The sequence below is a fragment of the Candidatus Symbiopectobacterium endolongispinus genome, from assembly GCF_018777385.1.
Taxonomy (GTDB): Bacteria; Pseudomonadota; Gammaproteobacteria; order Enterobacterales; family Enterobacteriaceae; genus Symbiopectobacterium; species Symbiopectobacterium endolongispinus.
Genome location: NZ_JAFJYB010000002.1, coordinates 572,138 through 629,808, shown reverse-complemented (window position 1 = coordinate 629,808; position 57,671 = coordinate 572,138). Strand labels below are relative to the sequence as shown.

The window sequence follows — 57,671 nt, the reverse complement described above, 5'->3', positions numbered from 1 at the left end:
GCGTACGTTGGCGGGTTTCCCCTCCGGCATTCCCGGCAACGGACTGGAGATTGACGGGACAATACAGCAGGCCCCACAGCCTGAACGACATTCCATCCTGTTTACTCTCAAGGCGGGTTTAATGGCTGCTCCAGCCTAGCAAATTTGCCCGATAACACCAGCGCAATGCAGAGAAATTCACCATTTCCCCCGCCTTTATCGTCATAAGCGTTGGCTATTTCACGTTTTACTGGCAGATCTACGATTTACTTAACCATAAGTTTTTCGCATCATTAAACTAGTACAATGACTTTACCTTGGAGCTGCAATGTCAGCCGACGTTTTCCCGCTTTCTCGTTCGCGCTCTGCCTTTGGCGGAGCCATGATCATTGCTGGCACTGCCGTAGGTGCAGGCATGTTCTCTATTCCGATTGTTACCGCCGGTGTCTGGTTTAGTGGCTCGGTGCTGTTGCTGGTTGCCACTTGGTTTTGCATGTTTGCCTCCGGACTGATGATCCTGGAAACCAACCTGCACTACCCCGCCGGTGCCAGCTTCCATATCATGGTGAAAGATCTGCTCGGGAAACACTGGAATACCCTGAACGGTCTGTCCGTGGCCTTTGTACTTTATATTTTAACCTATGCCTATATCTCAGCGGGTGGTTCAATCATCACGCACACGCTGGCAGATGTTTTTCCCATAGGGCACGCTACATCAGGGTTAATATTTTCTCTACTGGTTGCCTTTATTGTCTGGCTCTCCACGCGCGCCGTGGATCGGCTAAGCACTCTTCTGATTGGCGGTATGGTGATTACTTTTGTGCTGTCAGTGAGCGACCTGCTCACTCAGGTCAACCACCATTGTCTGTTGATGAGCGCGCCCGCGGATGCGCCATACTTTCCCTATGCACTGGCAGCGTTACCCTACCTGTTGGCCTCTTTTGGCTACCATGGCAATGTGCCCGGTTTGGTGAAGTACTATCACAAAGACGGGCGCACAGTGGCGCGCAGCCTGTTCTACGGCACCTTACTTTCACTGGCAATCTATTTACTGTGGCAGTATGTAATTCAAGGCAACATTCCACGTGAAGAATTTAAAGCCGTGGTCGCCGAGGGCGGCAACATCGGTAATTTATTTCAGCACATGGGCAACGCTGCGCAAAGTGCCTATCTAATCCCCTTGTTGAACGCCTTTTCTTATATGGCACTGGCCAGTTCGTTCCTCGGCGTATCCCTGGGACTGTTTGATTATATTCAAGACTCTTTTTCACTGGCAGATACACCACGAGGCCGAACACAGGCAGCCAGCATTACCTTTATTCCGCCAACACTTGCCGCCTTGCTGTATCCGGATGGTTTTCTGCATGCCATCGGTTTCGCCGGGCTGGCGGCGACGCTGTGGGCAGTGATTATTCCCGCCTGTATGGTGGTCGCCGCCCGCAAGCGCTTTGCTCCTGATAGCACGACCTATCGTGCACCAGGTGGAATGTGTCTGGTGGTTATCGTTCTGGCGTTTGGCGCCATTAACATCGTGGCGCACCTGCTTACACTATTGGGCGCTCTGCCGGTGTACGCCTGACCGACCTGCTATAAAATAGAACGACAGCGATGAATGCGCGAGCGGATGATAAAATGCCGCTTGCCTGAATTCAGCGGCGCGAGTAACGTGTCGCCACAAAATGTCTTTTTCTTTATAACAGGGTTTTTTCATGGCAAGAGCGAACGAAATCAAACGTGGCATGGTGATCAATTACGGTGGCAAGCTGCTGTTGGTAAAGGATGTCGACATCCAAGGTCCCAGCGCTCGCGGTGCCAGCACGTTGTACAAAATGTGCTTCTCCGATGTACGTACCGGCCTGAAGGTTGAGGAACGTTTCAAGGGTGACGACATTCTCGATACCATCACCCTGACACGCCGTTTTGTCACTTTCTCCTATGTGGACGGTGATGAGTACGTCTTTATGGATGATGAAGATTACACGCCGTATATCTTCAAAAAAGAGCAAATTGAAGATGAACTGCTGTTTATACCGGAAGGCGGGATGCCTGGCATTCAGGTGCTGACCTGGGATGGACAAATCCTGGCGCTGGAACTGCCGCAAACGGTAGATTTGGAAATTGTAGAGACCGCACCAGGCATCAAAGGGGCTTCAGCCAGCGCCCGCAACAAACCGGCGACCATGAGCACCGGTCTGGTGGTTCAGGTGCCAGAATACCTGAGCGCAGGTGAAAACATTCGTATTCATATCGCCGAGCGTCGCTATATGGGCCGCGCCGACTAAGTCTCTCGCGCGCCGGTCATTGACTGGAGCGCCTCTCGCCTCCCCCGTTTAATCGTATTTCCGGAGTCTGATGTGTTGACCAAAGTAAACCTGATCACTGGCTTTCTTGGCAGCGGCAAAAACCACCACCATTCGCCACCTGCTGACACAAAAACCCGAAGATGAAGTGTGGGCGGTACTGGTCAATGAATTTGGTGAAATTGGCATCGACGGTGCGTTGTTGTCTGACAGCGGCGCTGTATTGAAAGAGATCCCCGGCGGTTGCATGTGCTGCGTGAACGGTCTGCCGATGCAGATTGGCCTGAATATGCTGCTGCAACAAAAGAAACCGCACCGCTTACTGATCGAACCGACCGGCTTAGGACATCCAAAGCAGATTCTTTCGTTGCTCACCACTGAAAGTTATCAACCCTGGATCAGTTTGCAGGCATCACTTTGCCTGTTAGATGCGCGGCAGTTACAGGACGCACGTTATAGTGAAAACGAAAACTTTCGCGATCAGTTAGCCGCGGCAGACATTATCGTTGCCAACAAGCAAGATACCTACAGCACAGACGACATCGCCGCGCTACAGCGTTGGCAGCAGGCCGAAGCAAGCGATTGCTCTATCGTGAGCGCCGCACAGGGTGAAATCGATGTGTCACTGCTTGATGAGCCACGCCGCAATACGCGCGAACTTCCTGATGGTGCGCACCATCATTCCCATGCTTCAGAACGTGGATTGGCCGCATTGCGCCTGCCAGGCGGCGAAGCCTGGCGCCGTGCACTCAATGAAGGGCAAGGTTACTTTGCCTGTGGCTGGATTTTCTCCCCAGAAACGCAGTTTTCCACGGCCGCACTGTTGGATTGGGTTCGGTTGACGCCGGTCGACCGCATTAAAGGAGTGATGCGCATTCCCGAAGGTACATTGATTATCAATCGGCAGGGATTGGACCTGCATATTGAAACCAAACAGCTTCTCCCGCTAGACAGCCGGATTGAGTTAATTCACACCGCATCGGCACCGTGGAATCAGTTCCAAAGCCAGCTGTTGAACTATCGTTTAAGTTTTCAGGAATAGAATAGAAATGTTCTTTCTTAATATTTTGAGCTTGTTGCATGTCACAACGTCAGTTTTTCGCCATTCCACTGCTCAACGCAGCAGGTGTGGCGCTGTTCTTTTCCTGGTATCTTCCCGCTAATCACGGATTCTGGTTTACCCTCGACAGCGCCATCTTCTTCTACTTTAACCAGCAACTGGCAACCAGTCCGTTGCTGCTGTATACGGTCGCTATCACCAACAACCGCGCTTTCGATGCCTGTGCGCTGCTGGCGATGGGGTTACTTTATTTTTACCATTACCAGCGCGGGGATAGCACTGAACGCCAGCGTTTACTGATCATAGGCGTGGTCATGCTGATTACCGCCGTGGTGCTGAATCAGTTGGGCCACTTGCTGCCAGTACAGCACGCCAGCCCAACCTATTACTTTAGTGATATCAATTGGGTTGGCGAACTGACCGGCTGGCCGACTAAAGATGCCTCCCGCGACAGCTTCCCTGGCGACCATGGCATGATGCTGATGATTTACTCCGCTTTTATGCTGCGCTATTTTCCGCGCCGTTCATTTTTGATCTCATTGGTCATCGTGGTTGTTTTTACCGCACCGCGTGTCATGATCGGTGCCCACTGGTTTACAGACATCGCGGTGGGTTCCCTGTCTGTGGTTTTGGTGGCACTAAGCTGGTGGCTGATCTCGCCGGCCAGCGATGCAATGATTAATTTTTTGCATCGTTCATTACCAGCACGTTACCGTCGCTAAAAGCCCCCTCTTTAACGCACCGTCCCCCAACTACACCGGCATTCTGGCCTCAAGCGCCTGGATGCCGGGCTGTCACTGGATGTCATCTGTTTGCGTTATGGTTACCGCGTTTTTTTAGGATAACTCCCATCCGCAAATTTACGATTTATTACATCATTAATTCTTATAAAGAATTTCCATAAAAAGGCTCGCAATCGCCGGCGCGTTATGGTAGTCTCGGTAAAGTTTGAGTTTTACCGAACGCGGTTATTCTTGGAATGGAAGAAATTATGTGCTATTCCACACATTTTCATCCTCAAGTGGTTGGTCCAGGTAAAACTCTGTTTTAGTCTGACCCTAGTTTCGTTTCGGCGTTTATATATGGCGTAGTTGCATACATGACGATGGTGGTCGTTAAGGAAATCAAGGGAACATAACGATAATGGTCAAATCTCAACCGAGCCTGAGATATATCTGGCGGGCAATTTCCGCGTTGGCGATGGCACTTGCGCTATCTGCCTGTACAAACACAGGATCTCATCAAGCACAAACTGATCGTTCTGCAATAAATGATAAAGACAGTCTTTTATTGCAGGCCTCTCAGGACGAATTTGAAGCCATGGTGCGTAACCTGGACATCAAATCCAAACTGATGGATCAATATGCCAGTTTGAAAGGTGTACGTTATCGTTTAGGCGGTGACAGCCGCAAAGGTATTGATTGTTCTGCCTTTGTTCAACGTACCTTCCGTGAACAATTTGGCATGGAACTCTCACGTTCGACTTATGAACAGCAGGAATCGGGCATTCAGGTTCAGCGCGGCAAACTTCGCCCCGGCGATTTGGTGCTGTTCCGGGCTGGTTCCACCGGTCGTCACGTTGGCATCTACATTGGTAATAACCAGTTTGTTCATGCCTCCACCCGTGCGGGTGTTGATGATTTCCAGCATGGACGATGCCTACTGGAACAAACGTTCCGCATTTTCAGCAAAGGTGCCACCAGTTAACGGTATGACCAGTTAGTCACATTTCTCTTGATGCGCAAAACGAAACGAAAACAGAGCGCCGCTTAATCAGCGGCGTTTTTTTATCATGATGAGGCATACACCAACCGCCGCGCTCCAGGCTGAACGTAACGCTTGATGAAAAGCTGTTCAACTCTCTAATATAAAGTAGGTTACGCGTAATTTTCATGGTAAAAAGGGACGCGCTGACCTATTACCCATAGGCGGCAACATCGGTTTGACCTATATTCAAGTGATCCAAATGAAAATCACCGCAACTTTGGTCTGATGCCAGATCATTGCACGGCTTTGCAGGAGAAACACAGCGCAATGCTAAAACGTGTGGCCACCCTGGCTTTGCTCGGTTCTCTTTGTTGGGGAGCCCTTGCCGACACCATCCAACAGAACACCTCATTCGCCTTGTTGGGAGAGCCTAAATATCCCGAGGGATTCACGCATTTTGGTTACGTCAATCCTGACGCGCCCAAAGGGGGGAGCATCACGCTCAGCGCTCTGGGAACGTATGATAACTTCAACCGTTTTGCGTTACGCGGCGTGGCGACTGAGCGTACCGAACGCCTGTACGATACGCTGTTTACTTCATCTGATGATGAGCCGGGTAGCTTTTACCCGCTGATTGCACTGCATGCACGCCATGCTGACGATTTTCGTTGGATGGAAGTGGAACTGAACCCCAAAGCCACGTTTCACGACGGCTCACCGATTTTAGCCTCTGATATGGCCTTCACCTTCAATATGTTTATGACGCAAGGGGTTCCACAGTTCCGCGTGGTGTACAAAGGCGTCACGGTGACCGCTATCGCGCCGCGCACCGTGCGGCTGGAAATGCCTGAGCCGGATAAAGAACGGCTGCTGGGACTGCTGACATTGCCCGTTATGCCTGAAAGTTTCTGGAAAAATCACAGTCTTGCCGATCCGTTGCCCTATCCCCCACCGGCCAGTGGCCCCTACCGCATCACCTCCTACCGCACCGGCCAATATGTGACCTACAAACGGGTACAAGACTATTGGGGAGCTGATCTGCCGGTGAATCGCGGTTTGAATAATTTCGACCAAATCCGTTACGACTACTATCTGGATGACAGTGTCGCGCTGGAAGCGTTCAAAGCGGGCGCTTTCGATCTGCGTGTCGAAGGATCACCCAAGCACTGGGCAACGCAGTATCAGGGCGGTAACTTCGCTCGGGGTTATATCGTCAAGCGCGATCGGACGAATCAAGCGGCGCTGGATACCCGCTGGCTGGTGTTCAATATTGAGCGTCCGCTGTTTCAGGATCGCCGCATCCGACAAGCCATTGGGCTTAATTTTGATTTTAACTGGATGAACAAGGCGTTCTATTACAACGCCTATCAACGCGTTAACAGCCTGTTCCAAAACACAGAATATGCCGCGCAAGGTACTACTCCCAGCCCAGAGGAATTAAAATGGCTGGAGCCGCTCAGGGACAAAATACCGCCTGAAGTCTTTGGCCCCAGCTTTCAACCACCAGAGAGTGATGGCAGCGGCTACGATCGCGCCCATTGGCAACAAGCCTTACAGTTGCTTGAGGACGCGGGCTGGGAATTGAAAAACCAGAAGTTGGTCAACCGCAAAACCGGACAACCGTTTACCTTCGAATTATTGCTCCCCAGCGCTGCCAACGTGCAGTACGTACTGTCGTTCCAGCAAAATCTCAAACGTTTGGGCATCGACATGAAGCTGCGCCTGATTGACAGCGGGCAGTTCACCAATCGTCTGCGTGCCCGGGATTTTGATATGCTCGCCCGCCTTTACCCGGCAAGAATTTACCCGGATGGCAACCTGAAATTTGGCTGGCATACCAAATACCTCTACTCAACCTATAACACGGCGGGCGTGAGCGATCCGGCCATTGATGCACTTATTGAGCAAATCGATGCGCATCAAGGCAATAAGGCGGAATTGCTGGTATTAGGCCGCGCGCTGGATCGGGTGGTGACCTGGAATCAATTTATGATCCCCATGTGGTATTCCAATCACGATCGCTACGCTTACTGGGATAAATTCGCCATGCCAGCAACCCGACCGGCCTATACGTTAGGGTTGGATAGCTGGTGGTACGATGCACAGCGGGCGGAGTCATTGCCGCCCGAACGCCGTTAAGGAGCCATGGTGGGAACCTATTTACTACACCGACTTTTGCTGGTGATCCCCACGCTGTGGGCCATTATTACCATTAACTTTTTCATTGTGCAGATAGCCCCAGGTGGCCCGGTTGATCAGGCCATTGCCACCATCGAGATGGGTCAGGGCAGCGGGTTTGGTGCCGGTGGCGGCATGGATGGGGCGATGGCGCGCAGCGGCGGTGGCACGCTGACCGTGGAAAATGCCTACCGTGGCGCTCGCGGGCTGGACCCAGAGGTGATTGCGGAAATCACCAAACGTTATGGGTTTGATAAGCCGATTCACGAGCGCTATTTCACGCTGCTGTGGAACTATGCCCGATTGGATTTTGGCGATAGCCTGTTTCGCGGCTCCTCGGTGATGGAGCTTATCAAGCAGAGTATGCCGGTTTCTATCACGCTGGGATTATGGAGCACGCTGATCATTTATCTGGTCTCAATCCCGCTTGGCATCAAAAAGGCGGTCAAGAACGGTACACCGTTTGATACCTGGAGTAGTACCCTGATTATTGTCGGCTACGCTATCCCGGCGTTCTTGTTTGCCATCTTGCTGATTGTGCTGTTTGCCGGCGGCAGCTATCTGGACTGGTTCCCGCTGCGCGGACTGGTATCGAGTAATTTCGACACCCTGCCCTGGTACAGTAAAATCACCGATTACCTGTGGCACATCACGCTGCCCGTACTGGCAACGGTGATTGGCGGCTTTGCAACTCTGACCATGCTGACCAAAAACTCGTTTATGGACGAGATTCGCAAGCAATATGTGGTCACCGCACGAGCCAAAGGGCTGGACGAAAACAGCATTCTGTACCGCCATATCTTCCGCAACGCCATGCTGCTGGTGATTGCCGGGTTTCCGGCGACCTTTATCGGCATGTTTTTCACCGGTTCGCTGCTGATTGAAGTGATGTTCTCACTCAACGGGCTGGGTCTGTTGGGTTATGATGCCACACCGCAACGCGACTACCCGGTGATGTTTGGTACGCTCTATATCTTCACGTTAATTAGTCTGCTGGTGAATATTGTCAGCGATATGACCTATACACTGGTCGATCCGCGCATTGATTTTGAGGGACGCCAATGAGCCGAATCAGCCCAATAAATTTGGCGCGCTGGGCCCGTTTCCGCGCCAATCGCCGTGGCTACTGGTCACTGTGGATCTTTCTGGTGTTGTTTACCCTCAGCCTGTTCGCCGAACTGCTGGCCAATGACAAACCGCTGCTGGTGCGCTATGACAACAGTTTCTATACGCCGTTGCTGGTGAATTACCCTGAAACCACCTTCGGCGGCCAGTTTGCCACCACCACGGATTTTCGCGATCCCTACGTGGCGGCGCGTATCGCGCAACATGGCTGGAGTATCTGGCCGCCGATCCGTTATCGCTACGATACCATTAACTATGCCACTACCCAGTCATTCCCCTCCCCGCCTTCCGGACTGAATTGGCTCGGCACAGACAGTCAGGGAAAAGATGTGGTAGCGCAAGTGCTGTACGGCTTTCGCATTTCCCTGCTATTTGGGCTTTCACTGACCTTGTTCTCCAGCCTGATTGGCATTGTGGTCGGCGCAACGCAGGGTTACTACGGTGGCAGGCTCGATTTGTGGGGGCAGCGCTTTATCGAAGTTTGGTCTGGTATGCCGACCCTGTTCCTGATTATCTTGCTGTCCAGTGTTATCCAACCTGATTTCTGGTGGCTGCTGGGCATCACTATCCTGTTTGGTTGGATGAGCTTGGTGAGCGTGGTACGCGCCGAATTCCTACGAACCCGTAATTTCGACTACATTCGCGCGGCGCAGGCCATGGGGGTAAGCGATCGGGTAATCATGATGCGCAGTATGCTGCCTAACGCCATGGTCGCGACGTTAACGTTTCTGCCCTTTATTTTGTGCAGCTCAATCACTACCCTGACATCGCTCGATTTTCTGGGGTTTGGACTTCCAGTCGGCTTGCCGTCACTGGGAGCACTGCTGCTGGAGGGCAAGAACAATCTTCAGGCTCCCTGGCTCGGCATTACCGTATTTCTGGTGTTGGCAACCCTGTTGTCGTTACTGATTTTTATTGGCGAAGCGGTGCGCGACGCTTTTGATCCCAGCAAGGCACATTGATATGAACCCAACTCCGCTGTTACAGATTCAGGATCTCAGCATCGCATTTCACCAGGGTGAGCAGGTGCATCAAGTGGTGGATTCAGTATCCTTAAACGTCGAGCGCGGTGAAACGCTGGCGCTGGTGGGTGAATCCGGCTCGGGCAAGAGTGTCACTGCGCTGTCGGTGCTGCGCCTGCTGCCTTATCCACCGGTTATCTATCCTCAAGGGGATATCCTGTTTGACGGCGAATCGCTGCTGCATGCGCCAGAAACACGGTTACGCGAACTGCGCGGCAACCGTATCGCCATGATCTTCCAAGAACCGATGGTGTCACTGAACCAGCTGCACAGCATTGAAAAGCAATTGATGGAAGTGTTGACGTTGCACCGTGCAATGACACGAGACGTTGCGCGCAGTGAAGTGCTTACCTGTTTGGATCGCGTTGGCATACGACAGGCACAGACGCGCCTGAAAGACTTTCCTCATCAACTGTCGGGCGGTGAACGCCAACGGGTGATGATCGCGATGGCCCTGCTGATGCAGCCAGATTTGCTGATTGCTGATGAGCCAACTACCGCGCTAGATGTCACCGTACAGGCACAAATCCTCACCTTGTTGCGTGAACTGAAACACGAGTTGGGTATGAGCCTGCTGTTCATCACGCATAACCTGAATATCGTCAAGCAACTGGCAGACAAGGTTGCCGTAATGCAGGGTGGGCGCTGCGTAGAACAAAATCGTTGCCGCGACCTCTTCGCCGCGCCGCAGCACAGCTACACCCGACAGTTGCTGGATGCCGAGCCCTCCGGTTCCGCGCTGCCTCTGCCGGATGATACACCGACGCTGCTACGCGTAGAAAAGCTCTCGATTTCATTTCCCATTAAGCGTGGACTATTGCGCCGCACAGTGGCAGAAAAAACCGTCATCAATGGGTTGAATTTCACCTTACGTCGTGGCGAAAGTCTGGGACTGGTGGGGGAATCCGGTTCAGGGAAAAGTACTACAGGACTGGCATTGTTACGGCTCATCGCCTCACGCGGTAACATTGTGTTTGATGAACAACCGCTGCACCAATTTAATCGCCGTCAAATGTTACCACTGCGTAGCCAGATCCAGGTGGTGTTTCAGGATCCCAATTCGTCGTTGAATCCACGGCGCACCGCGCTGCAAATTATCGAAGAAGGGCTGGAAGTGCACCAGAAGATGAGTGCCTCCGATCGAGAACAGCGGGTTATTGAGGTGATGCGCGAAGTCGGCCTTAATCCCGAATTTCGTCACCGCTACCCGTCTGAATTCTCCGGTGGCCAGCGGCAGCGTATTGCTATCGCCAGGGCGCTAGTGCTCGAACCCGCACTACTGATCCTTGACGAACCCACCTCGTCACTGGACAGAACCGTACAGGCGCAGATTCTGACATTATTGAAAACCTTGCAGCAAAAACGCCAACTGGCTTATCTGTTCATTAGCCATGACCTACATGTGGTGCGTGCGCTGTGCCATCAGGTTATCGTACTGCGTCAAGGTGAGGTGGTAGAACAAGGGCGTTGTGAACAAGTTTTTTCCGCGCCTCAGAGCGCCTATACACAAGAACTGCTGCGCATGGCTACCCTATAAAGGCACACGCGCCATGTCATGGCAGAAGCATGGCGTTTAAAACGGATAGAGCGCACTCAGGGGTTCCGCGATGGCGACGCCCACATTTTTAAGACGACACAATTCTGTACTTTCATCATCACGGTGTAAAAACAGACAGGGTTCCCCTTCCCATTCCAACACGGCACAATCAATCTGAATTTCAGCCAGGGACTGGTTCAACTGACGTAAAATAACCCAGGCCATTTCACCGTCGTGGCTTAATAATTTAAAGCCAATCAGGTTGTTGTCCTAATCTCGTCCCCGCAGGGGAATACCGCTCAGCGGAATCGGTTCCACCTTGATACCAGCGAAGCCCGATAGCCAACGATAACTTTGCGGCAAACGATGCACTACCGAAAGTTGGAGAGTGTCCACTATTACTTTCCCTCAGGTATGATGATGGTGAACAAACGCAATGACATTGGCGTCAAAGAAAAAACGTTTACTCTTAGTGTCCGAATATGGCGGCACTGCTGAATGAGCATTTCTACAAGAATCCGCGTTGCAATAATCATAAGTCACCCTTCTTAGCGAATGGAAATGATTGCAATACTGATTAATGCCACGTTGATCACATTTTAAGATTTTATAGGTTGCCCTATATTTAACGCTTTCCCTACAATATCTCAACCCCTTTTATTTACATTGTTTACTTTTAAATCATACACCATACATTTTACATTTATAGAACAACATTCTAAAAAAAGACAATGTGACATCGATAACACTTGACCGTGAACAAAAAGGAAAGATCAAAATAATGGAGCCCGACGTTAAATGTCAGCAACGAGAGGGTTCCGTTTGCCGCATCACTGCGGCAAACGGAAAAAAGGGACGGAATCAGCGAGAGCGGGCTGCGTAACCGTAAAGCAGGAAGGCGGCAACGGAACAGAGTGACATGGAGACGATCATCGGCCAGGCGCTGGTAAAACTCACCAGTGACAGCAGGCTTCCGACCAGTGCGCCCATGCCAAAGCGTAGCGTGCCAGCTAGCGAGGATGCAGCCCGCCATATGCGGAAAATCATCCAGTATCACGGCCATGGCATTTGACATCACCATCGCAACACAGCCGACATATATAGCCACTCCCAACACCAACGGCAAGAAGCCCAGATCCAACGCGTAGATAACCACCAACGCAATACCGACAACAAACTGTATCAGCAGCCCGATGCGAAACATCTGATTCGCGCCCAAGCGGCGCACCACACGGCTATTGGTGTAGGTGGTCAGGAACGGAAAGACCACGTTCAGGGCAAAGTAATAGCCGAAATGTTGCGGAGACACACCGTAGAGATCGATATAGACAAAAGGACCAGCGCTTAAAAAAGAAAACATGCCAGAAAACGAAAACCCGCTTGCCACCATGTAGCTAAAGACTTTTTTGTGGCGAAACAGCGAGGCGAAATTCCCGGCAGTGGTACGAAAATGGAACGGCTGGCGTTTTTCTACCGGCAACGACTCTTTGACAAAGCGCATCACCAGCACCGAGGCAATCAGTGACAGCCCGGCCAGCGTCCAGAAAATCGCATGCCAGCTAAACCATAGCAGCAACACGCCGCCCAACATCGGCGCCAACAGCGGTGCGACCGTCATGGCCAGCATCACAAATGACATCATGCGCGAAAATTCATCTTTGGCGAAGGTGTCACGCATCAGCGCATTAATCACCACCGCAGCCGCAGACAAGCCGTGCAGCATCCGCAGCACGGTGAGCTGTTCAATGGTTTGCGCCAGCGCGCAGGCCACGCCAGCCAACATAAAGACCAGCGTTCCCCCCCAGTATGACGGGTTTACGTCCCAGGCTGTCCGCCATCGGGCCGTAGAATAACTGACCGATAGCAAACCCCATGATGTAGGCGCTTAACGTCATCTGCACCTGGCCCGGCTCCACGCCGAACTCTTTGGCAATCACCGGCAGCGCCGGCAGGTACATATCGATGGCAAACGGTGTCAGCATCGACAACAAGCCAAGAATAAAAATCAAGCCAATATGTGATGGCGCTTTCCCCACTGCATGTCTCCCAGAGTGTTGCCCGCAAAACAAAAAAATTCACCGCAGCGGCAGGTCTCCACCACGGTGACGGTTGAAATAGGCTTGATGACCGGTTCAGCGGCGCATCGTGTTTACATCAGGTGGATGACAAGCGCATAACGCATACTGCATGCAGTATGGCGCAAATCGGCTCAATGCGGCAAAACGCTGGTCACTTCTTCTTCCGTCAGTGCGCGATACTCGCCCGGCTCAAGCGTGTCATCCAGTGCAATGGCACCAATGCGCTCACGGTGTAACTCAACCACGCGATTTCCCACGGCGGCGAACATCCGTTTGACCTGGTGGTAGCGCCCTTCCCCGATGGTTAACCGGACCTGATGGTCATCCAGCTTTTCCAGTTGCGCGGGTTTGGTCAGCGATTTTTCACCGTGCAGTTGCACCCCCTGCTCAAACTGGTGTGCCGTATCCTCTGCCAGCGGCAGTTCGAGCGTGACCAGATAGGTTTTTTCACAGTGATGCTTGGGCGATGTAATGCGGTGCGACCATTGTCCATCGTCAGTCAGCAATACCAGCCCGGTGGTGTCAATATCCAGTCGACCCGCAGCATGCAGTTTGGGCGCAACTGGCTCATCGATAAAATAGAGAATGGTCGGGTGATCCGGATCTTCCGTTGAACACACGTACCCTTGCGGCTTGTTAAGCATGAAGTAGCGCGGGCCATTCTGCTGCACCAGCGCGTTGCCATCGAACTCAACCTGATGTTCAGGTGCCAATTCGAATGCGCCGCTTTTAACCACCTCACCATCAACGGTAACGCGCTGCGCACGCAGCTCCCGTGCTACCAATGCACGGCTGATCCCGAGTTGCTGGGATAAAAATTTGTCCAATCGCATGAGAAAATCAAGTGCCTGTCTGTGTTAAGGAAGGAAAATCATGCCATAGTATAGCGAGTGATGACGATTGCTCCTAGAATGTCCGACGTTTTCCCCCATCTGTGATCATGGATACGCACAAAATGTGCGATTGCTTTTCATTAATCGTAGGCGATGGTTCGCCCCTGGCGCATAAAAATATAGAATAAATACATCTTTTATTTTCAGGGTTATTACAGGAGCACACGATGTCATCTATTCACAGTCATGAAGTACTGCATATGATGCTGGATTCTGCCGAATCCTACACCACTGAGGGGCTGATTGCCGCCACTGAAGCGCGTTTCGGTGCCGACGCACGCTTTCATACCTGCTCCGCTGCCGACATAAGCGCGGCCATGCTGGTGGATTTTCTGGCAAACAAAGGCAAGTTTATCCCACAGGAAGCAGGGTTTAACACGGCAGCCAGCAAGATCTGCCAACACTAAGCCATGGCGTTCACCTTACGCCCATATCAACAGGAGGCAGTTTCCGCCACGCTGGCCTATTTTCGCCAATATCAACACCCTGCGCTGATCGTACTGCCCACCGGCGCAGGAAAGAGTCTGGTGATTGCCGAACTGGCGCGGTTAGCGCGAGGGCGCGTGTTGGTGCTGGCGCATGTCAAAGAGCTGGTTGAACAGAATCACGCTAAATATTGCGCCTGGGGATTGGATGCCGACATTTTTGCTGCCGGACTTAACCAACGCCGCAGCGAAGGCAAAGTGATGTTTGGCAGCGTGCAATCCGTGGCGCGAAATCTGCCTGCCTTTACCCAGTTCTCGCTACTGATCATCGATGAATGTCACCGCATCAGCGATGACGATGACAGTCAATATCAGCAAATCATTACGCACCTGCGCGCACAAAACCACGCACTGCGCCTGCTCGGCCTTACCGCAACGCCTTACCGCCTTGGCAAAGGCTGGATTTATCAATATCACTACCACGGCATGATTCGCGGTGATGAACAATGCCTGTTTCGCGACTGTATCTATGAACTCCCGCTGCGTTACATGATCAAACACGGCTTTCTGGTACCGCCGCAGCGCCTGGATATGCCAGTAGTGCAATACGATTTCAGTCGTTTGAGCGTGCAGTCCCACGACCTGTTCAACGAAGCGGAACTCAACCGTGAATTACGACGGCAGCAGCGCGTGACGCCACAGATTGTCAATAAGATAGTCAGCTACGGCACTGAGCGTAAAGGCGTGATGATCTTTGCGGCGACTGTGGAGCACGCCCGGGAAATACACAGTCTGTTGCCTTCAGAAAAAGCCGCTTTTATCAGCGGGGAAACCCCTGCCGCAGAACGCGATGCGCTGATCGCTTCCTTTAAGCAGCAACAGTTGCACTATCTGGTCAATGTGGCGGTGTTGACGACGGGCTTTGATGCGCCGCACGTTGACGTCATCGCTATCCTGCGCCCGACGGAATCCGTCAGCCTGTATCAGCAGATCGTTGGACGTGGCCTGCGCCTATCGCTAGGAAAAACGGATTGCCTGATTCTGGATTACGCAGGGAATACCCATGATTTGTATATGCCGGAAGTAGGCAGCCATAAACCGCACAGCGGGAGCCAGCCGGTACAGGTGCTTTGCCCGCAGTGCGGTTTTGCCAACCTGTTTTTGGGAAAAACCACGGCGGAGGGTGATATCGTCGAACACTATGGTCGCCGCTGCCAGGGCTATGAAGAAGACGACAACGGTGTTCGAACGCAGTGCGATTAACCGTTTCCGCTTTAAAGTATGCCCGGAATGTGGTGCCGAAAATGACATTGCCGCGCGCCGTTGCCACCAATGCGATCACATTATGGTCGATCCTGACGACATGCTAAAAGCCGCACTCAAGTTGAAAGATGCCCTGGTGCTGCGCTGTAGCGGCATGCAGATGACGACTGGACAGGATGAGAAAGGTGAATGCTAAAGATCACCTATGTTGATGAAGACGGCGCGGACGTCAGCGAACGTTTTCGCCTGCATACGCCTGCCCAGCGCTGCGTATTTACTCAGCAGTTTTTACGGGTGCACCAACGTGCGCCGGGGCTAGTGCTGACATGGCAATACGCACAGGATATCTTGCGCCAACAGGCCGCCCTGCGTGCGCCGGACTTTGTCGTGGCGCGACGCCAAGGCAAACAGCGGCAAGGCTTTTGGCAAGTGAGGGAAAAACTGTTTGATTATGAAGGCCGTTTTCGCCGCGCCAATGAATTACGCTAGCTGGCGTAACACGGTTTCATTTGCCGCCACGCGGATATTCCGTTAGAATGCAGCCCGCTTTTGTCATGCAAAAGCAAATCTGTTCCATTGTGAATAACACATCCCATTGCGAATAACCTAACCTGTTGCTGGGTCGCCTGTAGCAGGTGTATTTTCTAAAATAGAGAAAATCATGATCACTATTAACGCAGAAGTACGTAAAGAGCAGGGTAAGGGTGCGAGCCGCCGCCTGCGCGCAGCCAGCAAATTCCCAGCCATCATCTACGGTGGTGCGGAAGCGCCGGTATCTATCGCCCTGGATCACGACAGCGTTAAAAACCTGGAAGCTAAAGAAGGTTTTTACGGCGAAGTTCTGACCCTGGTTGTCGATGGTAAAGAAGAAAAAGTGAAAGTTCAGGCTGTTCAGCGTCACGCTTACAAGCCGAAACTGACTCACATCGACTTAGTTCGCGCTTAATCGTTTGGGGAAACCCGTGGGACGCTGCGAGTTTTCCTAGCAAGCAAGAATGTCGATAAGAAAAACGCCGCTTATGCGGCGTTTTTCGTTTTCTGGTCGCTTATTTATCACCGCTGCTTAAACGGCGCTGTAGCTGATCGCGCAAATTCGGCGGCGTTGCTTTAATGGTAAGTGTGTCGGTTGTCGGATCCCAGAAGATACGCTCGCCCAGCAGCATGGCATCAAAGTTGATCGTCAACCCACCGCCACTGCCAGCAAACTTGGTCAGTTGGCGTAGCGTGCTGCGATCCGCCGGGAAACCCTCTTCCAATTCATAGTCCTGCTCTTCTGAAAAAGCATGGAAGGTTTTCTCTCCCAACGGCGGTAGCTCCTGCGACAACGCAGCAACCTCTATCTCTTCCCCTGCCTGCAATTGTTCATTGCAATAGCTGTATACCTGCTGACGCTCGTTTTTATCCAACTGCGCATCGGCACAATAATCGTCTACCGCCTGCAACAGGCCGCGATTCTGCGCTTTTGCGTCAAGCCCAGCGCTGGCACCGAGGAAATCCATAAAGAAATCCGCGACCTTGCACCATACCCGCCCTTTCAGGAAGGTCAGATAGCATTGAGATTCCGGGTTGGTTTCCCATTCTGTGAGATCGATACGCGCCACAATATCCGCATGAGGGATATCCAGGTAGTGTGTGCTGCTGATATCCAACTGTTCATTGACGCGCATGCTGCTACAACAGCTCAGCACCGCCACCAGCAGATACTCAACCGCCAGATAGCGGTATTGGCAGAACAGCACGATGCCCCCTCCGCAAAGGGATATTTCGCCAGTTCATCACGCAACAGAGCGGTGGCCGCACGACTAAACCCGAGGAAATCCTCCTCCCCTTTACGGCAGCCACGCAGTGCCTGGGCCAGTTCGCTCTGTTCCTCGAACACGCCGTAGGCCTTGTTTTTCGCACTGTAGACGCGGTGCAACTCGGCCATCATCTCGTCAACGGCGGGGGTGGCATCCAATAACGAATCCCGTAACACCAACTCCAACGTTTGCTCATCACGTTTGACAAGCTGATGCAAGGCAATCTGGTCTATATCCAGACTCATGATAAACTCTCCTTTTGGCAAGGAGCGTATTCAAACACCAACGCAGGTCCCCTGCAAGAGAAAACCTCCAGCCACCAGAGGTTGAGGCTAAAATGATAAAATTGCGGAAAACGTCAGGTCGTTACGGTAAGATATTCCCCTTTATCAGCTTGAGAATCGCCCCTTTATGGCACAATTATCCCGTTACAGTGACGAACTCGTCGAACAAGTGCTTTCCGAATTGGTAAGCGTATTGGAAAAACACCGTACCCCTACTGACCTCTCCTTGATGGTTTTGGGCAACATGGTCACCAATCTTATCAACACCAGCGTAGCACCGGAGCAGCGTCAGGTATTGGCTCGTTCTTTTGCTGATGCGTTGCAGGCATCCATCACTACCAATAACGCGCACTAACACCGACCAGAGGCTATGGTAAGCAACCGTCACAACTATCGCGAAAAAGTTTCCCAGATGATCAGTTTGGGGCATTGGTTCGCGCTATTTAACATCCTGTTGAGTCTGGGGGTGGGCAGCCGATATCTGTTCGTGGCGGATTGGCCCTCGTCGTTACTTGGCCGTAGCTATGCCCTTGTCAGTTGGCTGGGGCATTTTAGTTTTATCGTTTTCGCCGTCTACCTATTGATTGTCTTTCCCTTGACGTTCGTGGTGATGTCGCAGCGTTTGCTGCGTTTTCTTTCCGCGGCGTTGGCAACCGCAGGGCTGACGCTGCTGTTGCTGGATATGGAGGTGTTTAGCCGCTTCCACCTGCACTTGAATCTCACCGTCTGGGAGCTGGTGATCAATCCAGAGCAAAGTGACCTGGCCCGTGACTGGCAACTGATGTTTATCGGCATCCTCGTGATTTTCATGGTTGAGATGCTGTTTGGCACCTGGTGCTGGCAAAAACTGCGTAGTCTGAACCGTCACCGCATTGGCATGCCGGTCGCCGCGGTATTTATCAGTGCGTTTTTCGCCTCGCATATGATGTATATCTGGGCCGATGCCAACTTCTATCGACCTATCACCATGCAGCGCGCCACATTACCGTTATCCTATCCGATGACTGCGCGACGATTTCTGGAAAAACACGGCCTGCTGGACGCTCAAGCGTATGAGCGACGCATTGCCCTACAGGGCAACCCTGAGGCGATTACGCTGGAATACCCACTGAACAATATTCAGTTCCGCGATGCCGGCAGCGGCTACAATCTGTTGATTGTGGTGGCAGATCAACTGCCGCTCATCCGTATGCCGCAGTTGATGCGTTTTGCAGAAGAGAACGTGCACTTCAGTAACCATTTCAATGTAAGCCAGAATGCCCAAAGCAGCCTGTTCAACCTGTTCTATGGCATCTCGACCACCTACATGGATGGGGTATTGAGTGCACGCACGCCACCAGCGTTAGTGAGTTCCCTGAACCAACAAGGCTATCAATTTGGTCTTTTCTCAAGCAACGGCTTTGATAACCAGCTTTATCGCCAGGCACTGCTGTCAGACTTTTCGCTGCCAGTACCGGTAACTCAACGTGATGTTGATACCGTTCAACAGTGGCAGACGTGGCTGGAAACCGGTACGCAACCCACATCGCCGTGGTTTTCTTATATTGAGCTTGGCACCACTGGCACCCGAGCCCTAACGTATGCTAAAGCCACCGATCAAAACATCAGCGCAATACTTAATACGTTGCAAAGCCAAGGCAAACTGGATAATACCGTCGTGATTATTACGGCAAAATCCAGCGAACAGGATAAAGGCAGCCGCTACCGTCGCTCACAGTGGCAGATCCCATTGGTGGTGCATTGGCCGGGTACACCGGCGCAGACCATCAGTAAAATGACGGATCAAAAAGACGTTATGGTCACGTTGATGCAGCGTTTGCTGCATGTCAAAACGTCCGCCACGGACTACGCGCAAGGGGAAGACCTGTTTGCGGCCCAGCGACGTAATAACTGGCTGGTGAACGGAAACCGCGGTGCGTTGATGATCACAACGCCAGAGCAGATCATCCAATTGGAAGCCAATGGCAGCTACGATGCCTACAACAGCGACGGTGAAAAATTGCGTGATGAAAAACCAAGTTTACCGCTGCTGTTACAGGTACTCACCAGCGAAAGGCGATTTATTGCCAACTAACTGCCTAAATCTAAAGCGATCGCGCCAGCAGGCTATTGCAATCGGTTCAGGAGACGGTAATATAGCGCCCCATAGCGTCGGCACGTAGCGCAGCCTGGTAGCGCACTGTCATGGGGTGTCAGGGGTCGGAGGTTCAAATCCTCTCGTGCCGACCAAATAATCCCAAGAAAACCAACCTTTTATGGTTGGTTTTTTTATACCTGGAATTTGGCCGGGCCAGATGCCAGACGGCACACGTTGAACCTCCACGCACAAAAAAAGGAGCTTTCGCTCCCCTTTCTGGCAGATCAAACCGCAATCTTGAAATCATTTGTACAGGATTGCGGTACCGCGCAGTTGATCGTTACCGGCTACAGAAACAATCTTGTACGAAGATGCGCCAGCTGCTTCCGCTTTTGCCGCTACCTGAGCTTCAAAGGCGCTCAGCGTTTTTGCACCGCTCACTTGCACAGTGCCGATGTCTTGCGCAGCAAAGCTACCAAAAGAAACCAGACCAAGAGCAACAACTGCGGCAAATTTTTTGATAACGTTCATGATATAAATCCTTCTGTTCGATGTTTTATGTAAAGGCCGTTTGCCTTTGATGGAATGAATCATAGCGCCATCTTTAGGAGGTGAATATCAGAGAAAACTGTCATAATCATTCAATTAAATTGAAACACAAAATAAGAGCTTGCGTACGAGTTCTACACACTGAATGACAGCGCATCATCCGCTCATTCAAATTTATCCTGCTATACAAAAGCAGAACCACCTCAACAAAAAAAACTAACAGAATAAAAAGCCATATGAACCCATTGCTGGTTTTATAAATTCAACATTATTGCGTATTTTCATATAATTACCTGGACATAAAGTCTAATCATTTCAACAGGGAAGATATAATGAAACGCGTTCTACTGGCTTTATTTACGGTATCTCTCGTGGCATCTATTAGGGTTAACGCAACTGAAACGGCTGCCCCGGCTGCGGAGCAATCTGCAACCAAAATGTTGGCAATCACCGAGGGCAAACTTAAGAATACTGAAGGCGGTTGCGCTTGCAGCTATACCGTGAAAAATCTGCAAAACAGCCCACTAAAGCGATTGGAATCCTATATTTTCGTTAAAAATGAGCAAGGAAAATTCAGGTGTGATGCTGCGCATTTTAGTTTCAATAAGCCGATTCAACCCAACGAATCGCGGACGTTATCCAATGAGGCTTACGGAAAAGCCTGTGGTTCCAATCCTTCTGTCTCACTCCTGATGGTGAGCACCTGCAATTACGCCGATGGTTCAGAATGTGATATTGAAAATATTGAGACCACGGATTCTGGCCTAAAGTGGGTTGAATAAAAGCGAAAACACTCGGCAATCAACGCCATTGAGGCTCCGCTGGTCATTTCAACGAATCTCCTCCATCGTTTGACAACCATGAGGTCTGCATGAGCGCTGGCCTCATCCAACACGAGCAAGGAAGTAAAGACGATTCCAATTTCATGTCTCTTTGTCTCAGATATAATAGTTATATAAACAACGTAATTAACGCGAGTCGAGCTGAGGCGATACGGGGGAAGGTGTTATGCAGAAAACACTGATTGCGCGGGTTTCATCCGTACTGGTGGCTGAAAAATCGCTCGAGGGGCTGGTCAGGCAACTTCTTGAAATGCTGGAGCTAGTCACCAACATGGAATCCACCTACCTCACCCATGTTGAATCCGATAAAAATGTGCAACACGTACTGTTCTCCCATAATAGCAAAAAATGCAGATCCCTGAGGGACTCTCTGTTCCCTGGGAGGACACCCTCTGTAGACGGGCATTATCGGAAGACCGCTGTGTGATTGATGATGTGCCCAGCCATTGGGGCGATTCTCAAGCAGCAAAACAGCTGGGCATCACCACTTACGTCAGTACGCCTGGACGACGGATCGTTATACGGTACGCTGTGTGCAGTCAGCGGTGAAAAACAGAAACTGGATGGTCGCAGCGAGCAAATATTACAGCTGTTTGCCGAGCCGATAGCTCAGTATGTCCAGAAAGAGCAGCTACTCTGCCAATTACAGGAAGCGAATTCGGCGCTGACCGCATTCTCCTACACCGATGAATTGACCCAATTACCCAACCGACGCTCGGTGTTCAATCAGTTACCCCAATTATTCTCACAAGCGCTAGACACGAACCGTTTTGTTGTCATCGCCTTTATCGATTTGGATGGATTTAAGCTGATTAATGATCGCTACGTGCATGAGACGGGTGATGACTTTCTGTGTGCCATCGGCCAGCGGTTAAAACAGGGGATACGCGCAGAAGACATGCTGGGACGAGTTGGAGGCGATGAATTCATCGTAGCAACAAAAGGCCCTTATATTCATGAAAATGCAAAGGATGCCGCACAGACCTTCAAAGCGCGATTGACCCCCTTGTTAAGTGGACACTATGCGCTTGCGGGGTGTCACATAAACTACGCAGGAGCCAGTATCGGTGCGATTGCCATCAACCCGGCCCTGAGCACGCCGGATGAAGCCCTGCGTGCGGCAGACACCGTAATGTATGAAGAAAAAGAGCAACGCAGACGCCTGGTTCATTGATCTTTTGTTGGCCGCAGGCCAATACCTTACATCGCGATAATTATCAGGTAGACTATATCTCACCACTCAGTGGCTAACCGAGTTTATGCCGTGAAACGATTCCTGATTGCATTGATCATCACCAGCCAGCTTTCTGGCTGCGGCAGTATCATAAGCCGAACGGTCAAATGGCAAGGAGATGGTCATCAATACTACCCTGGCGTTCAGTGGCTGCTGAAAGATCGCTGGTGGAAATACCTGGTGATTATCGATCTGCCGCTCTCAATGCTAGCAGATACAATATTGCTGCCTATAGACATGAAGCACGGCCCTTACGAATAAATAGGATCTCGTCCGTGCAATTCGACCCGATTACGACCGCCGGTCTTGGCATGATAGAGCGCCGCGTCTGCGTTGTCGATCAGTCGCTGATAATCCGGGTGATAATCAAACTCTGCCACCCCAATGCTGAGGATGACGGAAAACGATTGGCTACCAAAAGCGCTGATCGCTGTAGTGGCCACCTTTTCACGCAGCGTATCGACGATCACCTTCGCCTGATGCAGCGACGTTTCCACCAACAGCACCATGAACTCTTCACCACCATAGCGAAAGACATAATCACTGCTACGAACGTGATCGTAAATCATGGATGAAATACTTTTCAGCGTTGCATCACCAGTGTCGTGGCCGTAGCGATCATTGACCTGTTTAAAATGGCCCACATCCATCATCACCAGCGTAAATGGTTTTCTGGTGCTGGCTGCCAGCGCGATTTCCCGACGCATAATGGTAGGAATAAAACGCCGATTTAGTAGGTTTGTCAGAGGATCTTTGCCATTTTCAAACTTCACCAGTTCGTCAAACATGGAAGTGATAATCAACGTAATTTGCCCTGTGAGCTGCCGCACATTGCGTAACAGACGCATGCGAACCTCCGCCTGAGAGACCTTCTCTGGAGCGGCTGCGCCTATTTCACTGTCAACCTTGTCGATCAGGGTATCTGTTTCACGCAACAGATCGGGGAAACCAAACAGGTGTTTTCCCTTGTGTGAAAACCATAATCCAAATTCCGAATGCCCCAAACGCGTAATATCGGCCAAGGGTAATTCTGTCGCCACATGATAAATAAACTGGTTTTCCCAGTTCATTAGCGCCCCTAGCTGTCTTTCTCGTTCTACGCTAACGTCATCGTACACGCTCAATACGCGATACCGTTCCTGATCGCGCATGGCATTTTTATAGGTGGGGGAATAGGCTATGGTCATCGCTTCCAGAGCGGTATCCATTGCCAATCCGCTAAAACAAAGTGCGCTATTGATTACATACGGGGATTGTTCCCCTTTGTTGGTTAACAGCGGATAAAGATCGTTTTTTAATTTACGGGCACCGCGCGCCACTAAATCAATGGGAAGGCCAATACGCGCGTGCACAACACCCACATGGTGCTGTTGAGCAAGTAACGCAACTAAATCTTGTTGGGAACTGCCCAACACGCTGCGCAACCAGTGAAACATACTGATACTTAACTGTTCTGTGACCTGGCGGGTATTGAGATAACGATGCGCTTGCTCGTCATTGAGCATGTAATCATAGGCGATTCATCTGTCATATACCACCGTGCTAACAGTTTTATTACGTATTATTTCCATAAGACATCATAAGATTAGCAACAGTAATCACCATCACCTATTTGCTCGAAGAAAAAGCGGAAATATCTTTTTCTTTTCACCTAAACACCATGATCATTTTGTCACACGTCAGGGAATACCCTACTTAACGGATTTATATCCTTCACCCACGTCTATTGCTAACCTAAAACAGGAGATCACTCATAATGGCAATAATCATGAATCAACATAGGGTGTGCATCGGAAATTACCATCAGAACAAAATGGAAGCAAATGAAAAAACTGTGTAATAAGAAAGCACAAAATAACGTAAACAATACAGTTCAAAAAATCACTCACTTCGAAAATCAAAGATATAACCCCTCATATGACGCTTGTCAGCGAAGAGAATACCGTTTGCAATTGCAACAAATAATATGCTTTATATGATTACTGAATCACGTTCGTGCACATACAATGCTCGCGGGTGAAAATCCTGCCGCCCCCTTCCCCACTGTCATTAAAACAATATAATCAAGCATCACTGCTGTTAAATGAACGTGTACGCGTCAAATCAGAGACCACGCAAAATCACCAGTACTATGCCGACGATAACGAAAAAAACCATAGAAAGATTCGAGAAACGGCCTATTCAATAGCCGGCCGAGTAACGCATTCGACAATGTTCTTACCCGAAAAGATAGATGTATTTGGCAAAACGGGCATCATCACTAATGCCTAAAAAACTTACTATATGACAGATAAAAAAGAGGTGATGTTTTTTTGAAAATGCCAGCATGTCATTAAAGAAATTTTATGATGATTACCAGAAAAAACGCCATCATTAACAACCTGGCCTCCTCAATCATGAAGAGAAACCTCAAAGAGCAATTTAACCTGGATATCAATCCAAATAAAAACCACTTGATGCTATTTAATTCAGCGATGAGTTGCTCAAATTACTTCACGGGGTTATGTTTCTCAGGTAACCCGATAGAATATGGAACATTGTCAAGCTAGCAGCGCCCAAATTTCCCCGCTGATGCACAGGAACATCTGACGCTGCCGAAAAGTGCGCTATTAGCGATTACACGCGCTACGTTGCTAACATGATCAATGAGTATCTTGAGCTCGACATGCCTGAGGACTTTTTAGGTCTAGTATTCTCAGAACAATCATGGCAAATAGTGACAGATATACGATCGTTGCTGAATAAACTACCCTGTTTTCACGGGTGGTATACCGCGACGTAGCATTATCTCCTGAACTCCGGGCGACCTTAAAACCCGAAGATACTCTTCTGGTTAAAAAGTTTCTATCCACCTCCGCCGATAAGAATATCGCCATGGCCCACAAGGCCGGCAAAGGGCCTCATCAAGCCTTGTACAAAACCCATGTCACCCACGCAGCACATGCCATCAGCGAATTTACCCGTAGCCTGCATGAAGGGGAAATGCTGATAGAAGATCGCACCTTGTTTCAGTGTGTTTCTATTGAGGGTGAAAATGTCGAACTGAAAGAGGTATTGGCGCCACGCGTCTCGATTAGAGCAGCGTAAAAATAGCGTCAATCTAGCCTTACACCATATGTCACTGACTTTTCTCGGCAAGCCGTGTCTGACCTGACGTAGCGCCAAAGCAAGATACCCGTCACAACCCAGAAAAACAAAATGCCATTTTATATTGTATGAACGGCGTTTTAAATTATATACTCCGCTCCGCCTTATAAGTAAGGTTCTAGATACCTTTGCCCCGACTCCAGTCGGGGTTTTTTTTACCTGAAATTGCCAGGGTTAGCACACCAGAGCACGGTTTCAGCCATTAAGGCCACCGCGCTTATTCCAAGGCATGTGCATCAGTAATCTGGCCATACCGCAAAATCCGCTGACACCGGCAAACACCAATCCTGCACCGATGAAACCGGCGACACTAAAAAAAGCCGGATGTAACGTGTACCCCAAGACAACACTTAGCAGTGTCAACCCGCCAGCAGCAATTTGTACCTGACGCATAACAGGCAGCGGTTGCGTGCGATCTACTTCAACCGGCAAACCCGCCTTTTTCCATGCGTTGAGCCCCCCTTCCAGCAAAAATGCGCGTTGACCGGGAACCAGTGTTGCTATCTGCTGTGCATACAGTTCGCAGCGCGCTCCCGATAAACAGTAAAAAATAACCGTTTTATTTGCAGGTAATGTTATTCCCGACGGCTCGCTGGCCAACTCCCCCAGCGAGTAAAGACGTGATTGCGGAATACGCTCACGCTGGAATTCTGCTATCTGGCGAATATCAACCATCAATGCCCCGTCAGCCTGGCGCTGCCGAGCCTCAACGGGGGAAAGATAGGGTAGCGTTACCATGGTATTCCTCTCTTTCAAGGACAGTAAATGTCTTTGAGCGTCGTGATAATGCGTTCCAGATCGTGGTTAGCAATCGCGTAATAGATGGTGGTGCCTTCGCGCTGGGCGATAACCAACCCTTCAGAACGCATACGCGCTAGATGCTGCGATGTGGCAGAAGGGCTTAAGCCGCAAGCCTGCCCGAGTACGCCAGCGCTCACCTGGTGACGCTCAACCAACATACAAAGAATCAGTAAACGATTGGCATTCGCCATCGCCTTTAACAACAACGCAGCGTCATGGGCACGCCGCTGCAATTCACCCACGGTATCCGGCATCGCTGATTATTTTAGAAAATCCTTAATTAAGTAAATACTAAAATTACAATTAAAACAAATCAAGCGTTTTCTCTGAAAAGTGTGACAAGGGCTGGAGCATCTTTCGGTTGGCTGTTACTCTATTAAAATCGGTCCACTGTTTCAGATTTCTTCAGCACCTGACGTACTGTTGGGGGCGATCATTAGCCAGATCAACGTTTCCAATAATAAAACAAGGCACACTATCGCGACTTTGCGTGATGACACCAGCAGGTAGCGTTATCGCCACGTCGCTGTTGCTCAACCCGGCTTTATTCAGAATAATTTCAAAGCGGTGCATGAAAAACTTCTCTCGATTAGTCAATAGATATCACCAAACGGATTGGTACAAAAAGCGGCACTCAAACCGTGTTCTGCTCTGGCGCGAGATCACACCGCTGGCCGTGCCCATTTTTATTGAGGGGCTATGCGTGGTGCTGATGGGGGTATTCAGCACCTTCCTTGTCAGTTGGTTGGGCAAGGAATCCATGGCCGCCGTGGGTTTGGCCGACAGTTTTAACATGCTCATAATCGCTTTCTTTACTGCTGTCGCACTGGGCACCGCGGTTGTAGTGGCATTCAGTCTGGGCCAACGTAATCGCAAACAGGCCCGTGCGGCAACGCGTCAGTCCATGTCTTTGCTGGTACTGGTCTCCTTTTTGTTGGTGCTGCTGATTGAATTGGCGGGTGAAGCCATTATTAACCTGATCGCCGGTTCAGCGGATCAACATGTTAAAGCGTCGGCGCTGGTGTTTCTGCGACAAACAGGGTGGAGCTACCCGGCAATGGCGATTGCCTTGGTCGAGTGTGGGGCGCTACGCGGGGCCGGTAATACCAAGCTGCCGATGTTCATCAACATCGGTATGAACATCTTGAACATTCTGATCAGTAGTGTGCTGATATACGGGATTTTTTCCTGAGATGGTCTGGGGTTCTATGGCGCAGGTATCGGCACGACGCTGTCACGCTATATCGGTGCGGTGTTTGTCATTCTTACGTTGATGCACGGCTTTAACGGTGCACTGCGCATCCCGTTCAAATCCTATTTTGCGCCTTTCACTTACACGATTCTGTATGAAGTGTTAAGCATCGGTGTTCCTGCTAGCGTGGAATCCGTGATGTTTAATCTGGGCAAACTGATCACACAACGCTTTGTCGCCGGAATGGGCACAGAGGTCATCGCGGGTAATTTTATCGCCTTCTCTATCGCAGCACTGATCAACCTCCCCGGCAATGCCCTCGGGTCGACAGCCACGATCATCGTTGGAACACACTCGGGTAAATGGCAGATTTTTCAGTCGATTCGCCAGTTACAGTATATTTTTGTGCTTTCCAATATCGGCTTATGTATCCTCGCCTTATCATCAATACCTTCGGCCAGTTTCTTGTCATCACTGTATACCAATGAGCCCGAAGTGATCGAGGTTGCCAAACAGTTGCTATGGTTGAACGCGCTATTTACTCCTTTTTGGGCAGCGGCCTGGGTAGTGCCTGCGGGCTTAAAGGGGGCAAAAGACGCCAGTTATACCATGTGGGTAGCCATGGCCAGTATGTGGGGATGCCGCATTGTAGCGGGTTATATCCTCGGTATCTGGCTCGGTTTTGGCGTTATCGGCGTGTGGATGGGCATGTTCTTTGACTGGATCGTGCGCGGCATGTTGTATTATCGCCGTATGGCCAGCGACCGGTGGCTGTGGCGCTACCGACCTCCCACCGCTTAACACACGGTAGATATTATCGGCTTGACACTACAGCGCGCAGAAACCGGAATCGACGCGGAGTGCCTGAGGATTAGAGCACTGCCAGAGCCAAAATGGCAAGTAAGGCAGCGCTTACATTAGCGCCCGCGCGTTCTGTCAGTGCTTGATGGCCGAAAGCGAAATGCCATCACAATAAGCACGACAACGCCCCATGCCATGATCGTCCAGGCTTGCTCCAACCCTTCAGTGTGCTGTCGAATGACACCTGCTAGTGTCGGCGTCACGCTTGCGAGGATATAGCCTCCGCCTTGAACAAATCCCATCAATCGACCTGTTTCTTGCACATTGGTTGCGTGATCGAGTGCAACAATTAGAGAAAGTGGAAACAGCGCCCCGATACCAATTCCGAGCAGAATCATCGCGACAAAAGCCAGGGACAGCGGTGCCATCAACAGCAGTATCATGCCTGACAGCAGTAACACCAGTATTGGCACCAGCAGCATACGTCGATCGGGAAGGCGGGAAATCAATGCGGAAACGGCCAGCCCTGCACACACCTCGGTCAGCGTTAATCCCCCCAGCAAAAAGCCACTATTGCGCGGCACTCCACCCTAACTGCATGTAATAGGGTGGCAGCCAGGCGCGCACCAGCGTATAAGCCCCCGTCCCTATCCCAAAGAACAGCATCAAGGTCCAATGTTGCAAACCGTGCGGCGCGGGATGATAAATCGCATTCTGCTCATGATCCTCACGCGACGACGGCGCTTTGTACCAGACCAGCAGAACGATAAATGCCACGATCCCCCAACATGCCAACGCGCCAGACCAGCCAGCGATACCCGACAACGGTGAGGCCGTCGCCGCAGCAACGGCTGCCCCAGCCATAATCCCCGTAGTATAAAGTCCCATCAACAGACTGCTGCGCTGGAGAAAGAAGCGCTTGATAAACGACGGTACCAATGCCTGAATCAGCGCAATGCCTATACCGCCAAGCGCAGCACTCACCAACAACCCAATGCGCGTATCCCAAGGAAAGCGCACAAATCACCATTGCCAGAATGGGCAATGTGGTTAACAGGCCAGCCTGGCTGTCGTCCAGGCCAGTTGCCTGCTGAATTTGTTCAAGCAATGGGCCCACCACGGCTAGAATCGGGCGCAGGTTTATTCCGAGCAGGAGAATGGCGATAAAGAGAAATTGGCGTGAGTGCCTGTGGGAAACGGGCATAAAATGATCCTGTGATGGCTATCTTAGAGCTGAGGGTTGTGTCATAAAAAACGCAGACTGGTGCTTACTTTCTCAGCGCGTATTCTTGCATAAACTATCTTAACGTCAAGATAATAATAGTCTATCCCCACACTACCGGTTCACGCCACAGACAAAAAAAATCCGCCATGACGGCGTATTTTTATATGGCATCGTATTGCAGTTCAGAATCGATTTTCTGACCGCACAACACCCTTAGAAGCGGTAGCCTACGCCAACCGCAACCGCCCAGGTGCCAACATCGACGCTACGGATACGGCTTTGCTCATAACCAACATCCAGGGCAACGTCCTGAATCTGGTTGAATTGCAAACCTGTGCCGTAGGTGAAACCATAGTCATCGTTATGGTTATTGTCGGTACCGTCTGCCGCATTGTAAGTGTATTTACCGTGGCTCAGGCCAATATCACGCCATAGGCGCTTGCCCAATCATTGATACGGTAAGCCGGACCCGCAGTAAAGCCCATGTATTGGCCTTTATTGTAGTAACCGTCGTTGGACTGGCTGTCTTCCAGATAGGTGAAGGAGCTGATTACGCCAACCTGGCTGTCATCAAACTCATAGCGGTATTTAAGGTTAAAACCCCTCGCTTTGTTCACCACGCCCTGGGCATCACCCTGAGCATATCCGGCGGATACGGTACTTTGGCCGGCGAATGCGGAACCTGCGCTTACTGCAAATACGCAAGCCAGTGCGGAAAGACACGCAAATTTTTTCATATACTGCCTCGAATTCATCTTATGAAAGAAGTTTAAGCATACTTAATATAACAAAAAAACCTGATGTGCTGCGCATTAAATATTTATCAAACCGCTTATAGATGTAACAAACATTTTCAGTAAACACGTAACAGCATGATTTATAATCACTAAAAAATGCTGGCCATGAAACTAAAATTAATTCCCACCTGACAGTAAAATACAGACAAATCTTAATGTTGCGTTCAGTTAATATACAGGCCGCAATTCATCCCACACCGTAAATAAATATATCGTAAATAAAATTCAATTAAAGTAAGCGTAGTGCCGACAAATCATTTACACTGATTAGTGTGGAAAAAACATAATTTATGGACGTCATTTCTCACACCATCATGACTTCTTCCCTGTTTATCAAGGCCCAAAGGATGACCTTATCTGCTTTGCGCGGCTCGACGCTGTTGCCTGTTCTTCTTATCGTGATTGCGATGCTTTCCATCCAAAGTGGGGCTGCTTTAGCGAAAAACCTGTTTCCGCTGATAGGGGCTCCCGGCGTTACAGCGTTGCGCCTTGGGCTTGGAGCTCTGATTTTATGCATTGTTTTTAAACCGTGGCGCATGCGTATTCAGGGGAATCGATTACCGCTGCTGCTATACGGCCTGACCCTCGGTGGCATGAACTTTTTGTTTTATCTCTCTATTCGAACTGTTCCACTGGGTGTAGCGGTCGCGCTTGAATTTACCGGCCCGCTGGCCGTGGCCATATTTTCGTCGCGTAGGGCGCTTGATTTCCTTTGGATTCTTTTGGCACTAACTGGTATGTGGTTTCTATTACCGCTGGTACCGCTGGATAACGACATTGCCAACGTCGATATGCAAGGCGCGCTCTGCGCCATCGGCGCAGGTGCCTGCTGGGCGTTATATATCGTGTTCGGAAAAAGCGCAGGCGCTAACCATGGCCCGGCGACAGTGGCGATTGGCTCATTGGTTGCGGCCGTGGTGTTTTGCCCCCTGGGGGCTTATTTTGCAGATACTTCATTTCTCTCCCCTGCCATTCTGCCGCTTGGTATCGCCATCGCGATCCTCTCCACGGCACTGCCCTACTCGCTGGAAATGATGGCACTGACCCGTCTCCCCGCCAAAACCTTCAGCACGTTGATGAGCATGGAACCCGCCATTGCAGCCCTATCCGGGATTCTGTTTCTCGGTGAGCACCTGTTGCTGACGCAATGGGTAGCGCTGTTTTGTATCATCGCAGCTTCCCTCAGTGCTACGCTCACAGCAAAACGAACACGCATCACTGATAGCGCCCAAAGCTGACACGCACTCCCTTCAGAATTCAATCGCGTTTCTTCTCTTGCTGGCGGCAGAATGCGGCAAGAGAAGGCCCCTTTCAGATATATTTCATCGCAAATGACAGTGACGCCAGAATAGGCACAAGTTATTATTAAGAGCTAAATAATTCTCATTCATTATCGTTATTTGCTATAATAATAACGTGGGATTTCTACAATAAAATCAGTCAAAAAGACATAAACCTGCATAGTGCATGGGCAATTTCTATAATAGGTATTACCTTGTTATTGCCTGCTTCGAATTCTGCTATAGTTATTTCCATTGAGCAGTCAGATTATTATTTCATTTGTCAGGAGGAGATACCTTATGGCTACGGCTAAATTGGTAAAAGCAGCAGCATCCGACCTCATCTATACGCGCAATAATCTGGATGAGCACGTTAAAACATCTACCATCAAACTGTTGGACAAGTTAGTTGTCGATTTAATCGATTTGTCATTGATCACCAAGCAAGCCCACTGGAACATGCGCGGTGCCAATTTCATCGCCATTCACGAAATGCTGGATGGCTTTCGTACCGCACTGACCGACCATCTGGATACGTTGGCAGAGCGCATAGTACAACTGGGTGGCGTCGCACTGGGTACACAGTGCAGGCCATTAATAAAGAAACCTCGCTGAAAAGCTACCCGACCAATATCCACAGTGTACAGGATCATCTGAAAGCACTGGCGGAGCGTTACAGCGTCGTCGCAAACGAAGTGCGCAGTGCTATTGCGAAAACAGAAGATGAAGACAGTGCTGATATGTTAACGGCAGCTTCTCGCGATCTGGATAAATTCCTGTGGTTTATCGAAGCCAACATCGCAGAATAACCGTGGCATTCTATAAATAAATAGCGCCAGGCCATCGTCGACATCGCGTTGCCATGTCCTATCTATTCCATCAGAGTTTATCTATCCTGCCATTCATACATTTTTCCTCTTAAAATTCGTACAAAAAGTTAGCTTTTATCCCTTCAAACACAATCAACGGTTGTGTCTCGCAGCATAATCAGTTATTCATAGCGGCGTCCCGTGCCGGAGGCGACGTTTGCGTGCATTGGCGACACTGAATAAAAACAAGGAGTCATAAAATATAACCATCTGTTTATACAGCTTTTTCCTTGAATACTATTATTAGTAGTGCCTGCTTGAAACAGGCTTCCCACAAACGGCTAATTAGGAAGGATCGGATGAAATCACTACTTAAGGCCTCATTGGCAGCGCTGGCGCTGACCATGAGCGTTTCCAGCTACGCGGCGGACAAGCCTCTCATCGTTGCTACAGACACAGCGTTTGTTCCCTTCGAGTTCAAGCAAGGCGATAAATATGTCGGCTTTGACATCGATCTCTGGGACGCTATCGCTAAAGAGTTGAAACTGGAATACACCCTGAAACCGATGGATTTCGCAGGTATCATTCCTGCACTGCAAACCCGCAACGTTGACTTGGCGCTGGCCGGGATCACCATTACGGAAGAACGTAAACGTGCCGTAGATTTTTCTGAGGGTTATTACAATAGCGGCTTGCTGGTCATGGTAAAATCAGATAACACCAGCATTCAGGGTGAACAGGATCTGGCGGGCAAAGTAGTGGCAGTGAAAAGTGGTGCCGGTTCAGTTGACTACGCCAAGGCCAATATCAAGACCAAAGAACTGCGCCAGTTCCCAAATATTGACAATGCTTACATGGAGTTAGGTGTCGGTCGTGCCGATGCGGTACTGCATGATACGCCGAATATCCTGTACTTCATCAAAACAGCAGGCAACGGTCAGTTTAAAGCGGTGGGTGATTCCATCAAGGCACAGCAATACGGTGTCGCCTTCCCGAAAGGCAGCGAACTGCGTGAAAAAGTGAATGCTGCATTGCAAACGCTGCGTGACAACGGCACCTATGCTGAAATTTATAAAAAATGGTTCGACACTGAACCGAAATAATTGCCGTATCAGTCTGGAGAACGTTCATGCAGTTTGATTGGAGTGCCATCTGGCCTTCTCTGCTCCTTCTGTTAGAAGGGGCAAAAATGACCGTGCTGGGTCTGCTGGGTGGCTTGGTTATCGGTGTCGTCGCGGGCTTTGCCCGCGTCTACGGGAGTTGGATTTCCAACAAGATCGCGTTGGTGTTTATTGAAATCATCCGCGGTACACCGATTGTTGTACAAGTCATGTTTATTTACTTCGCCTTGCCGATGATCCTGACGTCGGTGCGTATCGATCCCTTCGCTGCTGCGGTAGTCACTATCATGATCAACTCAGGTGCCTATATCGCGGAAATTACGCGCGGATCGGTATTGTCGATTCACAAAGGGTTTCGTGAGGCGGGTTTGGCACTGTGGTTATCAAAACGCGATACACTACGCCATGTGATTGCACCGTTGGCGTTGCGCCGGATGTTACCGCCATTAGGCAACCAATGGATCATCAGTATCAAAGATACCTCGCTGTTCATCGTTATCGGCGTGGCGGAACTGACGCGTTCCGGGCAAGAAATCATTGCAGGCAATTTTCGCGCACTGGAAATCTGGAGTGCGGTTGCGGTGATTTACCTTGTCATTACCTTGGTACTGAGTTTCATTTTGCGTCAGCTGGAAAGAAAACTTAAGATTATATGATTGAATTCAAGAACGTTTCTAAACACTTTGGTCAGACAAAGGTGTTGCATGACATCAATCTGAATATCAACCAGGGTGAAGTGGTGGTGATTATCGGCCCCCTCAGGCTCCGGTAAATCCACGCTGCTGCGCTGTATCAATAAGCTGTAAGAAATTACCAGCGGTGAGCTGATTGTCGACGGTCTGAAAGTGAACGATCCTAAAGTTGATGAGCGTCTTACTCCGCCAGGAAGCGGGTATGGTGTTTCAACAATTTTATCTTTTCCCGCATCTGACCGCGCTGGAAAACGTAGCATTTGGTCCAATTCGCGTACGCGGAGCCAGCAAAGCGGAAGCCGAGAAGTTGGCACTGGAACTGTTGGCGAAAGTGGGTCTTTCTGAACGTGCGAATCACTTTCCGTCCGAACTTTCTGGTGGACAGCAGCAGCGCGTAGCAATTGCACGTGCACTCGCTGTCAAACCCAAACCGATGCTGTTTGATGAGCCAACCTCGGCACTCGATCCAGAATTACGTCACGAAGTACTGACAGTAATGAAAGATCTTGCGGACGAAGGCATGACCATGGTCATCGTTACGCACGAAGTGGGATTCGCTCATAAAGTCGCTTCACGGTTGATTTTCATTGATAAAGGCCGTATCGCCCAAGATGACGACCCTGAAGAGCTGATCACCAATCCTCCCAGTGAGCGGTTGCGTGAGTTCTTGCAGCATGTCTCCTGATACTGTCGCAAGAGTGCATTAAAGAAGGGGAGCACCTTACTGGGCTCCCCTTCTCTTTGTCACCGCCCCTTGCGTTGCCCACCGAAATCACCACGCGTCGGCCAGACACGCACCCGGTTTAGAGACTTACGCTGTATACGGGTATTCGCGTTCAATGAACGCCGCAAACGCCTCACACATCGCACTATCGCCATCCCGATTGTCTGCCAATATACGAGTACCATCGACAATACGAATGTGGGCATTCAAATCGGCATCAGCCACAGGTTGCGGATGCTGGGCAGCATGCTGGATAGCCGCTTGTGCCTGCTGCCACGCCTGCTCAACAGGCCTCGGCCAGATATGCCGGATTGAACCCTTCGCCTGTCAAACTGCGCAGCGTGTCATCATGGCTGACGCTGTTGCCAGGACGCCAGTAATGCAGAGCCAGATCCGGGCCAATGGCTGGGTTATCCGTAAGATAGCCATATCGCTTAAGAAAGAAATGCCGCGTCTGCTCTACCGCCATCAGCGCCAGCAGATAACCTTGGTAGGAACAGGCTGATTCCATTGATAAAAGATGCGGGATGGCAATGGTAGGACGTGGGCTACCGCCAATGCCTAAAATACGCTGCTCAATGTCACGTGCCAGTTGTGTAATCGCTGCTGGCGTGCGTGCATCTTCATCCATGCTGTAAAGCTGCCATTCAAAGTAAGGCACCAGCAAAATGTGGCGCTCGTTAAAGGCACGCATTGGTTGACGCACAGCGATATCAGCTTTGATCAAGGCATCAGAGAGGACTTCGCCCTGGCGATTCTTAGCATAGCGCTTTAACCAGTCAGCGTCGTGCAGCAGGCTGTCGCAAAACATGGATTGCGTTTCCGCATATGCCATCGATGTAGGCGGGAATTCCTGCGAGAAGCAAGGTGCATTCTGACGAATATTGGCAAAATGCGCCGCATGACCACCTCCATGAAACAGGGTATTGATACCCGTAGCACCGCTGCCCACTTGATCAGGTTTAGCCAAACTGGTGAAATTGATTTTTGCTGGCAACCACTGCCCTTCCTGAACCGGACAGTGCATAAAGCCATTTTCATACTTGCCTTTGCGCACCAGCAAGTCCAGTTGCATCTATGCACCGTTGAACCCGATGTGCAGTCGCTTAAAGCTATTAATCCAGCGTTCTAACGAGGCCGAGAAAGGAAAGTAGGGATCCAGTTGGCGGGTGACGTCTCCTGCACTGGCATAACGAATATTCCACGGTTGCAGCGCATTATCCCCTTTCTCGCTCGCCAGTGCGGCCAGACTGCGTGCATTCGCATCGCGCGTTTGCTCTTCAAAACGGTCCAGGATGGCAAACAACTGCTCAGGGGTCATCCGCTCCGTTTTATTCACTTTATAGTCAAAATAATTGCGATACCCCATCTGCCGGGCAAAACGGTTACGCAGGGTAATCAGCTCAGGGAAACCATTGTGTAATAACCACTGCTCCACATCGCGCAGGGCCTGTTGCGAACTTTGGCAATAAGATTCATTGTCGTTGGTCGCCTGATTGGTGAGCAGTTCCCCCAAGGATGCAGCGACTTTGACGCCATCGGCATTCAGGTGAGTCACCTCATAGCTTTTTCGCCGCGTATAAAGCGCACTTTCCGCAGCGATAATCTCATCCATCAGCGCTTGTGCCCGTGGATCTTCAATCACATTACAATCAAAAAAACGATACCACCCCTGCAAGCCATGAAGTAACGCGCCTGCCTGGGAGTCCTGTCCCGGGTTCGGCAAAGACTCAAGGGTAGCGATATAAGCGCGCAATTCTTTCAAACGTTCAGGCGCAGCGATAAAGCGCCAATGCCCATATAGTGTTGCCAAAAACACGCTTCTTTCTCTTGATGCACGGCGAGATAGTCGCGATTCAAGGCATTAAAGTAATCCAAAGCCTGTTGCATAAGCATCCTTTTTAACATTGACCCCAGCGTCGATCAAAACGTCTGTCAGTAAACATCAAGCCACCTTGCTGCTCTCACTTACCACAGAAGTCAGGCTTAACAAGGCGTTCTTAATCCTACCTTTTGAAATGATGACGTCAGATTTTACGTGCGGGCATTTTAGCCAAACCGTTTGCTAATGGTCGCCACCGCTTGTTCCATGGTAGGAGACATACCGCCAGCAACCAAACAGCAAGCAAGTTGCAAACGCAGGGCATAAGGTACTGCAATTTCCCCCGCCAGGCACTGCGCTGTCCAACGCGCAGTCGTCGCTACATCCCGGGCAATCGGCAACTTATCCGGTGCTACAACAATATCCTGACGCTGTTGTAGCACTACGCTGTGTTGCCCCCGAATAAACTGAATTTCAGGACATCGCTGCGGATTCGCATAGACCTCACCTTCCATGCCGTGCATCAGCAACGCTCTGGTATCGATATCAAGGAAAAACTGATTAAGCCGAGTGACGTATTCCGGATGGGAGACGCTGGTCAAACGCAATGCCTCTTGCTTGCCAAACGGCGTCAACAATTTAGCCAGCGTATGACTGCTATTGCGCACGCCCATGAGCTAGCGCAGTTGCAACTGTTTATCCAAGGCAGGGCTCAGGACTGAAATCGGAATAAATACCGGGAACCCGTCATCAATCAATGACTGCGCCACCTTGGCGCTGCTCGCACTTTTCACCCCGAGCGCTTGCAAAATTTCCGCGCTGGTTACCCGCGCCTGGTCATTTTCAACGCCGTGAACCACCACTAGAAAGCCCAATTTAACCAGCAATAACGCCAGCAACGGCGTCAGATTGGGCTGGCGCCGCGCACCGTTGTAGCTGGGGATGACAATAGGCATCTGGCGCCCCGCAGGCACGTGCAAGCGCAATACCTGCTCGCTGGCAGCCTGATAGAAACCGCGCAGCTCTGCTTCACCTTCCCCTTTGATTCGCAAGGCAATCAATACACCGCCCAGTTCCAGATCGGGCACATCACCTTGCAGCATATGACGATATAGCGAGTAGGCAGCGTCCTGATCCAAATCACGTGCGTGATTTTTCCACAGCCCGATCTCTTTGATGATGGTGGTAAAGTCCATGCGTTCTCCCGCGAAAAAGACGATCGATCTCTTTCTGCAAAAATAGCATGTTTATATCAGGCTGGCACATCACGTTGTTCAATGGGGAATACCGGCAACGCCGCCAACAGTTGCGCACCGTATCCCTTGGTCAGCAAGCGTCTGTCATAGATAACGATTTCACCAAAACAGGTGTGGCTTCGAATCAAACGCCCAACCTGCTGGATCAGGTTAAATGAAACGGCAGGCAGGCTTTGCACCACAAAGGGATGGCGTTTCTGACTTTTTAACCACTCCCCTTCGGCCAGGATCACCGGGCTGTCAATCGGAGGAAAGGCAATCTTATGAATATGCACTTGCGACAGCAGTTCACTTTTCAAATCCAGCCCTTCGGCAAAAGATTGCAAACCAACCAGTACGCTGACGTCGCCCGCCTCCACGCGTTGTCGGTGCAACGCAATCAGGCGCGAACGCGGCTGATCCCCTTGTACCAGCGGCATTAAGCGCAAATCGGTGACCTGTGAGAGAAACTGCTGCATCGCTCTTTGGCTGGCGAACAACACCAGAATCCCTTTGTGCCCCTGCTGGGACAATGATTGGCGGAAAAAACGCGCCATTTCGGCAATATGTGGCACTTCATTTTCCAGCAAGGGTTCACAGTGCATTTTTGGGATCACCAGCTTGCCCTGCTGACAGTGGTTGAAAGGCGAATCCAGCGTGATAAAACGATCCCCCCTCTTCTTCATCCAGGCCAGAGAGTTCTTTCAGCCGCTGGTAACTGTTCAGGGAGCGTAAGGTCGCGGAGGTCAGAACCACGTGCGAAACATTGCGCCACAGCAGTCGGTCGAGCTGGTCACAGACGCGTATTCCCGCACAGTGCAACGATAGCCGCCACTGCCCTTCGCGATATTCCCTATGCAGCCATTTAGATACCGGTGCGTTGGATACTTTCTCCAGCGCGGCCAAATGCCAGAGTTGCGTTTTACTCTCCAGATAACCCATGGCGCGGCTCATACGCAAAAGCGCCTGATGAACCCGCACCACATCGTGCTTGCCGGTTTTCTCCCCGAGATCGTGAGACAGGTATTCGGTTAAGCCGCGCAGGCCATCCGTTAGCTTATGCAGGCGGACACACACCTGCCGCATCTCTTCCGGCATAACCCCCATCGGGAAGCGATATTCGCTTTCTTGCCCTTCCCCATGGAGAAACAGCTCACTCATGGCAACAAATGCGGCGTTCTGCTCTATCATCTCCTCAATATGTGCCGTCAACCGTTCAGGGTTAGTCAGACGCGGCGGCGATTTTGGCGGGAACTGCGCCATACAGGTTGCCACCAGCTGGATCACACTGTCCATCTGCGCTTTAACATACGCCGGGGTAATGCCCCCCGCCATTTCCAGCGAATCGCGCGCCACATCCGGCACGTGATGCCCTTCATCCAGCACCAACAGCAGATCTTTCGCGGCAGGCAACACCGAATCGCTTTCCATCGCCGCCATCACCAAGGCGTGATTGCTCACCACAACTTCTGTATTTTCAATCTCACGACGGGCGATAAAGAATGGACAGTCACGGTAATAGTGACAATTTTTACCCAGACAGTTGGCTTTATTGGTACTTACCTTACGCCACAAAGCATCGTCGATCGTCAGGCTGTAATGGTCGCGCATCCCGTCCCATTCATACCCTTGAAACGCTTTCGCCATCTTGAGACACGCCCCGCGCTCTTCTTTGCTGACTGGCTCCAGTTCATCACTGAGAAATGCCAGAAATCCCCTTGCGCGGTCTCGGAGGTCAACGCCGCCAGATTGCGCTGGCAGAGATAACGCGCCCGGCCAAAAGCGGCGGTGAAGGTGAGCTCAGGGATGAATTTTTTCAGCAGCGGCTGGTCTTTGGTGACAATCTGATCCTGCAACGCGATGTTGGCGGTGCTGATCACCAGCGTCTTGCTCTCTGCGCGCGCAATCGCAATGCCGGGAATCAGGTAGGACAAGGTTTTACCCACACTGGTGGGTGCCTCAATAACCGCGTGACGCGGGTACTCACCCGCCAGGATTTTCGCCACTTCTGCGATCATCTGTCGCTGTGGAGTCCGGGAGATAAAATCAGGAATATGTTGTTGCAGCGCCTTATACCACTGGTCGATTTGCTGCTTGATTGTGGGAGTAAGCGCCATGCCATCTCAATGTCTGTCCAATTCTGCGACTATTGTCCCACAGACAGCGACAAACGTCAGCCGCCATTCCCCTAGACAAACCTGCATGCAGCCAGTAGGGTAAAGTAAATCGTGATAAAGAGTCTTTTCCATGTCTGCGGTGTACCGCGTCAAACAAACATATTGGTTTTCTCCGCGCCAGCCTCAGGTTGAATGCCGTTCGACCTGGTGTAGCAGTCAGGGGTATAAAACCCATTCGCACACCCAGCTCTCCCTCGGCCTGGTCGTGGCGGGCAGCATCGTCTGCAACTATCGAGGAGCAGAACATCTGTTGCGCGCCGGTGATATGGTGTTGATCGACCCGCATGTGCCGCACAGCTGTACCCCACTGCCCGGACAGACGCGCAGCTATCATATGTTTTACCTCGACGCGGCTTGGTGCCGGGCGCTTTTGGCCGAACAGTACGGGCAGCCGGTAGCCGCGATCCATTGCCACCCCGTGCGTGTGCAAGATCACGCCCTGTTTAGCGATGGAGTGCAACTGCTCAACAGCCTCTATCGCCACGATATAACCAGCGCGACACCACAGTTGAACACGCTGGTGTCCAGGCTGTTGTCGCGTTACTGCTCTGCACAACAGCCACTCGCAGAGCAATCCACCACGCGCTATATGCGCCAGCGCCTACTCAGCAATTTGCAAACATCGCCGTCGCTGACCACGCTGGCACAGGAGCTGCACCTGCGCCGAGAAACGCTGGTACGACATTTCCGTGAAGATACCGGCATCACGCCCATGACTTTCCTTAATAATGCGCGTATTGAATATGCCAAAACACTGATTAAGCAAGGCGTACCGCTGGCCGATGCCGGATACCAAAGCGGCTTTAGCGATCAAAGTCATTTTCACAAAATCTTTGTGCTGCACACGGCGGCGACACCGGGGCAATATCAGCAAGCGAGTGGATCTCCGTCTGCCACGATCACTGTTTGACAATCATTAGCTCAACAAGCTCACTAGACTTGGCCTCGTTTATTTCGTTGAGGTCACTGTTATGGTTATTAATACCCTGTTTCCTACCCATTTCCCCGCGCTCGCCTTAGCACATTTTGTCGCCTTGCTCAGCCCCGACCCTGACTTCTTCTTGCTAGCGGCCTACGCGTTGCGCCACCGCCTGCGCGGCAGTATCGGAATTTGTATCGGCATCGCGCTGGGCAACGGCTGCTATATCCTGCTGGCCATTATGGGCGGTGCGGCCATTCAGCAAATGCCACAGATTTTTGTTTTGCTGCAACTCGCTGGGGCGCTGTACCTGCTGTGGATAGGTTCACAGCTCGTGCGCAGTTCGGCACGAACCACCGCGCTAACTGTCACAGAGACGCAGCGCGTGCCTTCACTGGTACATCAGTTGCTGCTCGGTCTGGGTTCTTCATTGCTTAACCCCAAAAATATGCTGTTTTATATCAGCCAGATGGCCAGTATTCTTGGCCCACCCGTCACGCTGACACAACAAGCCGTCAGCGGCGGGTGGATGTTCAGTGTGGTATTACTGTGGGATATCGCATTAGCAGCGACGATAGGTCAACAACGGATACAAGAGACGTTGCAACGCTACCTTTATCTGATTGAACGCGGCGCAGGCGCTATATTGATGCTGTTTGGCGGTTATCTGTTGCTGGGTTTATGGCTGGGCTGACACTGTTAATCGTGTAGGCCGCTTGTTTCATACGCGATAGGCTTTATAATTTATGGCGATTAACAAAAGGATAACTTTATGAACCTCGGCAAACTCGCCATGATCGGCGTGTTCTCATTGATGACGTTAGGCGGGATTAGCGGTCTGATGCTGGTCGGCTATATCATTCTGGTTCACGGCGGTTGATACCACCGCGCCAGCGATGCCGTTAGTGAAGGCGATCCCCGGTATAGGCCGAGGATCGTTAGTACGCGACGGATGTCAGAGCAACGTAAGGCCCTGTTTTTTCACACGTTGTGAATCCAGACCAATAAATACCTCAAACTTGCCAGGTTCGACAACCTGCTGCATTTGCGCATTTTAGAACTTCAGGTCATCTTCAGAGATAGTAAAGCTGATAACGCGGCTTTCACCCGGTTGCAGCATCACTTTCTCATAGCCACGCAGTTCCTTGACCGGACGACTGATAGACGCGACGACATCGTGCAGGTACAGCTGCACTACGGTTTCGCCTGCCCGCTTGCCGATGTTGGTGACCGTTACGCTCGCTTTCACGCTGCCGTTACGTTTCATCAGCGGACTGGACATGCTCACATCCGACACGCTGAAGGTGGTATAACTCAAGCCGTAGCCAAACGGATACAGTGGGCCATTGGCTTCGTCATAGTAATGCGAGGTGTACTTGCCGGGATTTTCCGGCGTATATGGACGGCCAGTTGGCAAATGGTTGTAATAAATTGGGATTTGCCCAACGGAACGCGGGAAGTACATCGGCAACTTGCCTGACGGGTTATAACCACCAAACAGCACATCGGCGATCGCATTGCCCCCCTTCCGTACCGCTAAACCAGGTTTCCAGCAGCGCATCCGCTTGCTAATCTTCGCGCACCAGCGCCAGTGGGCGACCGTTCATCAACACCAGCACCAACGGCTTGCCGGTAGCTTTGAGCGCGGCGATAAGATCGCGCTGGCTCTGCGGTAAATCAATGTTGGAACGGCTGGAAGCCCCATGGGCCATACCGACTGCTTCACCGACGACCGCAACTACCACATCAGATTTCTTCGCCACCGCCACCGCTTCATCAATCATCTCTTGCGGCGAACGCGGGTCAACCTGTACCGCATCTTCGTATTGATTCAGGAAATCGACAATGCCTTTGTGATTACTGACATTAGCGCCTTTGGCATAAAATACCGTCACGTCATTACCCACCGCAGTGCAAATACCGCGATACACGGTCACCGTTTGGCGCGCTAATCCGGCCGCAGACCAACTGCCCATGGTATCTCGCTTGCTGTCCGCCAACGGCCCCACCACCGCAATCACACCCGATTTTTTTAGCGGCAGAATGTTGAGGCGGTTTTTCAGCAACACCAGGCTGCGTTTGGCAACATCACGCGCCTCGGCACGGTGTAAGCGGCTTTCCGCATTGGTATCCACCGGATCGCTGCTGGCAGCGCCAAGCATACGGTAAGGATCGGCAAACAGTCCCATGCCATACTTCACGTTCAGCACCTGGCGGCAAGCCTCATCCAGTTCTTGCATGGTGATAGCACCGCTTTTCACCAACTCAGGCAGGTACTTCACAAAGTACTCATCGCTCATGCTCATCGCGATGCCAGATTTCAGAGCAATGCGCGACGCGTCACGTGGATCGCTCGCTACACCGTGTTTCATCAGTTCTTTAATCGCACCGTGATCGGTGATGGTAATCCCTTGAAATTTCCACTGATCGCGCAGTAAATCTTTCAACAACCAGCGATTTGCCGTTGCAGGCACACCATTGATGGAGTTCAGAGCGACCATCACACCGCCACTGCCGGCATCAATTGCCGCTTTATAGGGCGGCAAATAATCCTGAAACATACGCTGGGGACTCATGTCCACGGTGTTGTAATCGCGTCCGCCTTCCACCGCACCATAGAGGGCAAAATGTTTGACGCTGGTCATCAGTGAATGTCTGTCGGTCGGTGCTTCGCCTTGAAACGCTTTCACCACCACGCGCGCAATTTGGCTGGTCAGCCAGGTGTCTTCCCCAAAGCCTTCCGATACCCGTCCCCAGCGAGGATCGCGGGTGATATCGACCATTGGCGCCAAGGTCATGTTTAGCCCATCTTCGGTGGCTTCATAAGCGGAGACGCGTGCGCTTTTTTGCAATGTTGTTCATGTCCCAGGAAGAGGCTAACCCCAGCGCAATCGGGAAAATGGTTCGATGACCATGCACCACATCGTAGGCAAAAAACAGCGGAATTTTCAGGCGACTCAGTTCCATCACCTGATCCTGCATCGCTCGAATGTCCTGACGCGTTACCGTGTTGAAAATCGCGCCCACCTGCCCGTCTCTGATCATCTCGCGGATCACGTGTTTCGGGTTATCAGTTACCACACTGATCAGGCGTAACTGCCCAATTTTTTTCGTCGGTGGTCATTTTACGCAGAAGATCGGAGACAAAGGCATCACGCTGCGCCTGATGGGCCGCATTACTTCGTGCTGCATTGCTTTGTGCCGCAACAGGTACAGTGTTGGTCAGTTGCGCCCCGGCCGGAGAGCAGGCCAGGCCAATCGCAATCGTCAAAGAGGTAAGCAATTTCATTCGTTATTCTAGCCCAAGCATGCCGCACTCCACGTCATCGGGGAGCGCCTGTGAGGTTTGAAAATGACGTCAGTAACGTCGTCAAACGCGTAATCATAATGTATTTGTTCTGATTGTCTTTAGTAAAAACTGAAAGAATTACGCAATCCTGCGCCATCTCTCATCTGCCGCGTGTCATTAGGCACATTTCATGATACTCCTACTGATATTTCGCACCGCTAAACTACCTGGAGCCTCACTAACGATGTATCAACTGCATATCGCCAATAAAAACTATTCCTCCTGGTCGCTGCGCCCCTGGGTATTGATGACCGAACTCGATATTCCTTTTACCGAACAGCTGACGCCGTTTAGCGCAGGTGCAGTACAAACCGCCTTCAAAGCCTTTTCTCCAACGGCAAAAGTGCCATGTCTGGTTGATGATAATCAGGTGGTGTGGGATTAGCTGGCGATCATTGAATATCTGGCTGAACGCCATCGCGGCGTGTGGCCCGAAGAGAATGCGACTCGTACCTGGGCCCGTTGTGCGTCAGCAGAAATGCACTCGTGGTTTACCGCGTTGCGCAACCAGTGTGCAATGAGCTGTGGTGTACGCGTAGCGATACCGGAACTGTCAGCGGCATTGCACTATGAGTTAGCCCGCCTTGATGTACTCTGGACAGAAGGCCTTACGCGTTTTGGCGGGCCGTTTTTAGCAGGAAATACCTTCAGCGCCGTGGATGCCTTTTTAGCGCCGGTGGTATTTCGCATTCAAACGTATAATTTACCGGTTTCATCAGCCGTGAATGGCTACTGCCAACACCTGATAGGGCAACCCGCGAGGAACTGAACCCCGACGGAAAAGGTGTCCGTCAGGGGTTGCTACAAAGCGGCGGCGTTAAAACCCGTTATTCAATATCTGTTGTAACCAGTGCCACTTGACCCGGTGCACGTGAGACTAGCGCTTTTTACTTTTTATAGCTTAACGCGGCATCCGGTACTGCGGTTATTTGTCCGGTTTCCATCCAGCGGCGCAGACGGTTGGCATCTGCAAAGTGGGTATATTTACCGAATGCGTCCAGTACGACCAGCGCTACCGGTTTCTGATTGATCACGGTACGCATTACCAGACAATGGCCCGCCTGATTAGTAAACCCGGTTTTGGTCAACTGAATATTCCAGTCATTTTTGTAGACCAGATGATTGGTATTGCGAAACGGCAGGCTATAGCCCGGGTTGGTAAAGGTGGCGGTTTTCTCCTGCGTGATGCTCAACTGGCTCAGCAGCGGATATTGCTTGCTGGCAATCAGCAATTTGACCAGATCGCGCGCGGTAGAGACGTTGTTAATCGACAGCCCCGTCGGTTCCACATAGCGGGTTTGCGTCATACCCAATGCTTTGGCCTTGGCGTTCATCGCGGCGATAAACGCCTGATAGCCTCCCGGATAGTGATGTGCCAGACTGGCAGCGGCGCGGTTTTCGGAGGACATCAGTGCCAGCAGCAGCATGTCACGGCGGCTGATCTGACTGTTCAGGCGAACGCGAGAATAAACCCCCCTTCATTTCCGGCGTGTGGCTGATATCAACCGAGATCACTTCATCCAACGGCAAATTCGCATCAAGCACCACCAGCGCCGTCATCAGTTTGGTGACAGAGGCGATAGGCACCACCACATCCGAATTAGCGGAATAAAGCACTTTATTATAACGCAGATCGACCACCATCGCACTGCCTGAGGCGATCCCCTGATGTGTACTGTCAATAGCTGGCGCAGCCGTTTTCGCCAATACGGAGGGGGTGAATGTCATAGGTGCGGACAGCAGCAGCAATGCAAGCAGAGAAAACTTATGTTTTTTAATCATTATTCAACGTCTTAAATAAATAACGGTTACGGTATTGGTAACAACCAGGGCATTATAAGTTAGCGCTCGCCGCCACACACTGCACAGAAGAAAAAGCTTTTGTGACAAAGTTTAACAGCGAGTATTCTTCCTGCTTAGGCGCTGAACGCAACAACGCACAATAACGCCTGTGAACTACGTCACAGGCGCTGCGTTTGGTGATGCTTATTTACCGGCTTTAATTTCTTTTACGGCTTCATCAGCCCCGATACGGCCAAAGGTCACGATATCCGCCAGTGAGTTACCGACCAGGCGATGTGCACCGTGTACCCCACCCGCCGCAAACAGGTTCGGTACCACCTTGCCTTGGTTATCGATTACCTGCGCTTTGGTGTTGATGGCGATACCGCCCATGGTGTGGTGGATGCCCGGTGTCACTTCAATGGCATAATATTTCCCGGTATCCAACGCTTGCTTAAAGCTTTCACGGCCAAATTCAGTGTCTTTCTTCGCTTTCGCATAGCCAGTATAGGCCGCGAGCGTGGCAGACAACTGTTTGGGATCCATCCCGATGGCTGTGGCAAGTGCCTCAACAGAATCACCTTCGAACACCAGTTTCTGTTTAAAATAGGTGTCAATGGTTTTATTCTGTTTAACCAGAGCGTCATTAAATATCATGTAAGCATGAGCATTGGGTTGCTTTAAAATGTTTTGCGAAACCACGTCACGTGTCAGCAATTCATTAATAAAACGCTTCCCTTCTTCATTGACCAAAATAGCACCATCGCCGCGAACCCCTTCCGTGATCAAAATGCCTTTTCCAGGAACGGTGGTTGGGTGAATCTGGATATATTCCACATCCACCAGTTTGGCGTTAATACTCTCCGCCATTTTAACCCCTTCACCCAACGAGCCTGGCGCATTCGTCGTTTTAAAACCAACCAGTTTGGGATCGTAGTGTTTAATCATGTCAAAGTTGGCGCCAAATCCACCGGCAGTGATCATTACCTTCTTGGCATCAATAGTGTAAACGTTCCCCTCTTTGCCTTTAGCTTTAATTCCAGTTACTTCACCTTTATCATTTTTGATAATTTCCGTCGCGGAAGTACGTGTACGCAAATCGATATTAAGCGCTTTAACTTTCTTGATCAGCGCCGTAGCAATAAAACTGCCAGCAGGCTCTCCGCCCACGGGCCGGTGAATTCGGTCGACACTGGCACCACCCTCTCGCGACACATCAGCCAGTTCAGCGCCATTGATTTTCAAAAATTCAATGGAGTATTTCGCCTGCTCTGAAAGGATACGTACCAATTCATGGTTATTAATGTTCCGCCCTCCTTTCATCGTATCTTTAAAGAACAACTCAGGATTATCCTCAATTCCCTTGGCTTTTTGGTAAGGTGTTCCTGCTGCGTTTAAACCGCCCTCAGCTCGCGCAGTATTTCCCCTGGCAAACGGCATTTTTTCCAGCAGGATAACTTTTACACCCTGGTTATGTGCCTCAATGGCCGCAGACATGCCTGCACCACCCGCGCCGATGATCACCAGATCGGTAGACTCGGGCGTCTCACTTTGCGCCATGGAAGAAAAAGCTAGTGCCAGCGCACTGAATAACAGCACCTTTTTTTTCATAATTCGGTTCCTTTATTCTGTTATTTTGCAGGATGAAGCAAACACGATTGATTTTTTACTTACAAAAGCCGGTGATATAATATTTACTGCCTGCCACTCTTACCACTGATATCTCAAAAATCAACTCGCCCCAGAACATCCTTATACAAAGCGTTAAAGTTTTCACAACATAATTCACACCGCGCGGCCCCATCATGGATTTTAATCATGGTGTACAACGTGCAACGACGATGCTTATTCAGATACTACGCTGATAACAGAATAATTATTTTAACTCGATCATAGAATGATAAATCCTTTTACCAATTCTATGCATCGAGTTTAATCCAGGTTGACACCGTCAAAAACCCAATAATTGACGATATTAGCGAGGCTCTTTATTTTCCATATCCATATCCATATCCATATCCAGCTCCGGCAGCGCAGCCTCGCAACGCCTTTCCTCTGAATCTTTAACAATCCATAATTTAATTCCAGAAGGCGACATAGACCGTAACACCATGCTCATATTTCTTTTATGTAGCGAGGCAAGCGGGTCATCGTAATAAATATCATATTCATTATTCTCAAACACGAAAGCTTCTGGATGAAGACTTAATAAAGTGCCACGAAACTCGCTAATATCCTTAATCTTGAATTTTAGCTCGATCTCATATTTCCCCAAAAAGTGTGTCGTCATGACTCATCTCCACGTCCGGTGAACGGCGAGGCCGCCTGCGCTGCCAAGAGTCTTCATGGCATTGCTTACGGCTGTCCCTTTGGATAAAACACAGCCTGCATATCCGCTACTATGTCAAACCTACCACAGATAATAGACTTCATCACATAGTCTGCCAGCATGTTTCACTTTCCGAGCGATAAACACATCACAGTGACAATTTCTCCCGCCACCGAACGCTGCTCCAGCGGTTGCCACCCCATTCGGGCATAGAGCGCCTGTTTGTCGGGCGTATACAAATACAGCATCTTGATACCCTGCTGCTGACAGCGCGCCACGCAGGCATTGACCAGCGCAGTGGCCAACCCCTTTCCACGCTGCGACGGGGCGATGACCACTTCCCCCAGCCAGTATTCTCGTTCTGGGCACTCTTCCAGTTCATTGCGAATGATACTGGCGGTAGCAACCGCATGATCATCGTGAGTAAATATACCCAACGAGCGCACGATCGGTCGCCACGTCGCGCTGGCGTAGCGCGGACTCAATGGCTGGCATACTCGACCACCGGGGAAACGCCGACCATTCGGCGAAGAGCAATGCGGCAACACCAGCAATGCGCGCGGGGTTATCATGCAGATCGTGGATGTCCATAAACACGCTACCAACGGCCAGAGAAAATCTGACCTTATCGCGATACCACGCGCAGAGGCAAGTGTTAGGGGGGACTCGCTGGCAGCGGTATTAACAATAAATACCGACAAATAGCCTAAATGGTGCATAAACTCGCGCAAAATCAACAAACGGGCCGTGAATGCGTTGTCCAGCGGAATGGTTTCCCAACTGGCGGGGCGGCCGAGCATCACCTGTTCGAAACGCTTAAACAGTCGCTCGATATCGTTCTGCTCAATATGCCAGCCGTGAGCATTGGCGGACACGCCGGTAGCGTCGGCCAATGACGCCAGAGCCGGATCGCACAGATAAAGAGGATGTTGCAAATCCACCTGGTGGCGAATGCGTGTGACCTCATCCTCTACGGTCATGGTTGCCCGCTCCATTTCGTCTGGCGTCGGGGGCAAATGGCGAAAAAAAGTCGCGGCGGTTTTCTCATACCCTAATGCCAGCCGCAGCGCTTCGGCATCCGGCGACGACACGACAACGGTTTGCTCCGCTGCGATATCCAGAAAGGTGATAGGTAAGGTGAGTCCCAGAGTGTCACACAGTTGGAGATAAGCACGGCGAGCGTCTTCAGTCTGGTTGGTCATGATGTCTGCCTCAATAATGATGCGACTCATGCTTGCACGCATGAGAAATAGCGGCAATATCCTGCGGTGTGGTACGACAGCACCCACCGATCAGGCGCGCGCCCGCGGCTCTCCAGGTGGACAAATGCTCAGTCAACGAACACGCCTGTTCCCCGGTTGAGCTCCAGCGCTTAGCATTCGCATCATAATGCGCGCCAGAATTAGGATAGACAACCAGCGGCAACGCCGTCAGTGAGGATAAATGTGCTAACGCCGCCGCCGCACTTTCCAATGCGACACAGTTTATGCCCATCGCCACGACTTGCGGGTGGTTATCCAACAGCGCTACTACGTCACGCAGCGGCGTGCCATCGCTGATGTGCTGCTCATCACGCAGCGTAAACGAGAACCAGGCAGTGATAGTAGGAAACTCACGCAGCAACTGTAACAGAGCGGCCATCTCCGGTAACGAGAGCTGGGTTTCGCCCGCTAGCACGTCAACGCCCGCGTCAACCAACGCCGCAATACGCGGCCGATGGAATACCATCATCTCCGCCTGTGGCAGATGATAATCGCCACGATACTCAGCCCCATTCGCCAGAAAAGCGCCATACGGCCCTATCGACCCCGCCACTAAGAGTGCGCCCGCATCGGGATGCGCCACGCAATAATCTTCACAGGCACGTACCGCCAGCTCAACGCTGCGCGCGATCAGTGCCAATGCGTCTGCTTCGCTCAGCCCGCGCGCCGCAAAACTCTGCGGCGTTGCCTGATAGCTGGCGGTGATGGCGCATTGCGCCCCGGCAGCAAAATAATCGTAATGCACCTGATAAATTAACCCTGGCGCTTCCATCAACACTTTCGCCGACCAGAGCGGATCGCACAAATCACAACCGCGCGCCTCCAGTTCGGTAGCCAGCGCACCATCCAGGATCACCACGGGTGACTGCTCCAGCAGCGCGGCAAGGGGATTCTCAGGTAACATCATTCAATTCCTCAGGTAATTGGCGTGTCTGTTGCCTCTGCGTGAAATAATACGCGTCATAGCACACGACAACAAAAGGCAATCCGCACCACAAGGCAATACGCTGTGCTGGATCGAATGCCAGCCCGATACAGTCTAGCAGGCAAAGTAAAAAACCAGCGATGGGGGTAAAAGGAAACCAAGGTGCGCGGTAATTAAGCTCCGACAATGAACGCCCGTAACGCAGATGGTGACGACGAAAGGCAATATGAGACGCACAAATACTGAGCCACACAGCAACCACGGTAAACCCGGAGATGGCCGAAAGTGCCACATACACCGTATCGGGAGCAACGATACTTGAAGCCAGCGCCAACAACCCGCCCAACATGCTGACTGAGATCGCTATCAGCGGAATGCCGCGTCGCGTAAGGCGAGAAAAGCAGGCAGGCAGCGTCTTCTCATTTGAAAGCGACCACAGCATACGCCCCGAGGCATAAAGTCCGGAATTAGCCGCAGATAAGATCGCCGTCAGAATGACAAAGTTAAAAATATCCGCAGCATAGGGAATCCCGATGCGCTCAAATACCTGTACAAACGGGCTTTTGACAATCCCCGCCTCTTCCATCGGAATCAATGCCGCCAGCACCAGCACGGTGCCAACAAAAAACACAATCAAGCGCACAACGGTGGTACGAATCGCCAGCGGCACCACTTTAATGCGGGTTCTCCGTCTCACCAGCAGCAATACCGATCAACTCGGTGCCGGAAAAAGCAAAATTAACCGCAACCATGGTCATCAGAATAGGCAAGCCACCGAAGGGGAACCACCCGTGTACGGTGAGGTTGGTGAACAGCGGCGCAGGCGTGCCATCTTCGAGTGGAATGATGCCGATCATCGCCCCTGCCACGAGGATAATAAAGGCCAGAATGGTAATCACTTTAATCACGGAGAACCAGAACTCGCCCTCGGCAAAAAAACGCGCCGAAATCACATTCAGGACAAAAATCAAAACGCAAAACACCAGACACCACACCCAGACAAGGACGGTTGGAAACCAGTATTGCATGCAAAAACCAGCTGCTGTCAGGCTCGAACCTAATGCCACTATCCAGGTCAACCAATAGAGCCAGGCAACGGTGTAGCCAGTTGCCGGGCTGAGGTAGCGTGATGCATAAACGTGAAACGCTCCGGTTTCCGGCATCGCCACCGACAATTCCCCCAATGACAGCATCACCAGATACACCACTACCGCACCAATCTGATAGGCCAACAGCGTGCCCGCAGCACCCGTGGTGGAAATAATATAGCCGGTATTAAAAAACAGCCCAGTGCCAATAACGCCGCCCAATGAAAGCATGATCAGACGGCGCGCCTTCATTGCACGTTTAAAGGTACCTGATTGCGCTGGGATTTCCGGAGTGGGTATTCTGAGCTGCTGCATGCGCCCCCTTATACGTATAGACGTCCACACTTCCAAAATGGTCGTGTTATACCGCTCCGTCAAGAGGAAAGCAATTGAATATCCGTAAAGTGATTGAGATAGGGAGAAAAAACCAACAGCGATGATATGAAAACAGTCAATACACGCTGCATCAGACCAGTGCGGCGATGGTTCGCGCAATCGCATCTGACGTGGTAAGAGTTCGAATTTGGCGAAACAGATCGTCGGCCTCAACATAAGCTTTCCGTAAATAACCGAGCCACTGCTTGATGCGCGCCACGTGATACATGCCAGTATCCACCTGCTTCTCGAGCTGGGTGTAGCGCTGCAACAACGCGACCACCTCGGGCCAGGGCAGCGGCGGTGCATTGTATTTAATCACTTTACTCAGGTTGGGGACATTAAGCGCACCGCGCCCAATCATAATGTCCTGACACCCGGTAGCCGCGATACAATCCTGAGCGCTTTGCCAGTCCCAGACTTCGCCGTTCGCCACCACCGGGATCTATAAGCGCTTAAGGATTTCATCAATGGCCGCCCAGTTAATGTGCTCCGCTTTGTATCCGTCTTCTTTGGTGCGTCCATGAACCACCAGCTCGGTGGCGCCCGCTTGCTGAACCGCATCTGCAATTTCAAATTGACGATCGCCCGAATCCCAGCCTAACCGAATTTTCACCGTCACTGGGAGATGGCGCGGCACCGCCTCACACATGGCTTTCGCTCCCTGATAGATCAATTCAGGATCTTTTAGCAACGTGGCGCCGCCGCTGCCGTTCACCAGTTTTGACGGGCAGCCACAATTGAGGCCAACCCCGTAGGAACCGAGCGCCACCGCGCGCTGCGTTTTCCGCCAGCAATTGCGGATACTGTCCCAGCAATTGAATGCGCACTTGCGTGCCGGAAGGCGTCCGGCTGGCATGATGCAATTCATGGCAAAGGTGGTAGAAGGATTTGACAGGCAGCAGCGTATCTACCACGCGTAAAAACTCGGTGATACACAGATCGTACTCATTGATGTCGGTCAGCAGTTCCCGCACCAGAGCATCGAGAACGCCTTCCATCGGCGCAAGAAGGATACGCATAACGCTATTAAGCTCATCAGGACGCCGCACGGCGCACCAGTTAAATCAGCCCGCCATGGTACTGAGGCGGGCAGGAAAAGCAAGCGTTACGCTGTCGCTAGCCTTTATCCGCGACCGAGGGATTGAAGGCCTGACGCGTAAAACTCAGCAGACATGCCAACGCCGCCGTTCCGCACCCCATATAAAGCGCATAGTAACCGCCCTGCAATCAAATCGCGCCAGCAACATGCCCACCAGCGCAGTGCAGCTGGACTGCCCTATCAGGCGCGCGGTGCTGACGTGACCAACAGGCGATTATTGGGCGACTGAAATAACCCGAACCCTGCGCCGCACAGGGCCATGCGCCAGGCAATACCGGCCATGGTGGTGACGGGGGAAAGCTGGCTCAATGCCAACATACCAACGGCGAGTAGCAGCAAGCCAACCCCCCCAGTATGGCGGGCGACATCCGATCGGAAAGCTTTCCTGCCACCATAGCCATAACGCCGGTTGCCAACGGCCAGGGCGTCATCATTAGCCCCACTTCGGCCGGCGTCAGTGCCAGTTCATGGTGAAACAGAAACGGCAGAGAAACAAAGGCCAGCATTTGCGTGGTGAAGGAAGCGATTGAGGTCGCCAGCGACAAACTGAACACCGGAATGCGCAGTAAATCAAACGGAAACAGCGGTGCTGTGGCAGAGGCTTCCCGACGCACCAACAGTAAGGTAGCGACCAGTGCCAGCGCCAGTTGTCCACCGATCAGCACGGCATTGCTCTTATGACCGATGCCCTCAATGGCGGTAATGGCCAAACCGATCATCAGAGCGCTCAATATAGCGCTCACACCGTCAAACGGCTGCTGGCTACGATCGTTATCCGGTAGACTGCGCATTGCCAACAGAATGGCCGCGAGGCCAAGGGGCAGATTGATGGCAAACAGCCACGGCCAGGTGGCGACGGATAAAATGCCCACCCGCCAGCGTTGGCCCCACGGTGGCGGCCATAGCCACCACCAGCGCGTTAATACCAATTGCACCGCCCAGCTTGGCGCGCGGCACGATGTAGCGGATTAACGCGGTGTTCACGCTCATCAGCCCTGCTGCACCGATGCCCTACACCACGCGCGCCAGCGTTAACAACGGCATGCTGTTCGCCAACATGCAGGCCAGAGACGACAGGATAAACAGGGTTAACCCGTACATATACACCGTACGATAGCCGTAAATCTCGCCCAAGCGCGCGAACGGGATCAGGCATACCACCACCGCCAACTGATAACCGTTGACAATCCAGATCGCGCTGGCCGCGCTAATGTTGAAATCCGTAGCAATAACCGGCAACGCCACATTGGCGACCACAGCATCCATCACTGCCAGCGTAATGCTGATGGCAATGGTCAACATGGCATAGTGGCGCTGCGGAGTCGGCAGACCATCTTCAGTGATACCGGGAGCGGCTGTTCTCATTATTCAGTCTTTATTCGGGCAAAGCGCGTCGGCTTGCGGATGAAGGCGAGTTAAGCAGCTTACTGATAATCCAGAGTAATGGGAAGCCTGTGAGAAGAGAGAAGGCTATGTCATGCAAAGGTATGCAACAGAGCGACAGCGCCCCTTGAAGTACTGACAAACCCACCTAAAACAGTCATCCACGCGCAAGCGGGAATCTCTGGCAAATGAGATACCTGCGTTGGTCTAACAGAGATCCCAGGCTTTCGCCGAGGATGACGAGGGGCGAGTAAAGGGGAATGGCAGTTCCCCTGCGAAAAGCGGTATTACTCGCTTCTGGCGCGCGCCGGACGACGCTGACCGTTACCCTGCGGGCGCGATGCGGCTGGTTTACCCTGGCCGCCACGGCGTTGCTCTCCAGAAGGAGAACCTTCGCCACTGCGCTGGCTTTGGCGCCCATTTTGAATCGGCTCTGCCTTGATATTCGGATCAGGCTCAAAGCCCGGCAGGGCAATGCGTGGAATTTCGCGTTTCAGCAGTCGCTCGATATCGCGCAACAGCTTATGCTCATCGACACACACCAGCGACAGCGCTTCACCGGTAGATTCCGCTCGACCAGTACGACCAATGCGGTGCACGTAGTCTTCAGGCACGTTGGGCAGCTCATAGTTCACCACATGCGGCAGTTGGTCGATATCCAGACCGCGCGCAGCGATATCCGTTGCCACCAGCACCCGAATCGACCCTTCCTTGAAATTCGCTAACGCACGGGTACGAGCACCCTGGCTCTTGTTGCCATGGATAGCCGCGGCGGTAATGCCATCTTTGCCCAATTGCTCAGCCAGATGGTTAGCACCGTGCTTGGTGCGGGTAAACACCAGCACCTGCTGCCAGTTCTCTTTGCCGATCAGCAAAGAGAGTAGCTCGCGCTTGCGTTTTTTATCGACAAAGTGCACGTTCTGGGTCACCAGCTCCGATGGCGTATTGCGACGCACCACTTCGACCGACGCAGGTCGCGTCAGCAGCGTATTGGCCAGCGCCTTGATCTCATCAGAGAAGGTGGCTGAAAACAGCAGGTTTTGGCGTTTGGCGGGCAGTTTTGCCAGCACACGGCGAATGTCGTAGATAAAGCCCATGTCCAGCATGCGATCCGCTTCATCCAGCACCAGGATTTCGATACGGGAAAGGTCAACGGCATTCTGGTGTTCCAGATCCAGCAGACGTCCCGGCGTTGCCACCAGAATGTCGACGCCACCGCGCAATTTCATCATCTGAGGGTTAATGCTAACACCGCCGAACACCACCAGCGAGCGTAAGCGCAGGTACTTGCTGTATGCCTGCACGTTTTCACCAATCTGAGCGGCCAGTTCACGGGTCGGTGTCAGGATCAATGCACGCACCGGGCGACGGCCTTTAACGTCACTGGGCTTGGCGCTTAGCAGTTGCAACAGCGGCAGGGTAAAGCCAGCGGTTTTACCGGTGCCCGTTTGCGCGCTGGCCATCAAATCCTGCCCCGACAGCACCACGGGAATCGCCTGGCGTTGTACCGGCGTAGGTTCACGATAGCCCTGTTCTTCAACAGCACGGAGAATATCGGCGCTCAGGCCGAGAGATGAAAAAGACATAGAGAAAACAACTCCAGATCCACCCTGACCGAGCCAAAGCCGGTGCAGTTTCCAGGGGGAACATCAGGCGGGTTTGCTGAGCCATCATCAACCAAGGAATAACGACGTGAGCAACAACCACAATGAACGGGCACAAACTACGGTGCATAAGGCCGCTAGTGTAACAGAGATTTCACCTTCCTGATACGCCATCCGATTAGCGCTTATTCCTAAAAGGTAACCGATGCGATTTATTGGGCCTCAGCAAAGGACAGGCTTGACAGAACTCCTGCGGCTGAGAGGCCTTATAGTAAAAACAGCAGGTACGACGAAAGCGGATCCACTCACCGTTCGCCGACACCCAGGTTAGCGGGCGAAAATAGACGGTAAGCGGATTGGCGTCCAATCCAAACAGTGCACCAGGAGCCTCGTGAACCACATAGTAAAAATCCTGTTTTACACGCGCTTCTGTCGCCGCATCAGAGGTTTGCATCCGATGTTCAAACAGTGAAAACAGCCGCACAGCGGTATTCTCCCACAAAATCCGTGACGAGAGGCCTGATGCCGCCGACAGCACATGCCACAACGGCGTCAAATGTTCCACAAATACGCCACGTAGCATGGCATCACGCCAACTCGCGCGATCCAAATCCGAATGGAGCGTTGAGAGCGATAAATCGTCCATCACCATATGCGACCGCCAAAGATGTCCATCGTGACGCGTATCCAACAGGCAGTTCGTCAGCGCCATGTTTAGCCCTTTGTTGTACATCGATAAGGGATAAAAGGCAGCCGCTGTAGTAAGAAAAGCCACGCGTTTGCTTAACAACGACGCGGTAATACCCAGCTAGGGGCCCCCAATCGTGGAGCAAGCTGTTGCAACATACGCTGACAAGACGCCGTCTCCAGGAGTGTCGATACAGGCACCGCGCTGCTGAACGGGTATTCCGCCGTCGCCATCAGGTTAAAACGAGCGGCGAGATGTGCCCGTTCTTCGGCGTGAAAGGAAAGATCACGCATCGCACACGCTTTGCTGTTTCGGCGCATAACGACCCAGTGGAATACAGAGCGGCGTACCGAACACCGGGTCAGCGATGATGCGGCTATCGAGATCGAATACCGTTTTAATCAGCGTTTCCGTCAGGATCGCCTGCGGCGCGCCTTGCGCAAATACGCCTCGCTGGTGAACCGCCACCATGTGATGTGCATAACGGCATGCCAGATTCAAGTCGTGCAGTATCATGACGATGGTTTTACTGTGTTGTTCGTTGAGCTCGCGCAGCAAATCGAGCACCTCAATCTGATGCGCCAAATCGAGATAGGTGGTTGGCTCATCCAGCAGCAAAATATCCGTATCCTGCGCCAACGTCATAGCGATCCACACCCGCTGACGTTGTCCGCCCGACAGCGTATCCAC

At 51.5% G+C, this 57,671-nt stretch carries 39 protein-coding genes, 1 tRNA gene and 20 pseudogenes (2 of these 60 running past the window's edge); 29 read left to right on the top strand and 31 right to left on the bottom strand.

Translation table 11 applies throughout. The features are described from left to right. Nucleotides 1-96, bottom strand: partial view of a YkgJ family cysteine cluster protein gene (locus tag JZM30_RS09895; protein WP_252318498.1) — the beginning only. 159 nt of this gene lie to the left of the window's left edge; only the first 96 of its 255 coding nucleotides appear in the window; its start codon is at nt 94-96; its stop codon lies off the left edge, out of view. Nucleotides 97-307: 211 nt separating this feature from the next. On the opposite strand from JZM30_RS09895, the gene mtr reads away from it, so the two are divergent. From mtr to yejF, 9 genes and pseudogenes are all read left to right on the top strand, one after another. Beyond that, a complete protein-coding gene (gene mtr / locus JZM30_RS09890; RefSeq protein ID WP_252318497.1) occupies nt 308-1,558 on the top strand; it encodes a tryptophan permease in 1,251 nt (416 codons plus the stop codon). Nucleotides 1,559-1,688: 130 nt separating this feature from the next. Beyond that, nucleotides 1,689-2,261, top strand: coding sequence for an elongation factor P-like protein YeiP (gene yeiP / locus JZM30_RS09885; RefSeq protein WP_252318496.1), 573 nt, complete (start codon nt 1,689-1,691; stop codon nt 2,259-2,261). Between the two features lie 72 nt (nt 2,262-2,333). Continuing rightward, a pseudogene (locus JZM30_RS09880) lies at nt 2,334-3,321 on the top strand (CobW family GTP-binding protein). Nucleotides 3,322-3,359: 38 nt separating this feature from the next. Further along, entirely contained in the window at nt 3,360-4,061 is a 702-nt protein-coding gene (locus JZM30_RS09875) for a phosphatase PAP2 family protein (RefSeq protein WP_252318495.1), read from the top strand. A 421-nt stretch (nt 4,062-4,482) separates the two neighbouring features. Further along, nucleotides 4,483-5,062 (top strand): annotated as a pseudogene (mepS, locus tag JZM30_RS09870) (bifunctional murein DD-endopeptidase/murein LD-carboxypeptidase). Nucleotides 5,063-5,373: 311 nt separating this feature from the next. After that, entirely contained in the window at nt 5,374-7,185 is a 1,812-nt protein-coding gene (locus JZM30_RS09865) for an extracellular solute-binding protein (RefSeq protein WP_252318494.1), read from the top strand. A gap of 9 nt (nt 7,186-7,194) precedes the next feature. Then, a complete protein-coding gene (locus JZM30_RS09860) occupies nt 7,195-8,289 on the top strand; it encodes a microcin C ABC transporter permease YejB (protein ID WP_252318814.1) in 1,095 nt (364 codons plus the stop codon). After that, entirely contained in the window at nt 8,286-9,311 is a 1,026-nt protein-coding gene (locus JZM30_RS09855; RefSeq protein ID WP_252318493.1) for an ABC transporter permease, read from the top strand. The genes JZM30_RS09860 and JZM30_RS09855 overlap by 4 nt, the downstream gene beginning before the upstream one ends. A gap of 1 nt (nt 9,312) precedes the next feature. Next, a complete protein-coding gene (yejF, locus tag JZM30_RS09850) occupies nt 9,313-10,908 on the top strand; it encodes a microcin C ABC transporter ATP-binding protein YejF (protein ID WP_252318492.1) in 1,596 nt (531 codons plus the stop codon). A 36-nt stretch (nt 10,909-10,944) separates the two neighbouring features. Here yejF and JZM30_RS09845 read toward each other — a convergent pair. The 3 genes and pseudogenes from JZM30_RS09845 to rsuA all read right to left on the bottom strand — a co-directional run bounded on the left by JZM30_RS09845 (nt 10,945) and on the right by rsuA (nt 13,819). Continuing rightward, nucleotides 10,945-11,304 (bottom strand): annotated as a pseudogene (locus tag JZM30_RS09845) (YejG family protein). 465 nt (nt 11,305-11,769) lie between these two features. Beyond that, nucleotides 11,770-12,890: pseudogene (locus JZM30_RS09840) on the bottom strand (Bcr/CflA family multidrug efflux MFS transporter). Between the two features lie 227 nt (nt 12,891-13,117). Continuing rightward, on the bottom strand, nt 13,118-13,819 hold the full coding sequence (rsuA, locus tag JZM30_RS09835; protein WP_252318490.1) for a 16S rRNA pseudouridine(516) synthase RsuA: 702 nt from the start codon (nt 13,817-13,819) through the stop codon (nt 13,118-13,120). Between the two features lie 227 nt (nt 13,820-14,046). Between rsuA and JZM30_RS09830 the strand changes: the two genes are divergently transcribed. From JZM30_RS09830 to rplY, 3 genes and pseudogenes are all read left to right on the top strand, one after another. Continuing rightward, the gene (locus JZM30_RS09830; protein WP_252318489.1) at nt 14,047-14,286 is read left to right on the top strand and encodes a YecH family metal-binding protein; all 240 of its coding nucleotides are present in this window, start codon (nt 14,047-14,049) and stop codon (nt 14,284-14,286) included. Between the two features lie 3 nt (nt 14,287-14,289). After that, a pseudogene (gene radD / locus JZM30_RS09825) lies at nt 14,290-16,056 on the top strand (DNA repair helicase RadD). Nucleotides 16,057-16,228: 172 nt separating this feature from the next. Then, complete coding sequence (rplY, locus tag JZM30_RS09820) at nt 16,229-16,513, top strand: 50S ribosomal protein L25 (protein ID WP_252318488.1); 285 nt, start codon at nt 16,229-16,231, stop codon at nt 16,511-16,513. Between the two features lie 100 nt (nt 16,514-16,613). Here the strand turns inward: rplY and yejK are convergent. After that, nucleotides 16,614-17,611, bottom strand: a pseudogene (yejK, locus tag JZM30_RS09815) (nucleoid-associated protein YejK). A 166-nt stretch (nt 17,612-17,777) separates the two neighbouring features. Between yejK and JZM30_RS09810 the strand changes: the two are divergent. From JZM30_RS09810 to JZM30_RS09800, 3 genes are all read left to right on the top strand, one after another. Then, complete coding sequence (locus JZM30_RS09810; protein WP_252318487.1) at nt 17,778-18,005, top strand: YejL family protein; 228 nt, start codon at nt 17,778-17,780, stop codon at nt 18,003-18,005. A gap of 15 nt (nt 18,006-18,020) precedes the next feature. Next, nucleotides 18,021-19,724: an LPS biosynthesis-modulating metalloenzyme YejM gene (yejM, locus tag JZM30_RS09805; RefSeq protein ID WP_252318486.1), complete on the top strand. Its 1,704-nt coding sequence runs from the start codon at nt 18,021-18,023 to the stop codon at nt 19,722-19,724. 78 nt (nt 19,725-19,802) lie between these two features. Further along, nucleotides 19,803-19,879 (top strand) — tRNA-Pro (locus tag JZM30_RS09800). A gap of 151 nt (nt 19,880-20,030) precedes the next feature. Here JZM30_RS09800 and JZM30_RS09795 read toward each other — a convergent pair. Then, on the bottom strand, nt 20,031-20,258 hold the full coding sequence (locus tag JZM30_RS09795; protein ID WP_252318813.1) for a YdgH/BhsA/McbA-like domain containing protein: 228 nt from the start codon (nt 20,256-20,258) through the stop codon (nt 20,031-20,033). Nucleotides 20,259-20,608: 350 nt separating this feature from the next. Between JZM30_RS09795 and JZM30_RS09790 the strand changes: the two genes are divergently transcribed. The 3 genes and pseudogenes from JZM30_RS09790 (at nt 20,609) to JZM30_RS09780 (ending at nt 22,613) form a co-directional block, all read left to right on the top strand. Then, a complete protein-coding gene (locus tag JZM30_RS09790) occupies nt 20,609-21,058 on the top strand; it encodes a hypothetical protein (protein WP_252318485.1) in 450 nt (149 codons plus the stop codon). Between the two features lie 226 nt (nt 21,059-21,284). Then, nucleotides 21,285-22,292, top strand: a pseudogene (locus JZM30_RS09785) (sensor domain-containing diguanylate cyclase). Between the two features lie 90 nt (nt 22,293-22,382). Next, entirely contained in the window at nt 22,383-22,613 is a 231-nt protein-coding gene (locus tag JZM30_RS09780) for a YceK/YidQ family lipoprotein (protein ID WP_252318484.1), read from the top strand. Here the strand turns inward: JZM30_RS09780 and JZM30_RS09775 are convergent. Then, on the bottom strand, nt 22,604-23,857 hold the full coding sequence (locus JZM30_RS09775) for a GGDEF domain-containing protein (protein WP_252318483.1): 1,254 nt from the start codon (nt 23,855-23,857) through the stop codon (nt 22,604-22,606). The two genes, JZM30_RS09780 and JZM30_RS09775, sit on opposite strands and share 10 nt — an antisense overlap. Before the next feature lie 1,369 nt (nt 23,858-25,226). On the opposite strand from JZM30_RS09775, the gene JZM30_RS09770 reads away from it, so the two are divergent. Further along, nucleotides 25,227-25,439 carry a hypothetical protein gene (locus JZM30_RS09770; protein WP_252318482.1) on the top strand — a complete coding sequence of 71 codons (213 nt, stop codon included), beginning with the start codon at nt 25,227-25,229 and terminating at the stop codon, nt 25,437-25,439. 255 nt (nt 25,440-25,694) lie between these two features. On the opposite strand, the gene JZM30_RS09765 is transcribed toward JZM30_RS09770, so the two are convergent. Together JZM30_RS09765 and JZM30_RS09760 are read right to left on the bottom strand one after the other, a co-directional pair. Next, the gene (locus tag JZM30_RS09765) at nt 25,695-26,237 is read right to left on the bottom strand and encodes a rhodanese family protein (RefSeq protein WP_252318481.1); all 543 of its coding nucleotides are present in this window, start codon (nt 26,235-26,237) and stop codon (nt 25,695-25,697) included. Nucleotides 26,238-26,251: 14 nt separating this feature from the next. Further along, complete coding sequence (locus tag JZM30_RS09760) at nt 26,252-26,554, bottom strand: ArsR/SmtB family transcription factor (protein WP_252318480.1); 303 nt, start codon at nt 26,552-26,554, stop codon at nt 26,252-26,254. A gap of 317 nt (nt 26,555-26,871) precedes the next feature. On the opposite strand from JZM30_RS09760, the pseudogene JZM30_RS09755 reads away from it, so the two are divergent. After that, a pseudogene (locus tag JZM30_RS09755) lies at nt 26,872-28,293 on the top strand (EmmdR/YeeO family multidrug/toxin efflux MATE transporter). A gap of 116 nt (nt 28,294-28,409) precedes the next feature. Here the strand turns inward: JZM30_RS09755 and JZM30_RS24725 are convergent. The 3 genes and pseudogenes from JZM30_RS24725 to ompX form a co-directional block, all read right to left on the bottom strand. Further along, complete coding sequence (locus JZM30_RS24725; protein ID WP_438801487.1) at nt 28,410-28,877, bottom strand: MFS transporter; 468 nt, start codon at nt 28,875-28,877, stop codon at nt 28,410-28,412. Then, a complete protein-coding gene (locus JZM30_RS24720) occupies nt 28,864-29,313 on the bottom strand; it encodes an MFS transporter (protein ID WP_438801486.1) in 450 nt (149 codons plus the stop codon). The genes JZM30_RS24725 and JZM30_RS24720 overlap by 14 nt, the downstream gene beginning before the upstream one ends. A gap of 418 nt (nt 29,314-29,731) precedes the next feature. Continuing rightward, nucleotides 29,732-30,255, bottom strand: a pseudogene (gene ompX, locus JZM30_RS09745) (outer membrane protein OmpX). A 407-nt stretch (nt 30,256-30,662) separates the two neighbouring features. Here ompX and rhtA point away from each other — a divergent pair. The 5 genes and pseudogenes from rhtA to glnQ all read left to right on the top strand — a co-directional run bounded on the left by rhtA (nt 30,663) and on the right by glnQ (nt 34,902). Then, on the top strand, nt 30,663-31,553 hold the full coding sequence (rhtA, locus tag JZM30_RS09740; RefSeq protein WP_252318812.1) for a threonine/homoserine exporter RhtA: 891 nt from the start codon (nt 30,663-30,665) through the stop codon (nt 31,551-31,553). Nucleotides 31,554-31,895: 342 nt separating this feature from the next. Continuing rightward, nucleotides 31,896-32,404: pseudogene (gene dps, locus JZM30_RS09735) on the top strand (DNA starvation/stationary phase protection protein Dps). Between the two features lie 359 nt (nt 32,405-32,763). Then, nucleotides 32,764-33,507 (top strand): glutamine ABC transporter substrate-binding protein GlnH, encoded by a 744-nt coding sequence (gene glnH, locus JZM30_RS09730; RefSeq protein ID WP_252318479.1) that lies wholly within the window; start codon nt 32,764-32,766, stop codon nt 33,505-33,507. Between the two features lie 26 nt (nt 33,508-33,533). Beyond that, a complete protein-coding gene (glnP, locus tag JZM30_RS09725; RefSeq protein ID WP_252318478.1) occupies nt 33,534-34,181 on the top strand; it encodes a glutamine ABC transporter permease GlnP in 648 nt (215 codons plus the stop codon). Further along, nucleotides 34,178-34,902, top strand: a pseudogene (gene glnQ / locus JZM30_RS09720) (glutamine ABC transporter ATP-binding protein GlnQ). Before glnP ends, glnQ begins: the two are co-directional and overlap by 4 nt. Nucleotides 34,903-35,028: 126 nt before the next feature. Here the strand turns inward: glnQ and JZM30_RS09715 are convergent. From JZM30_RS09715 to dinG, 3 pseudogenes are all read right to left on the bottom strand, one after another. Then, nucleotides 35,029-36,831: pseudogene (locus JZM30_RS09715) on the bottom strand (M3 family metallopeptidase). Between the two features lie 159 nt (nt 36,832-36,990). Next, nucleotides 36,991-37,959: pseudogene (gene ybiB / locus JZM30_RS09710) on the bottom strand (DNA-binding protein YbiB). Nucleotides 37,960-38,015: 56 nt separating this feature from the next. Next, nucleotides 38,016-40,115: pseudogene (dinG, locus tag JZM30_RS09705) on the bottom strand (ATP-dependent DNA helicase DinG). Nucleotides 40,116-40,245: 130 nt separating this feature from the next. On the opposite strand from dinG, the gene JZM30_RS09700 reads away from it, so the two are divergent. The 3 genes from JZM30_RS09700 to JZM30_RS09690 all read left to right on the top strand — a co-directional run bounded on the left by JZM30_RS09700 (nt 40,246) and on the right by JZM30_RS09690 (nt 41,974). Next, nucleotides 40,246-41,085 (top strand): helix-turn-helix domain-containing protein, encoded by an 840-nt coding sequence (locus JZM30_RS09700; protein ID WP_252318477.1) that lies wholly within the window; start codon nt 40,246-40,248, stop codon nt 41,083-41,085. A gap of 61 nt (nt 41,086-41,146) precedes the next feature. After that, on the top strand, nt 41,147-41,788 hold the full coding sequence (locus JZM30_RS09695; protein ID WP_252318476.1) for a LysE family translocator: 642 nt from the start codon (nt 41,147-41,149) through the stop codon (nt 41,786-41,788). 78 nt (nt 41,789-41,866) lie between these two features. Next, complete coding sequence (locus tag JZM30_RS09690) at nt 41,867-41,974, top strand: YohO family small membrane protein (RefSeq protein ID WP_252318475.1); 108 nt, start codon at nt 41,867-41,869, stop codon at nt 41,972-41,974. Between the two features lie 75 nt (nt 41,975-42,049). On the opposite strand, the pseudogene bglX reads toward JZM30_RS09690, so the two are convergent. Beyond that, nucleotides 42,050-44,383, bottom strand: a pseudogene (gene bglX, locus JZM30_RS09685) (beta-glucosidase BglX). 244 nt (nt 44,384-44,627) lie between these two features. Between bglX and JZM30_RS09680 the strand changes: the two are divergent. Then, nucleotides 44,628-45,203, top strand: a pseudogene (locus JZM30_RS09680) (glutathione S-transferase family protein); the annotation flags it as partial. Nucleotides 45,204-45,330: 127 nt separating this feature from the next. Here the strand turns inward: JZM30_RS09680 and pbpG are convergent. The 15 genes and pseudogenes from pbpG to JZM30_RS09605 all read right to left on the bottom strand — a co-directional run. Beyond that, nucleotides 45,331-46,225, bottom strand: a pseudogene (gene pbpG, locus JZM30_RS09675) (D-alanyl-D-alanine endopeptidase). 204 nt (nt 46,226-46,429) lie between these two features. After that, nucleotides 46,430-47,836 carry a flavocytochrome c gene (locus tag JZM30_RS09670; RefSeq protein WP_252318474.1) on the bottom strand — a complete coding sequence of 469 codons (1,407 nt, stop codon included), beginning with the start codon at nt 47,834-47,836 and terminating at the stop codon, nt 46,430-46,432. Between the two features lie 364 nt (nt 47,837-48,200). Continuing rightward, the gene (locus JZM30_RS09665; protein ID WP_252318473.1) at nt 48,201-48,515 is read right to left on the bottom strand and encodes a CYTH domain-containing protein; all 315 of its coding nucleotides are present in this window, start codon (nt 48,513-48,515) and stop codon (nt 48,201-48,203) included. Between the two features lie 164 nt (nt 48,516-48,679). Further along, nucleotides 48,680-49,786 (bottom strand): GNAT family N-acetyltransferase, encoded by a 1,107-nt coding sequence (locus JZM30_RS09660; RefSeq protein ID WP_252318472.1) that lies wholly within the window; start codon nt 49,784-49,786, stop codon nt 48,680-48,682. Beyond that, on the bottom strand, nt 49,767-50,720 hold the full coding sequence (gene mmuM / locus JZM30_RS09655) for a homocysteine S-methyltransferase (RefSeq protein WP_252318811.1): 954 nt from the start codon (nt 50,718-50,720) through the stop codon (nt 49,767-49,769). The genes JZM30_RS09660 and mmuM overlap by 20 nt, the downstream gene beginning before the upstream one ends. Next, nucleotides 50,710-52,144: pseudogene (gene mmuP, locus JZM30_RS09650) on the bottom strand (S-methylmethionine permease). Before mmuP ends, mmuM begins: the two are co-directional and overlap by 11 nt. Before the next feature lie 151 nt (nt 52,145-52,295). Beyond that, nucleotides 52,296-53,226: pseudogene (gene dusC, locus JZM30_RS09645) on the bottom strand (tRNA dihydrouridine(16) synthase DusC). Nucleotides 53,227-53,486: 260 nt separating this feature from the next. Next, entirely contained in the window at nt 53,487-53,645 is a 159-nt protein-coding gene (locus tag JZM30_RS09640) for a hypothetical protein (RefSeq protein WP_252318471.1), read from the bottom strand. Then, nucleotides 53,612-54,178: an MFS transporter gene (locus JZM30_RS09635; protein ID WP_252318470.1), complete on the bottom strand. Its 567-nt coding sequence runs from the start codon at nt 54,176-54,178 to the stop codon at nt 53,612-53,614. Before JZM30_RS09635 ends, JZM30_RS09640 begins: the two co-directional genes overlap by 34 nt. Further along, complete coding sequence (locus tag JZM30_RS09630) at nt 54,078-54,296, bottom strand: hypothetical protein (protein WP_252318469.1); 219 nt, start codon at nt 54,294-54,296, stop codon at nt 54,078-54,080. The genes JZM30_RS09635 and JZM30_RS09630 overlap by 101 nt, the downstream gene beginning before the upstream one ends. A 21-nt stretch (nt 54,297-54,317) precedes the next feature. Next, entirely contained in the window at nt 54,318-54,671 is a 354-nt protein-coding gene (locus tag JZM30_RS09625; protein WP_252318468.1) for an MFS transporter, read from the bottom strand. Between the two features lie 305 nt (nt 54,672-54,976). Next, complete coding sequence (gene rhlE, locus JZM30_RS09620) at nt 54,977-56,275, bottom strand: ATP-dependent RNA helicase RhlE (RefSeq protein WP_252318467.1); 1,299 nt, start codon at nt 56,273-56,275, stop codon at nt 54,977-54,979. A gap of 196 nt (nt 56,276-56,471) precedes the next feature. Then, on the bottom strand, nt 56,472-57,026 hold the full coding sequence (locus tag JZM30_RS09615) for an IucA/IucC family C-terminal-domain containing protein (protein ID WP_252318810.1): 555 nt from the start codon (nt 57,024-57,026) through the stop codon (nt 56,472-56,474). Between the two features lie 50 nt (nt 57,027-57,076). Next, entirely contained in the window at nt 57,077-57,274 is a 198-nt protein-coding gene (locus JZM30_RS09610) for a hypothetical protein (RefSeq protein WP_252318466.1), read from the bottom strand. Next, nucleotides 57,267-57,671, bottom strand: a pseudogene (locus JZM30_RS09605) (ABC transporter ATP-binding protein); it runs 422 nt beyond the window's last position. The gene JZM30_RS09610 and the pseudogene JZM30_RS09605 overlap by 8 nt, the downstream one beginning before the upstream one ends.

Excerpts from the sequence above, each read along its gene's own strand:
- JZM30_RS09760 (WP_252318480.1), bottom strand. The coding sequence starts at position 26,554 with ATGCCGGATACCGTGGGTGAATTGCAGCGGCGTGCCCATGACGCTGCG.
- rsuA (WP_252318490.1), bottom strand. The coding sequence starts at position 13,819 with ATGCGATTGGACAAATTTTTATCCCAGCAACTCGGGATCAGCCGTGCA.
- yejF (WP_252318492.1), top strand. The coding sequence starts at position 9,313 with ATGAACCCAACTCCGCTGTTACAGATTCAGGATCTCAGCATCGCATTT.
- JZM30_RS09790 (WP_252318485.1), top strand. The coding sequence starts at position 20,609 with ATGAAACGCGTTCTACTGGCTTTATTTACGGTATCTCTCGTGGCATCT.
- mtr (WP_252318497.1), top strand. The coding sequence starts at position 308 with ATGTCAGCCGACGTTTTCCCGCTTTCTCGTTCGCGCTCTGCCTTTGGC.
- JZM30_RS09625 (WP_252318468.1), bottom strand. The coding sequence starts at position 54,671 with ATGAGAACAGCCGCTCCCGGTATCACTGAAGATGGTCTGCCGACTCCG.
- JZM30_RS09660 (WP_252318472.1), bottom strand. The coding sequence starts at position 49,786 with ATGAGTCGCATCATTATTGAGGCAGACATCATGACCAACCAGACTGAA.
- JZM30_RS09670 (WP_252318474.1), bottom strand. The coding sequence starts at position 47,836 with ATGAAAAAAAAGGTGCTGTTATTCAGTGCGCTGGCACTAGCTTTTTCT.
- JZM30_RS09700 (WP_252318477.1), top strand. The coding sequence starts at position 40,246 with ATGTCTGCGGTGTACCGCGTCAAACAAACATATTGGTTTTCTCCGCGC.
- JZM30_RS09615 (WP_252318810.1), bottom strand. The coding sequence starts at position 57,026 with ATGTACAACAAAGGGCTAAACATGGCGCTGACGAACTGCCTGTTGGAT.
- rhlE (WP_252318467.1), bottom strand. The coding sequence starts at position 56,275 with ATGTCTTTTTCATCTCTCGGCCTGAGCGCCGATATTCTCCGTGCTGTT.
- JZM30_RS09865 (WP_252318494.1), top strand. The coding sequence starts at position 5,374 with ATGCTAAAACGTGTGGCCACCCTGGCTTTGCTCGGTTCTCTTTGTTGG.
- JZM30_RS09855 (WP_252318493.1), top strand. The coding sequence starts at position 8,286 with ATGAGCCGAATCAGCCCAATAAATTTGGCGCGCTGGGCCCGTTTCCGC.
- mmuM (WP_252318811.1), bottom strand. The coding sequence starts at position 50,720 with ATGTTACCTGAGAATCCCCTTGCCGCGCTGCTGGAGCAGTCACCCGTG.
- JZM30_RS09795 (WP_252318813.1), bottom strand. The coding sequence starts at position 20,258 with ATGAACGTTATCAAAAAATTTGCCGCAGTTGTTGCTCTTGGTCTGGTT.
- rhtA (WP_252318812.1), top strand. The coding sequence starts at position 30,663 with ATGACCTTATCTGCTTTGCGCGGCTCGACGCTGTTGCCTGTTCTTCTT.
- yejM (WP_252318486.1), top strand. The coding sequence starts at position 18,021 with ATGGTAAGCAACCGTCACAACTATCGCGAAAAAGTTTCCCAGATGATC.
- yeiP (WP_252318496.1), top strand. The coding sequence starts at position 1,689 with ATGGCAAGAGCGAACGAAATCAAACGTGGCATGGTGATCAATTACGGT.
- JZM30_RS09810 (WP_252318487.1), top strand. The coding sequence starts at position 17,778 with ATGGCACAATTATCCCGTTACAGTGACGAACTCGTCGAACAAGTGCTT.
- JZM30_RS09765 (WP_252318481.1), bottom strand. The coding sequence starts at position 26,237 with ATGGTAACGCTACCCTATCTTTCCCCCGTTGAGGCTCGGCAGCGCCAG.
- JZM30_RS09875 (WP_252318495.1), top strand. The coding sequence starts at position 3,360 with ATGTCACAACGTCAGTTTTTCGCCATTCCACTGCTCAACGCAGCAGGT.
- JZM30_RS09630 (WP_252318469.1), bottom strand. The coding sequence starts at position 54,296 with ATGAGCGTGAACACCGCGTTAATCCGCTACATCGTGCCGCGCGCCAAG.
- JZM30_RS09775 (WP_252318483.1), bottom strand. The coding sequence starts at position 23,857 with ATGCTCAATGACGAGCAAGCGCATCGTTATCTCAATACCCGCCAGGTC.
- rplY (WP_252318488.1), top strand. The coding sequence starts at position 16,229 with ATGATCACTATTAACGCAGAAGTACGTAAAGAGCAGGGTAAGGGTGCG.
- JZM30_RS09830 (WP_252318489.1), top strand. The coding sequence starts at position 14,047 with ATGTCATCTATTCACAGTCATGAAGTACTGCATATGATGCTGGATTCT.
- glnH (WP_252318479.1), top strand. The coding sequence starts at position 32,764 with ATGAAATCACTACTTAAGGCCTCATTGGCAGCGCTGGCGCTGACCATG.
- glnP (WP_252318478.1), top strand. The coding sequence starts at position 33,534 with ATGCAGTTTGATTGGAGTGCCATCTGGCCTTCTCTGCTCCTTCTGTTA.
- JZM30_RS09770 (WP_252318482.1), top strand. The coding sequence starts at position 25,227 with ATGGCCCACAAGGCCGGCAAAGGGCCTCATCAAGCCTTGTACAAAACC.
- JZM30_RS09690 (WP_252318475.1), top strand. The coding sequence starts at position 41,867 with ATGAACCTCGGCAAACTCGCCATGATCGGCGTGTTCTCATTGATGACG.
- JZM30_RS09610 (WP_252318466.1), bottom strand. The coding sequence starts at position 57,274 with ATGCGTGATCTTTCCTTTCACGCCGAAGAACGGGCACATCTCGCCGCT.
- JZM30_RS09665 (WP_252318473.1), bottom strand. The coding sequence starts at position 48,515 with ATGACGACACACTTTTTGGGGAAATATGAGATCGAGCTAAAATTCAAG.
- JZM30_RS09695 (WP_252318476.1), top strand. The coding sequence starts at position 41,147 with ATGGTTATTAATACCCTGTTTCCTACCCATTTCCCCGCGCTCGCCTTA.